The sequence below is a fragment of the Ensifer sp. GW821-FHT05G01 genome (assembly GCF_059419585.1).
On the sequence record NZ_JBWKSC010000008.1, the window covers coordinates 57,299 to 112,751 of the forward strand.

The following is a 55,453-nucleotide window of genomic DNA, read 5'->3' on the forward strand; positions in this document are numbered from 1 at the left end:
GGATCGGGCTGTCGTGAGTAGTGCGGGCGAAAAACAGGGAAGGTCCGGGCCGAAAGCGCCGATGGATCCCCTGTGGCAGGACGAGACCGCGGAGCGGGGGCTGCACGAAGAGGCGCTTGTCATAGACATCGCCGGCTTTGAAGGCCCGCTCGATCTGCTTCTCCATCTCGCCCGCAGCCAACGGGTCGATCTTGCCCGCATCTCGGTGCTCGCACTGGCGGAGCAATACATCGCCTTTGTCGAGCGCGCGCGCAGCATTCGCATCGAACTGGCCGCCGACTATCTCGTGATGGCGGCTTGGCTTGCCTATCTCAAATCGCGGCTGCTGATCCCGCAGCAAGCGAAAGACGACGGCCCTTCGGGCGAGGAGATGGCCTCGGCGCTGGCGTTCCGGCTGAAACGCCTCGAAGCGATGCGCGAGGCCGCCACCCGGCTGATCAATCGAAACCGCCTCGGCCGCGACGTCTTTGTCCGGGGTGCGCCGGAGCATATCGTCACCGAGCGGAAGTCGGACTACGACGCTTCGCTCTATGATCTGCTGACGGCTTATGCAGGCTTGCGGCAACGCACGGCGATTACGCAGGTAACGATCGAAAAACGCCATGTCTGGTCGCTTGCCGATGCGCGATTGATCCTGGCGCGCATGATCGGTCATCTCGATGACTGGACCGCACTCGATCACTTCCTTCTGCGTTACATGACGACGCCGAAAGAGCGCGCGACGGCTATCGCCAGTTCGTTTGCGGCCTCGCTGGAAATGGTGCGCGAGGGGCGCCTGGAAATCCGCCAGGAGGAAGCATTCGCGCCGATTTATCTGCGGCGCGGGCCAAACCCGATCGATGCCGCAACGCTTGCCGACATGGAGGCAGCCCGTGGCTGAGCCGCAGAAATATTTGCCCCGCCTGGACGAAGACGAGAGCGAGAGCGACGGCCCGCTGCTTGATCCGCGAACGGAGCGGGAAGCCGAACGGATTGCCGAAGCGCTGGTCTTTGCCTCGGCTCAGCCGGTCTCGGAGACCTACATTGCCAGCCGCCTGCCGGGCGGCACCAATGTCCCACGCATCATGGCGCGGCTGAAGGCGTTTTATGCCAGCCGCGGCGTCAATCTGGTGCAGGTGGCCGATCACTGGGCGTTTCGGACTGCCGCCGATCTGTCTTTCGTCGTGCAGACCGACGAGCAGGAGGTGCGCAAGCTGTCGCGCGCCGCGCTCGAAGTCCTGGCGATTATCGCCTACCACCAGCCGGTCACCCGTGCCGAGATTGAAGACATTCGTGGTGTGCAGACGTCCAAGGGTACGCTCGATGTGTTGATGGAGGCGGGGTGGGTCCGCTTCCGCGGCCGCCGGCGAACGCCTGGGCGTCCCGTCACCTTCGGAACGACGCGCGATTTTCTCGACCACTTCGGCCTGGAGGAACTGCGCGATCTGCCCGGGATTGAGGAGTTGAAGGGGGCGGGGCTTCTGTCCGGACGCATTCCGTCCAATCTGCATATACCCGTGCCGGTGGGCGATGATGACCTGGCGGAAAACGAAGATCCGATCACCCAGCTCGATCTGGAAGAACTGGGGCTCTTGACTCCGAAGGGCGAAGAGGCCGATTAAAAACCTGATTGGAGATATCGGCTTTCTCCGTCGAGCCTGCACCCGGCACGATCGCTGCGGTGCCACCGGTGTCAAGGAATACGCAGCATGGTTTCAGATACGCAGCACGTGCCCGTCATGGCAACGCGACGGACGGCGGGCGTATCTTTCGCGGCGAGCCTGACATTCGAGGATATCCACCACAGCTATCATTCCAAGGAGACGATCAAGGGCGTCAGTCTGGCGGCAAAGGCCGGCGAGGTCCTGTGCCTGCTCGGCCCCTCCGGTTCCGGCAAGACCACGCTGTTGCGGATTGCCGCCGGCATCGAGATGCAAAGCGCCGGTCGCCTTCTGCTCAACGGGCAAGAGATTTCCGGCCCATCGATCTTCCTGCCGCCGGAAAAGCGCGGCGTCGGGCTGATGTTTCAGGACTTTGCGCTGTTTCCGCACATGACCATCCGCGACAACGTTCGCTTTGGGCTGACCGCCCTTCCCAAGAGGGAGGGGCTGATACAGGCCGATGCGGCCCTGGAGCGGGTTGGCTTGTCGCATTATGCCGACCGTTATCCCCATGTGCTTTCAGGTGGCGAGCAGCAGCGCGTTGCCCTTGCCCGTGCGCTCGCGCCACGGCCTGCCGTGTTGCTGATGGATGAACCTTTTTCGGGGCTCGACTCAAGGCTCAAGGATTCGATCCGTGCCGATACGCTCGCCATCCTGCGTGAGACCCGAGCCACAGCGATCGTCGTCACACATGATGCCGAGGAAGCGATGCGCATGGCCGACCGGATCGCTTTGCTCAAGGATGGACGCCTGGTCCAGGTCGGTACGGCCGACGAGCTTTATCGCAAGCCAAGGGACCTCTTCGCCGCCGGTTTCTTCTCTGAAATCAATGTGTTCGACGCGCAGGTTCGAAACGGCCGCGTCGACACGCCGCTGGGGGGCGTGGATGCCGGCAGATATCGCGACGGGCAGCTTCTTTCCGTAGCGGTGCGACTTTCGGGCCTGCATGTCGGTGAGGACGAGGGCGATATACAGGCACGGATCGTGTCGCGTCGTTTCATCGGAGTCGTCGAATTGCTCGAGCTGGCTGTGCCGGGCTGCGACGGGACGGTGCGCGCGCGCATCCGGGCGGACCAATTGCCGCAAGGATTGCGCGATGTAATGCTTTCAGTTAACGAGCGGGATATATTGCTGTTTGAAAAAGATGTTCCGACATCTTAGGGTCTGTGGCGAAAACGGGCTGTGCTGGTGGCGCGCCTGAAAATTGACACGCGAATAGGGCCTGAATTCGGGGAAGGCTCAGAGGGAGAATACGCATGGGTTCCTTTAGTATCTGGCACTGGCTGATCGTTCTTGTCGTGGTGCTGTTGTTGTTCGGCCGCGGCAAGATTCCGGAACTGATGGGCGACGTTGCCAAGGGCATCAAGAGCTTCAAGAAGGGCATGAACGACGATGACGTCGCGTCTGCTGACAAGCCGCTCGACGGCAAGACTGTCGATCACAAGTCTGACGAAGTTCGCTAGAGATCGAGCATCGATAGGGCCGAGCTGGGATTTCGTCCCGGCCGGCCGCATCACGGGTTTGCAGGACATATCGAATGCTTGATATCGGCTGGACCGAGCTAGTCGTCATTGCCATCGTACTGATCGTTGTTGTCGGACCGAAGGATTTGCCGCCGATGTTGCGGGCCTTTGGCCGCATGACGTCGAAGTTGCGCGGCATGGCCTCTGATTTCCGTCAGCAATTCGATGAGGCGCTGCGCGAGGCGGATCTTGAAGATGTCCGCAAGACGATCAGCGATGCGCAAAGCCTGAATCCGGCGAATGCGCTACGCGATGCCATGAACCCGCTGCGCCAGATCGGCAACGAGATCAAATCCGATCTCCAGAAGGCCGCTTCGCCGGACAAGCCGTCTGTTCCTTCTCCAGAGCCAGCAGCCACTTCCGCAGAGCCGGTTAGTGCTCCTGTCGTCGCTGCGCCTGAGGCAACGCCGGCAGATAGCGTTGCGGCAGCGGCAATCGGTTCCGCCAGCCGGCAGATGCAGCGTGCCGAAGCGGCTGAGCCGGCAGCAAAGCCAAAGCGGGCAACGAAGGCGAAAGCAGAGACAACATCGCCCAAGACGGCTTCTGCCGTGAAGGTCGCAGCCGTTGAGGCTGCACCCGCGAAGCCTGCGGCCAAGAAGCCTGCCGCCAAGAAACCTGCGAAGGTCGAGGCCGAACCGGCTAAAGAAAAAACACAAAAGACACGCGCGGCAACGCGCAAGAAAGGTGACGCATGAGCGGCGATATCGAGGACCGGCCGCAGCCGCTGATCGAGCATCTGATCGAGCTCAGAAAGCGGCTGATGTGGGCCGTCGGCGCGTTCTTCATCGCCTTTCTCGTCTGCTTCTATTTTGCCAAGGGTCTGTTCAACCTGCTGGTTCTACCGTTCAAATGGGCGGTCGCCTGGGCAGGGATGGATCAACGCAATGTCGAGCTGATCTATACGGCGCCGCAGGAATTCTTCTTCACCCAGATCAAGGTGGCGATGTTCGGCGCCTTGGTGATCGCCTTTCCGGTTATCGCGTCGCAGATCTACAAGTTTGTTGCTCCGGGCCTCTACAAGAACGAACGCGCGGCATTTCTGCCGTTCCTGATCGCTTCGCCGCTTCTGTTCCTGCTTGGCGGCGCGCTGGTCTATTTCTTCTTCACGCCGATGGTCATGTGGTTCTTCCTGGCGATGGAGCAGGGCGCTGACGAAGGCCATGTGGCGATCCAGCTTCTGCCCAAGGTTTCGGAATATCTGAGCCTGATCATGTCGCTGGTCTTTGCCTTCGGTCTCGTGTTCCAGCTGCCGGTAATCACCACGCTTCTCGCGCGTGTGGGCTTCGTCACTGCCCAAGGGCTTGCCGAGAAGCGTAAATACGCAATCGTGATCGCCTTCGTCGTCGCGGCCGTCCTGACGCCGCCGGACCCGGTTTCCCAGATCGGCCTTGCACTGCCGGCCATCCTTCTCTACGAAATTTCGATCCATATGGCGCGACTCGTCGAAAGACGACGGGCAGCGGATGCGCTCCAGCGCGAGGCCGCCCAGTCGCAGGAAGAAACTTCCGAAGAGGTTGGCCCCGCCCAGGGCTGAGCATTCGACGGTTCCGCGCCGTGACCTGAAAAACGCGTGGAACGACAATGCTTGATATCAAATGGATCCGTGAGAATGCCGATGTGCTGGACGCCGCCCTGGCCAAGCGGGGCGCGGAACCATCGTCCGCGTCTCTGATCGCCGTAGACGAACGTCGCCGCACGATCCTTCAGTCGCTGCAGGACATGCAGTCGCGCCGCAATGCCGCATCGAAGGATATCGGCGCGGCGATGGCGCAGAAGAACAGTGAGCTTGCGGAAAAGCTGAAGGCCGAAGTGGCCGAGCTGAAAAATTCCATGCCGGCCCTCGAGGAAGAGAGCCGCCAGGTCGAAGCCGAACTGAACGACGCCCTGTCACGCCTGCCCAACATTCCGCTCGACGATGTCCCTGTCGGTTCGGACGAGGCAGGCAATATCGTGACGCGCGTCGTCGGCGCCAAGCCCACCTGGAATCACCAGCCGCGCGAACATTTCGAAGTCGGCGAGGCGCTCGGCCTGATGGATTTCGAGGGCGCCGCGCGCATTGCCGGATCGCGCTTCACCATCCTGAAGGGGCAGCTCGCCCGGCTCGAGCGCGCGCTCGGCCAGTTCATGCTGGACCTGCACACGCAGGAGCACGGCTATACCGAGGTTCAGCCTCCGTTGCTGGTGCGCGACGATGCGATGTACGGCACCGGGCAATTGCCGAAATTTGCCGAAGACCTGTTCCGCACCACCGATGACCGCTGGCTGATTCCGACCGCCGAGGTGCCGCTGACCAATATCGTTCGCGAGCAGATTCTCGACGGCGAAAAACTGCCGCTGCGCTTCACGGCGCTGACGCCGTCCTTCCGTTCGGAGGCCGGTTCTTCGGGCCGTGACACGCGTGGCATGCTGCGCCAGCACCAGTTCAACAAGGTCGAACTCGTGTCGATCACCGATGCGGAGACATCCGTTGCCGAGCATGAGCGCATGACCGCCTGTGCCGAAGAGGTGTTGAAGCGCCTCGGGCTGCACTACCGCGTGATGACGCTTTGCACCGGCGACATGGGCTTTGGCGCCCGCAAGACCTACGATCTTGAGGTCTGGCTTCCGGGCCAGGATACATACCGGGAGATTTCGTCCTGCTCGGTCTGCGGCGATTTCCAGGCGCGGCGCATGAATGCGCGTTACCGCAACAAGGAAGACAAGGGCACGAAGTTCGTTCATTCGCTGAACGGGTCCGGTGTCGCGGTCGGCCGGGCGCTGATTGCCGTTATCGAAAACTACCTCAACGCCGACGGTTCGGTTTCGGTGCCCGATGTCCTGCTTCCCTATATGGGCGGCCAGACGCGTATCGAAAAAGCTGCCTGACGGGAAAGAAGTCGCAATGCGGATCCTGCTGACAAACGACGACGGCATCCACGCCGAGGGCCTTGCGGTCCTCGAGCGGATTGCGAGGACAATTTCCGATGATGTCTGGGTGGTGGCGCCCGAAGCGGATCAGAGCGGTCTTGCCCATTCGCTGACGCTGTCGGAACCTTTGCGCCTGCGCCAGATCTCCGAGAAGCGTTTTGCGCTGAGGGGCACGCCGACGGATTGTGTCATCATGGCTGTGCGCAAGGTTTTGGACCGCAAGCCGGATCTCGTGCTCTCGGGTGTCAACATCGGCGCGAACATGGCGGATGACGTGACCTATTCCGGAACCGTCGCCGGTGCGATCGAGGGAACGCTGCAGGGAATTCGCTCCATGGCGCTCAGCCAGGCCTACAGCCACGTCGTCGGCGAGGCGGTTGCCTGGGATGTTGTCGAGCGCCATGCGCCTGCGTTGATCCGAACTCTACTGGCGGTTGACCTGCCTGATGGAACGCTGCTTAACCTCAACTTCCCGAAATGCTCTGCCGACGCTGTCGCCGGCACGGAGGTAACCTCGCAAGGCAAGCTCGATTTCGGCTTGACGATTGACGAGCGTTCTGACGGCCGTGGGTTTCCTTACTTCTGGCTGCGCTTTGGCGAGCGTTTCGGCGATTTCCGCGCCGGTACCGACATCCACGCCCTTCGGGAAAACCGGATCTCGGTGACGCCGCTGAAGCTTGATCTGACCGACTACACTGTGCAGGATCGCTTAGCGCGAGCCTTGAGCGAAGGGGCCGTCGATTGAGCGGACGTGTTTCGGAACAGGAAGGCTTTGCTGCGATGGTCCTGCGGCTTCGCGGTGAGGGTATCAGCAACCAGAGCCTACTGAACGCGGTCGAGCAGACGCAACGCGGCCATTTCACACCTCCGCAATTCCAGGCGGACGCTTACTCCCAGCGAACGATCCCGCTCGATTGTGGCTCGTTCATGGAAGGATATGACTTCGCCGTCCGGCTGCTGCATTGCCTCAATCTCAAGTCCGGCCAGCGTATTCTGGAAGTCGGCACCGGCAGCGGCTTTACCGCTGCGGTGATGGGGCGCATTGCCGAGCGCGTGCTGACGATCGATCGCTATCAGACGCTTGTCGCCACCGCCCAGAAGAACCTGGAAAAATCGGGCGTTCGCAACGTCATCGTCCGCCAGGCCGATGGCAGCGCGGGGGTGCCGGGCGAGGGTACGTTCGACCGCATCCTGATTACCGCTGCTTTCAACAGTCTGCCGCGCATGTTCTCCGACCACCTTGTTTCCGGAGGAACACTGGTGGTTCCGATCATGATGAGCGAGACGCATTGTCGGGTGGTTCGTGTCAGCCGCACCGGCAGCCGTTTCGACCGCGAGGATCTGTTCGACGCGCCTTACATTCCGATCGTGACGCAACTGGCGTCTTACCTCTAGGCCCGCAGGCCGCTTGAGCGGATCGATGCGGCCAGTTGATCTATGCGGCCAAGGGCTGCCCGTCTCGACGACAGTCTGAACCCGACCCCGATCACAATTCTGCCGAGGGATTGGCCTGCTGCGTAGCGCGACAATGCCAAGTTCATGGATTGTGATGTGTCGACGAGACAGGCGCGTTAGAGCGCAGTCCGGTGGCGATCGCCGTGGCCGCGCGACACGGTGCAGACATTTGCCTGCTCAATCGGTCGCTGGTTAACAAAATCCTAATTTCTCCAGTTTCGCGCAAGCTTCGCGCCATACGCCTTCGGCTGCACGAAAGGTCTGGCCTTGCGAGTCGCTGAATTTCTATGCGGTTCGGAAAGGTGATCTGGTCGTGCGGTTGACGGAGACGGCACATGCAGATTGCGAACAGGCTGACGGCTGCCACATCAGGCGACGGATTGGGCAATCTTGCCGGTCGTGCGGCTGGACAATCCGCTGCCGGTGGCAAGGACGAGAGTGCTGCGCAGGCCATGCAGGCCACCTTTTTCGATCCGACGCCGCGCATTTCGCTTTCCGCCGATGCGCTGCTCTACCTCAGCCAGAACAGGAAGTCCTCCGATGGGCAGCCCGCGCTGACGCGCGACGAATGGAACAACCGCTTGTCGCCGCAGCTGGCCTTGCGAGAGTACCAGGCCTTTGGAAAGTTTCTCGAGACCGGCGACCATCGCGACTACTACAAGGGCTTCATCGAGTATTACGATGGCCTGCGTTCGGAAGACCAGAACAGCCTGCGCTATTTCGGGACACGTGAGGCGGCTGTCGCCGGGTTGCGCTCGCTCGAATACGAGCAGGCAAGTGGCCTCGAGGCGGAGACGACTTTCCAGACGCTGGTGAGCGTGCTTCTCGAGGAAGACAAGACCGCGCTGTCGGAAGTGCCGGCGGTACCGGCGGGACGACAGATCTTTGCCTGGGACCTGACAAGCATCAGCTATGAGGACGAGCCAACCGAGCGGCGTGCCGTCTCGGAGATCGAGCGCCTTTATTCCGAACTGATCTAGGTTCACTGTGCGCTCGTTGGCGCGCCGCGCATCGTTCTATGGTTAGCATTCTGTCAAACTAGGGCTTTGGTGGTGCTGACCTTAACCGCGCGGTAACTCTAATACGCTTTAATAAACCCACATCGAGTTGCGTTCGGAGTGGGTAAGCGTCATGCGTCAGTTTGTATCTCCCAAGGTTGGAAAGTCCACGATCCGCCTGTGTGCAGCGGTCCTGTTGGCAGGTGTTGCCACCGGCTGCAGCTCCGACGCCAGCCGTTTCGACGGTTTGTTCTCGCGGTCGGACGCCTTGACCACCAACTCAATCCAGAGAAATACGACCCCCGTGCCGCGCGGCGATGTCGCGAACGGCCAGATGGCGGTCGTTTCACCGGCCGACACGCGCAACTCGGCGCTCGGGCAGCCCTACCCATCGGCAAACGGCGCCTACGATCCGGTCAATACGTCATCGACGCCGATGTCCACCGCGCGCGCTGCCTCGACACCGATCAATGTGCAGCGCTCGACGCTCGCTGATCCGACGTCAAGCGCGAGCCGCGTTGCTGATCCGCAACCATTCCCGGCCGCCCGCCAGGTCGAGCAGGCGTCCGCGGCGACGCGGCAGGCATTGCCGGCCGCCGCCAACGAAACGGCGAGCAAGAGCGGTTGGACAACGCAGAACGCGCCTTCCGTCATGGTCCGCCAGGGCGACAGCGTTGCCATTCTCTCCAAGCGGTTCGGCGTTCCTGAAAAGGAAATCCTGAAGGCCAACGGTTTGAAGACTGCAGGTCAGGTCGAGCCTGGTCAGCGCCTCGTCATCCCGACCTTCGGTGTTGCAAGCAGTGCCGCGAAGGCTGCCGCCTCCAACACGCTCACCGACGTTGATGGCAGCAAGCGGCAGCCGTCGCCCTTGCCGACTGACCAGCGCGACGTCGCGATCCTGCCCGGCCAGTCGCAGTCCCGCGACAAGAGCGAGGGCAAGACCAATGTGGCAGCAGGCAAGGTCTCCTCGACGGGCGAGGGTGGTGGTGAGGGTTCCTACACCGTCAAGCCGGGCGACTCGCTCAACCGCATTGCCAAGGCAACGGGTGTTTCAGTCGGGGCGCTCAAGCAGGCCAACGGCTTGACGGCAGAATCGATCCGCGTCGGCCAGACTTTGAAAGTGCCGGGTGCCGCAGGCGCTGCCACGGACCAGGTCAAGACGGCTTCCGTTCCGAAGAAGGCCGAAGGCCAGGTCGCCTCGCTCGACAAGAACAAGCCCGCTGAGTACCAGCCGCCGGTGGCCAAGCAAAGCGTATCCGAAGTCGCCAGCAAGAATCCCGACGTTGACGAGGAATCGCCGAAGTCGACGGGCATCAGCAAGTATCGCTGGCCGGTTCGCGGTGCAGTTGTTGCCGGCTATGGCGCCAATGTTGATGGCAATCGCAACGACGGCATCAACATTTCCGTGCCCGAGGGCACTCCGATCAAGGCTGCCGAAAACGGTGTGGTCATCTACTCCGGCAGCAGCCTGAAGGAACTGGGCAACGCTGTCCTCATTCGTCACGATGATGGCACTGTCACCGTCTACGGCAATGCGTCCGAGCTGAAGGTCCAGCGCGGCCAGAAAGTTCAGCGCGGCCAGACTCTTGCAGCTTCCGGCATGACCGGCCGTGCAAGCCAGCCGCAGGTCCACTTCGAAGTGCGCAAGAACGCCAGCGCGGTGAACCCGGCGACCTTCCTCGAGTAGGCCGATAGCACGCGAGTTGCTATCAGCCGTCCAGCCGGTGGCGCAGGCGACCGGCCAAATCTTGAATGAATTGCCAGGCGACGCGGCCGGACCTTGCTCCCCGCGTCGTTGACCACTCCAGCGCATCGGCGTGCAAGGCGTCTTTGTCGACCGCAATGCCGTAATGGCCCGCGTAGCCGTCGATCATCGCCAGGTAGTCCTCCTGGCTGCATTTGTGGAAGCCGAGCCACAGGCCGAAACGATCCGAAAGCGATACCTTTTCCTCGACTGCCTCTGACGGATTGATGGCGGTCGACTGTTCGTTTTCCATCATGTGCCGCGGCAGGAGGTGACGTCGGTTCGATGTTGCGTAGAGCAGCACGTTGGTCGGCCGCCCTTCGACGCCGCCGTCGAGCACGGCTTTCAGCGACTTGTAGGACGTGTCGTCGTGGTCGAAGGAAAGATCGTCGCAGAAGACGATCACCGGAACGGGAGCCGACTTCAGGATGTCCATCAGTGCCGGCAGCGTGGCGATGTCCTCGCGGTGAACTTCCACCAGCTTGACTGCAACGCCCGTATCACGGGCGACCTGGGCGTGGACGGATTTGACGAGCGACGATTTTCCCATGCCGCGCGCGCCCCACAGAAGCACGTTGTTTGCCGGATAACCTTCGGCAAAGCGCAGCGTGTTGTCGACCAGGATGTCGCGCACATGGTCGACGCCGGTAATGAGCGACAGCTCGATGCGGTTCGGCCTCTTGACCGGCTGCAGATGGTGCGTTGCCGGCGCCCAGACGAAACACTCGGCGGCGTCCCAATCGTTGGCGGCGGCAGCGGGACCGGCGATGCGCTCGATCGCCGCGGAAAGCTTCTGCATTTCCTTGATGAGAACGTCGATCTTTGTTTCACCCATCGGTCCATCTCCGCTTGCTGAATCAGTCACTTGGCTTCGGTTTAACCGGGTAGCACGCAGGTTTGCGCTGGAAAAGGCCGCACCGGGTGGGAGGGGGGGTTCTCCTCTTGCGGAATTTATGTCAGAGGCACTGGATCGGATACGGGTGCCGTCGCTTTGCATTGCGGCTGCGCGCCCTTATATTCCGGCCGATTTGGCGCGGAGGAACCGCCGCATATTTTGAACTCAAGGAGTGATCGATGTTCATTACCGAAGCTTTTGCGCAGACAGCCGCCGCCCCGTCGACCGGCGGTGCGGACATTCTTATGTCGATTCTGCCTTTCCTGCTGATCTTTGTCGTCATGTATTTCCTCATCATTCGTCCGCAGCGCGCTCAGATGAAGCGCCGCGAAGAACTGCTGAAGAACATCCGTCGCGGTGATCAGGTCGTGACTGGCGGCGGCATCGTCGGCAAGGTGACGAAGGTTGTCGACGACAGCGAACTGGAAGTCGAAATCGCCGAAGGCGTCAAGATCCGCGTCATTCGCGGCGGCGTATCGGAAGTTCGCGTCAAGGGCGAACCCGTAAAGGAATAATTCCAGTCCAGCCATATCCGGGAGCATCCGGGAAGCGGAGCGTTTGAGGCATGTCCAATCTGAAGCCGTTGAAGAGCGCTCTTGTTTGGCTGGCAGTGCTTTTGGGCATCGCGTTTGCGATGCCGAATTTCCTGACGAAGGAACAGGCTGATGCGCTGCCTTCGTGGCTCCCGCATCGCCAGGTGGCGTTGGGGCTCGATCTCCAGGGTGGCTCTCACTTCATGTTGCAGGCCTCGCGCGAGGACATCCTCGCCGAACGGCTTGAAGCGGTGACAAATGATGTCGGCAAAGCGCTGCGCGATGCCGACATCGCCTATATCGGCCTGTCGGGCGAGGGGCAGTTGATATCGCTGCGGGTCCGTGACCGGGCTAAATTGCCGGCAGCGCGTGCCGCACTTGCTCCGCTCATGGTTCCGGTGGAAACCGGTGGACTGGTCAACGACGAAATCACCGAACTTGCTTTCGACAGCGCCGAAGAAGACGATCTGATCCGCCTTCGCCTGAGCGACGAAGGCATCGACTACCGCATGTCGCAGGCGTTGGGCCAGGCCATGGATGTCGTTCGGCGCCGGATCGCCGAAGTCGCGGTAGCAGAACCTCTGCTTCAGCGCCGAGGCGATGACCGGTTGATCGTTCAGGTTCCGGGTCTGGCGGATCCACAACGCCTGAAGGACCTGCTCAGCCAGCGCGGCCGCATTTCCTTTCAGATGTTGAACGTGACCGTGCCCGTGCAGCAGGCCGTCGATGCGCAGCCGCCGGTCGGCAACGAAGTTCTGTATTCCTTCGACGATCCACCGATCCCTTATCTCATCGAAAAGACACCGCTGCTGTCGGGGGAAGATTTCACCAGCGCCGAACCGCAGATCGACGCGACAAGCGCCGAGGCGTCGGTTGCCATCAAGCTGACGTCCGTGGCCACCGGTCGTGTCGCCGCCCTTCAGGCAAAGGGCGCCGACCAGAAGGTTGCGATCATTCTCGACGATCAGGTCGTCGCGACACCAACGATTGGCAACGCCGTCAAGGGCGATACGGCAATCATTGCCGCCGATCTGCCGGAGGAGGGCGCCGGCGATCTCGCAGCGCTGGTCAGGACCGGACCTCTGCCGGCGACTTTGACGGTCGTTGAAGAGAGGACCGTCGGGCCAGGCGTCGGCGATGATGCGATCGGCGACGGTCTGAAGGCCGGCTTCGTCGCCGCCGTTGCCGTTGCTGCATCGATGGTCTTCTTCTACGGCGTCTTCGGCATCTTCGCCGTTGCTGCCCTGGCGGTGAACCTGATCCTGATCATCGCAGTCCTTTCACTAACCGGTGCGACGCTGACATTGCCGGGCATTGCCGCAATCATTTTGACCATCGGCGTTGCCGTCGACTCCAACGTGTTGATCTACGAGCGTATTCGCGAAGAGGCGCGGGGTGGACAGCCTCTGGTTCAATCGGCCAACAAAGGCTTTGCGCGTGCCTTCAGCAGTCTTTTCGATGCCAATTTGACGATGCTGATCGCAGGGGCGATCCTCTTCTACCTCGGGTCCGGTCCGGTTCGAGGCTTTGCGGTCACGCTGGCAATCGGTAGTTTCACCACGCTGTTTACCGCCTATACCGTCACACGCAGGATCGCCAAGGCGTGGCTGCGCGGCTGGAAGGCGCAGCATCTGCCGAAGGGTATTCGCACGGGACGCTTCAGCGATCTCGACATCCGCTTCATGGCGATCCGCAACCCGGTCTTCATCGTCATGGCGGCGCTGTCGGTTGCTTCCGTCCTGCTTCTTGGCACTCTCGGTCTCAACCTGGGTGTCGACTTCAAGGGCGGCTCAATCATCGAGCTCGAAAGCAAGGCCGGCAACGTCGATATTGCCGACCTGCGCGTGCGGCTTGACGAGTTGAACCTGGGCGAAGTGCAGGTGCAGCATCTCGGCTCGGGCAACGGCGTCCTGGTGCGCGTGCCGTCGCAGGAGGCCGGCGACAACGCCGAGCAGACGGCGATCGGCGTCATCCGGGCGGAACTCACTGACGAATATGCCTTCAAGCGCGTCGAGGTTGTCGGTCCGGTGGTATCGGGCGAATTGACCCGTGCGGGAACGACTGGTCTTGCCGTCTCCTTCGTCGCGATCCTGCTCTATGTCTGGTTGCGTTTCGAGTGGCGATTCGCGCTGGGTGCGATCGTCGCGACCCTGCACGACGTACTGCTGACGATCGGTTTCCTTGTGGTGACCGGCATCGAGTTCAATCTCGGCAGCATCGCCGCTGTCCTGACCATCATCGGCTATTCGCTCAACGATACCGTCGTGATCTATGACCGCATCCGCGAGAACCTCGGCCGCTACAGGAAGATGCCGCTCTCGGTGCTGATCGACGCTTCGATCAACCAGACACTGTCACGCACGATCCTGACGGCGCTGACGACGGTGCTGGCGCTGACGGCGCTCTACCTCTTCGGTGGTGGTCTTATCCGCTCTTTCAGCGTTACCCTCTTGTTTGGCGTCATCGTCGGCACGATCTCTTCGATCTATATCGCTGGTCCGATTCTCATCCTCTTCCGCAAGCGGACGGACCATTTCCAGGGCGGGGAGAACGTCTCCGGCCCGGGCGCCGGGGCGGCGCAAACGGCAAAGGGTTCAGTCTGAAATGCCAAGGGGTATCGAAATCCGCGAAGCGCATTTTCCGGGGCGTGCCCCGATCGATGCCTATGGCAATGGCGGCTTTCGCTTTGCCGACATGTCGCATCGCGGCTCCGTGCTGATGCTGCCTTCGGGCGTCTATGCATGGGATGTTGCAGAGGGCGATCCGCTGTCGGTTGAAAAGTTCCAGCGCGTGTTGGACGAGGCGCGCGATATCGAAGTGCTGCTCGTCGGCACCGGCCGTGACATCCGCCCGCTGCCGGCCGAGCTGAAGACCGCCCTGCGTGCGCTGAACATCTCCTCCGATCCGATGAGCACAGGGGCCGCCGTCAGAACCTACAATGTGATGCTGGCCGAAGCGCGGGCGGTTGCCGTCGCGCTGATTGCCGTCTGATCTCGGCCAGGGAAGACTTGCGTGCAAGAAATCGATACCCAGATCCTGAGCGACCTCAGGGACAATGACCGTGACCGCTACCTCGCCTGCCTGCTGGCGCCTGCAGCGAGTCAGTCGTCACTCGCTGCGCTCTACGCGTTCAACGCCGAGCTCGCCCGCATTCGTGAGCTGGTCCATGAGCCGATCCCGGGTGAGATCCGCATGCAATGGTGGCGGGAGTTGCTGGAAAACGAAGATGCGACGGGTGAGGGGCACCCGCTCGCACGTGCGCTGCTCGACTGCATTCGTAAGCATAGACTTCCCATCTCGGTGTTTCAGAACATGATCGACGCCAGGATCTTCGATCTCTACGATGATCCGATGGAAGACCGGGCGGCATTCGAAGGTTACGCCGGTGAGACTGCGTCGGCGCTGATCCAGCTTTCCTGCCTTGTTCTTGATCCGCAAAATGCAGCGAAGTCCGCCGAGGCAGCCGGCCACGCTGGCGTCGCGCAGGCGGTGGCGGGGGTGCTGCTGCTGCTGCCGCAGCATTGCCGCCGAGGGCAGGTCTACCTACCGGCCGAGCTCCTGCGGGCAACCGGCCTCGACAGGGAAACGCTGCTCGCCGGGGAGGATCAAGACGCGATCGGAAGAGCGGTCAGGGCGTTTGCGGGCTACGGTCGGGACCACCTGACCAAGGCGCGTGCCCGGCTCGATACGATCGCGCCCGGCAATTTCGCCGGCTTTGTTCCCCTGGCACTCGCCGAGCCGATCTTCGACCGTGCCGAGACCGTCGGCGCGGGGGTGTTGCGCGATCCGATCAGGCCGGCGCAGTGGCGGCGGCAATGGTGGATGTGGTGGGCGAGCAGGCGCAGGCGGTTCTAAGTGACCGGGGCGGGCATCAGAGGGCGCAGCATATGGTCAAACTGGCGCAAGGCTCACACCGTATAGAGGCAGTTTATCGGCTTCTTGCCCACTGAAGGGGTGCCCGTCTGATGCTCTGGCTGCTTTTGATCATCGTCGTCATTCTTGCCGGCTCGTTCTACATGTGGATGAACGCGCGGGCGGAACGGGATTGGAATGACCCGGATGCCGGCTCGGCGATGGTCGAGTTCGGGCGGGCCTTTCCGGACGAGGCAATTCGTGCCCTTCATTCGACCGCGGACCGCAAGGCGATCTTCCTGCGACTGCATGACGGCAAGGCCGGTTTCATACAATCACATGGAACGCATTATGTTTGCCACGTCATTCAGCCGGGCAAGGTCCGGGTCAACAGTTCCGAAAGCGGCCATGGGTTGATCGTTCATTTCCCCGATTTCGCCTATCTCGACAATGCGTTCGAGTTTCACAACGCCAGTGAGGCGGCTGAAGTCTCGCTGTGGCTGCTTGGCAGCTTCAGCCCGAAATCGGAATTCACCGCCGATGAGGCGGACGTGCCATCGCCAGCGAAGGCGGGCGAGTAACAAACACCTGGCCGCAGCCATCGCTGCCGGCGGTCCTGATCAGTGTAAGCCTGTGAAAGTAAAAGGCCTGCGAACCGGCGTTAGTCCGGATTGCAGGCCAATTGCCTGGTGGCCGATTACCCGTTCAACCAGGCGGCACAGTCGCTGAGTGCGCGCGCAGCAGTCGCCTGCTTCTTTGCTGCAGCCTTTTCCTTGCCGCGGAAACGCTTCACGCCCTCGGGCTTGGTGATGGCGCCGGGATCGAGCGGTGGGAACAGCCCGAAATTGACATTCATCGGCTGGAACGAGCGTTTGCCCGGTTCGTCGTCGGAAACGATGTGGCCGCCAGTAATATGATTGAGCAGTGCGCCAAAGGCGGTCGTTGCTGGCGGCGTGATCAATTCTTCGCCCTTGCGTTGCGCTGCGGCGAACCGACCGGCCAGCAAGCCGATGCTGGCGCTTTCCACGTAGCCCTCGCAGCCGGTGATCTGACCGGCGAAGCGCAGGCCCGGCCGTGACTTGAGCGTCAGCGTTCCGTCGAGCAACGTGGGTGAGTTGATATAGGTGTTGCGGTGCAGGCCGCCGAGGCGGGCGAATTCGGCATTCTCGAGGCCCGGGATCATGCGGAAGACTTCCGCCTGTGCGCCATACTTCAGTTTCGTCTGGAAACCGACCATGTTGTAGAGCGTGCCAAGCGCGTTGTCCTGGCGCAGCTGGACGACAGCGTAGGCCTTGACTGTCGGGTTGTGGGCATTCGTGAGGCCCATCGGCTTCATCGGCCCGTAGCGCAGCGTCTCGCGCCCGCGCTCGGCCATTACCTCGATCGGCAGGCAGCCGTCGAAATAGGGCGTACCTTCCCATTCCTTGAAGCCGGTCTTGTCGCCGGCCACGAGCGCGTCGATGAAGGCGTTGTACTGCTCCTCGTTCATGGGGCAGTTGATATAGTCCTTGCCGGTTCCGCCGGGGCCCACCTTGTCGTAGCGCGACTGATACCAGCAAATGTCCATGTCGATCGTCTCGGTATAGACGATCGGCGCGATGGCATCGAAGAAGGCGAGCGCATCGGCGCCCGTTTCCTGGCGGATCGATTCGGCAAGGTCAGGGGCAGTCAGCGGGCCGGTGGCGATCACCGCCAGGTCCCATTCTTTCGGCGGCAAGCCGCGGATTTCTTCGCGCACCACGGTGATGAGCGGGTGGCCGGCGATCGCCGCGGTGACGGCATCGGAGAAGCCGTCACGGTCGACGGCGAGCGCGCCGCCCGCCGGCACCTGGTTGGCATCGGCCGCCTTCATGATCAGCGAGCCGGCAAGGCGCATTTCGGCATGCAGCACGCCGACGGCGTTGCTGGTCGCGTCGTCGGACCGGAACGAGTTCGAACAGACGAGTTCGGCAAGGCCGTCCGTCTTGTGCGCATCGGTGCCGCGCACGCCGCGCATCTCGTGCAGCACGACCGGGACGCCGGCCTCGGCGATCTGCCAGGCAGCTTCAGACCCGGCAAGGCCGCCGCCGATGACATGAATGGGAGAGTGGGAAGAGGTGTCTTTGCTCATGGCCGGCTTCCTACCATGCTCGCTTCGTCGTTCCAACCGTCGTTGCTATCGCCACAAACGAAAACGGCGCCCGAAGGCGCCGTCTTGGAAGTCTGGTCGTTCGATCCGATTAACGGAAGGAGCGCGATGCAATGTTGCGGATATCGTAGCGGGTGATGCCGATATCATTGAGAGCGTGGTTCGACAGGTTGCCGAGCTCGCTGACGGTGCGGCGGTAGTTGATCCAGCTTTTTGCGATACGAATCGGGTTCATGACATTTTCCTCAAGATCGGTTTGTCGCGACAGCCATCTGTCTGCGTCGTTGAGGTTCTTATACGCTTGTCTAATTAGAAGGTGGAGTGCAAAGAAAATGCATCTGCTATGCATTTGTGCAGTGCATCGCCACATTGCTGGGCAGGAATTGCGCCCGCTCGAAAACGCGCCATCGCTTAAAGATTGATTAAAAAGCGGGAGAGGTCCGTTAACGATATGGAATCGTATCATTTTTTGTGCGGCTATCGGGGGCGTGTCGCCGGCACGTCTTGCTGCAAATCACGGAAGGATTGCCGGTCCGGAGCCGTTCCTGGCTCGTGGTGGCCTTCGCAGTTGCGAAGAGAGTTCGTTAGGCAATTTGCCAACGAAAAACGCCCCCCGGAATGAACCGGAGGGCGTTGGTAACGTCCGGCGCGCTGCGCGAAGCAGCGCTCCTGGAAATTACTTGATGGCCTGACGTGCAACGTAGGCGATGTCGCCACGGCCGATGCCGAGGTCGCTCAGTTCGCGGTCGCTCATGCGGCCGAGTTCGTTGCAGGTCTGACGGTACTTGCGCCAATTGTTGAAAGAACGTGCGAGGTTCATGATCCTATCCTTTCTAGGGTCGTTTGCCAGCGCTTGTCTCTCGGCTGGCCGTCATCTGATGACCCGGAATATAATCGTTTTGAGCAGAAGTTACAGAGATAATGCTGCATCGCACCCATGCAGCTTGTGCAGGTCTCGTTTTGATCGTTACACTGGCGTCGCACTCCGATGCCGCCGCGATGAGGCCGTGGACGTTGCTGGAGAATAGAGGGAGGAGAGGTGGCTGAATCAAACAACGCCCGCTGGGGGAGGAGATCCAGCGAGCGTCGTTTTGTTCTGATCGGCAACTGGGAGGAGGAGTGCTGCCGATCCAAATCGAGGGGCGCTGGGAGGAGGAGTGCGCCGCCCCGATCGATGAGTTGAAGATAGTTTAGTCTGCTGAATTTGTGTAGTTCAGATGTCTCATGGCACGTATGCGCTCAATGCATGGCTCGACGCGGAGTCGGTGAAAAGATGCGCAAACATTGTGCAGATGCTTCGAGCGGCCATGATAAACGAGAAGGGAGGGCTGAAACGAATAACGCCCGCTGGGGGAGGAGGTCCAGCGAGCGTCATTGAAGGTGATTGGCAACTGGGAGGAGGAGTGTTGCCAATCGTATCGGAGGGGCGCTGGGAGGAGGAGTGCGCCGCTCCGAATTCCATCGAACTTTCGTCCGGGTCTTTCCCGGCTTCCCGGGGCGGCTGACCATCGCCGCTGGCGTCCGCTTGGCTGTTTGCCTTCGTTCGCCTCTGATGATTTGAATATAGGGTCTTTAAATCGATTTGTGCAGTGCAATATCCGCATGGAAGATATGCGCATTGCGCAAGTCGTCAAATTCGGGCGAAGACAGCTGGGGTGCGCGTGATCGAATGGTTGTGTTTTTCCGACATTGCATGATTAGGTGTTGATCTCGGCTTGGGCCTTCAAGGGGCAAGTCGTCGCGGGAGGTGGGGCAATATGTATCGCGGGCGTCTCGAAAAGGATTTCAAGCATTGGGTCGGTATGGGGCTTCTGCCGGAAGCGTCCGCACGACAGATGCTTGCGGAGTACGACGGTCGCGAATCCGCGTTCCGGGCCGGGCGTGTGCTCTTGGTGCTGGCAGCTCTGCTGCTCTCCGCCTCGATCCTTTTGCTGGTGGCGGCCAACTGGGAGGCGCTGCCGCGTCTCGCGCGGCTGATTGGTATCGTCGCCTTGATCTGGGGCTTTCATTTTGCCGGTGCCTTGTTTATCCGGCGGGGCAATGGTGGTCTTGCGGCAGCGACGCTCGTGCTGGCCACAATGTCGTTCGGCGCCGGCATCGCGCTTGTCGGGCAGATGTATCATCTCTCCGGGGATGCCGCCGACGCGCTCCTGCTCTGGATCGCAGGGGCATGCGTAACCGCGCTCGCCTTTCGCTCGGCCGCTGTCACGACCGTGTGCGGCGGGCTGGCCTGGGCCTATTTCCTGACGGTGCTGTCCGAAAACGGACTTGGTGAAATCGTCGAGTGGCAAACCTGGATTGTCCCGGCACTTGCCATCCTCGTGGTCATCCTGGTGCGCCTGACGGACGCCGGTCGCGCCCGTCACCTGGCTTACCTGCTGGTGGTGGCGTGGCTCATCTGGCTCTATATCGAGAATTCGTCCCTCGGTTTTGCCGGCACATTGGCTGTCGGCGGCATTGTGGCCTTCCTCGCGGCAGCCATGCCCGGTTCACCGCTTCGTCCCATGGCGCTCGAGGCCGGTTCGGCGCCGGCATTCTATTCCTTTGCCCTTGCGCTCATCGGTTTCTCTGTGTTGCAGTTTGAAGCGGTCGGGTTGTTCACGGAAGTTGCCGCCGGTGCGGGCGTGCTGATCGTCGCTCTGCTCGGGATAGCGCTCGCCGGCGCGCAGAACGGAGCAGTTCGCTATCTCGGTTATGCGGCCTTTGCCGGTGAGCTTCTCTATCTCGCTTTCGAGACGCTCGGCTCGATGCTTGGAACCTCCGGATTCTTCCTGATTTCCGGCCTGCTGGTGGCGGTAATCGCCTGGCTGGTGATCCGGATCGAGGGCCGATTGATGCGAACGGGACGCGAGGAGGTTTCGCCATGAATGATCTCTCCGCAAAGCGCCGCTGGCTGCCGCCGCTCGTCGCCGCGCTGATCGCGGCCGTTCTGCAGACGGCAGCGCTGGGCTACATGGTCGAAAGCCGGGCATCGATCCTGAGGAACGGCAAGGAAGTCCTGCTCAAGACAGTGCCGGTCGATCCGAGAGATCTGCTGCGCGGTGACTATGTCATCCTCAGCTATGACATTTCTTCACTGCCGCCTGAACTCTTCAAGGGCGGTTTGCCGAAGGCGCCGCAGGAGGTGACGGTTTTCGTGCGCCTTGCCAAGCAGCCGGACGGCTTCTGGAGCGCATCAGAAGCATCCTTCACGGAGCTTGCGCCTGCGGATGAAAGCGTCGTGCTTCAATCGCAGCCCTTCACTTACTACCCTTCGTCGAGCGAAATCCCGTCACCGATCAATGTCGCCTACGGTATCGAGCGATTCTATGTTCCTGAAGGTGAGGGACGGGTGCTGGAGCAGGCGCGCAATGCCGAAGCGCTTTCGGTGAACGTACGCGTCAATGATGCCGGGCGAGCGCAGATCAGGCAGATCGCAGTTGAAGGTACGCCTGTCTACGAGGAGCCGCTATACTAGCGGCTCTTGGCGGGACCAAATCGTTCTATGTGGGTAATCGTATTTTCCCTTTGATCCCGTCAAAACGAGTGATATAGAGACGCCGCGCTCGGGAAAGCCCTGAACCTCAGCATGCCCTTTGTATCCGCGGTGTTTCCGTTGGTTGGTCTTGCGGGAATACGCTCAGTCGGTGCGATTGTCTGAACGCGGGTATGGTGAAATTGGTAGACACGCCAGATTTAGGTTCTGGTGCCGTAAGGCGTGGGAGTTCAAGTCTCTCTACCCGCACCAGGACAGTGATCGCACCAAAAGACCGGATTCTGCGTAGATGAAGGGGGCTGGAGTGCCATTTTGCTTGCAAAACGGTTACGGAACTGCGTAAAGCCACTCCCGGCAAATGGATCGGCTCACGTGCTCGCCAGACCTTTCTAAGGGGAAGAGCACAGTCAACGTGAAATGAAGGTTTGAACATGCAGGTTATCGAAACGCTCGCTCAAGGGCTGAAGCGCGAACTCAAGGTCGTTATCCCGGCCAAGGACATGGAAGCTCGGATGAACGAGCGCCTGGCCGAAGTTAAGGACCGTGTGAAGATCAACGGCTTCCGCCCGGGCAAGGTGCCGTTCGCGCATCTCAAGAAGGTCTATGGCAAGTCGATCATGGCAGACCTCGTCAACGAGATCGTCCGTGAAAAGCCGACCGAGATCCTTTCGGGCCGCGGCGAGAAGTCGGCGACCCAGCCGGAAATCGCGATGACCGAGGACGAGTCCGAAGCCGACAAGATCCTCAACGCCGAGGCTGACCTCGAGTTCACCGTCGCCTACGAAATCATCCCGGCGATCGAACTCAAGGACGTCAGCGGCATCAAGGTGACGCGCGAAGTCGTCGAGATCGCCGAAGACGAAGTCAACGAGCAGATCCTGCGCATCGCTGAAAGCGCCCGCACCTACGAGACGAAGAAGGGCAAGGCTGCCAACGGCGACCGCGTCACCATCGACTACCTCGGCAAGGTTGATGGCGAAGCCTTCGACGGCGGCAAGGACGAAGATGCTGAGCTGGTTCTCGGCTCCAACCGCTTCATCCCGGGCTTCGAAGAGCAGCTCGTCGGCGTCAAGGCTGGCGACGAAAAGACCATCACCGTGACGTTCCCGGCCGATTACCCGGCAGCGAACCTCGCCGGCAAGGAAGCCACCTTCGACATTACCGTCAAGGACGTTGCTTCTGCCCAGGACATCGAAATCAACGACGAACTGGCCACCAAGCTCGGTCTCGAATCGGCTGAAAAGCTGAAGGAAATCGTTCGCGGCCAGATCGAGAGCCAGTACGGCTCGCTGACCCGCCAGAAGGTGAAGCGTCAGATCCTCGACCAGCTCGACGAACTCTACCAGTTCGACACGCCGGAGCGCCTCGTCGAAGCCGAATTCGAAAACATCTGGCGCCAGATCAACACCGACCTGCAGCAGGCCGGCAAGACCTTCGCTGACGAAGAAACCACCGAAGAAGAAGCCCGCGCCGAATACCGCAAGCTCGCTGAGCGTCGCGTTCGCCTCGGTCTCGTTCTCTCGGAAATCGGCGAAAAGGCCGGCGTTCAGGTCAGCGACGACGAACTGCAGCGTTCGCTGTTCGAACAGCTCCGCCAGTTCCCGGGCCAGGAAAAGCAGATCCTCGACTACTTCAAGAACACCCCCGGCGCCGCTGCTTCGCTGCGCGCTCCGCTGTTCGAAGAAAAGGTCGTCGATCACCTGCTGTCCGAGATCTCGGTAACCGACAAGACGGTTTCCAAGGAAGAGCTGACGGCTGACGACGAAGAAACCGAAGGCAAGGCTGACAAGAAGGCTCCGGCCAAGAAGAAGGCCGCTGCCAAGGCTGATGCCGCTGAAGGCGAAGAAGCCGCAGCTCCGAAGAAGAAGGCTCCGGCCAAGAAGAAGGCTGCTGACGACAGCGCCGAGTAATCGTTTCTTCGATTGCCTGAAAATCTGGGGCCCTGCCGTTCTACGGCAGGGCCTTTTCCGTTGTGCAGACGTTTGGGTGCAGATGTTTGGGCGCGTGCAGTAGCGACGCGATTTTCTCTACCGAAGATCCAGCAGCAGTGCGCGGTGATCCGAGACTTCAGGATGTGCCACCACATCGAAACCAACGACCTCGACATCCGGCGTCGCCAGCATGTAGTCGGCGAAGCGCCCAGGCTTTCCATAGTACGATGTGCGCGTATCGGCATGGCCGCGGCCGGTGACGAGATCGGCGAGGCCGAGATTGCCAAGGACCGTGAAGGTGTCGCTATCGGGGAGGAGATTGAGATCGCCGCAGACGATCAGCCTTTCGTTGCCGGGCCACACACGACCTATCAATTGCACCAGGGCATCCGCCTGGGCCTGCCGTTCCGGTGTGTCGCCCTTGCCGTTCTCCGCCCGCAGGCCGTGCATTTGCGCGATGGTGATGGAAAAGCCGGCCTCATAGTCGAAGATCCGGAGGCAATGGGCGTTTCGCGGACGCGGATGCTTGCCCCAGCCATCAGGGGAAAACGCGCCGTGGACGAAGTCGAGCGCCTGGCTGATGACCGGAAGGGATTTGCGCACGAACGTGGCCAAGCCGAATTCGGCATGGACCATGCGGTTGCCATCGTGAAGCTCGCCTCTCGACGTCGGGCAGAAATAGCCGTCGTGATCAGCCAGGGCTGCCCGAATCTCGTCAAAGAGGTTGGCACGCTGTGGCAATTCAATATCGCGATCGCGGTAAAGGAGCCAGCCGGACGTCGTCTCGGGTGATCGCACGACTTCCTGCAGGCACAGAACGTCGGCATTCGCCTCGACGAGATACGGGATCAGCGACGCATGTAGCTTGCCGCCCCAGACATTCAGGGAAAGGATGCGTAATGACATGGCCAAATGCTCACCGTAAGGGCCGCCGGGAGATGCGCGATGCCCAGGCGGTGAACCAAAACAGAAGCCTAGGGCCGATGGCTTGATGGTGTGGCCAAGCATGCGGCCCTGAGACGGTCAGGACCGCGACGCTATCTGATTCGCGTGGCAGTGGCAGAGGCCGGCTTGCCGAGCCTTGCAGAATATCACGCCGTCGGCTTGATCTCGCCCATGCGGTTCCAGGCGTCGAGACCGGCGATCTTGTAGGCCTCGGCAAGCGTCGGATAGTTGAAGGTGTTTTCAACGAAGTACTCGACCGTTCCCTTGAGATTGAGCACGGCTTGGCCGATGTGAACCAGTTCTGTCGCGCCTTCGCCGATGATGTGCACGCCGAGCAGGCGACGCGTCTTCAACGAGAAGATCATCTTCAACAGCCCGGAATCGAGGCCCATGATGTGACCGCGCGACGTCTCGCGGAAGCGCGCCATGCCGCATTCGTAGGGAATGCCGCGATCCTTGACCTCTTCTTCGGAAAGGCCGCAGGTGGAGATTTCCGGCACGGCGTAGATGCCGTAAGGGAAATACTTCTGTGGTTCCATGGCGATCGCGCCAACGGCAACGCGAGCCGCGATGCGGCCCTGTTCCATTGACGTCGAGGCAAGGCTTGGAAAGCCGACCACGTCGCCGGCGGCATAGATGTTCGGCACCGAGGTCTGGAAGGTTTCGGGATTGACCTTCAGCCGCCCGCGGCTGTCTGCTTCCAGCCCGGCTGCAGCAAGATTGAGCGTGTCGGTAGCGCCCATGCGGCCGGCGGCAAAGAGCACCATATCGCTGGTGATCCGGCGGCCGTTGTCGAGCGTCAGTAACACCTTGCCATTGTCGAGCCGTTCAACCGTGTCTGCCTTGTGCCCGAGATGCAGCTTCATGTTGCGGTCGCGCAGTTGGTAGATGAAATCCTCGACGATCTCCTTGTCGATGAAGTCGAGCATCGTCGTCTTCGGGTCGATCACCGTCACCTGCGTGTCGAGCGCGCTGAAGATCGTCGCATACTCGATGCCGACGACGCCGGCGCCGATAACCACGAGCGAGCGCGGCAGTTCCGAAATATCGAGCAGTTCGTCGCTGTCGAGCACCGTCTTGCCGTCGAACGGCATGTAATCCGGGCGGAAGGGCTTGGTGCCGACGGCGAGCATGATGCTGGTGCCGGATACAAGCATGGTCTCGCCGTCGTCCTTGACGACTTCGAGTGTCGTTGGATCGACGAACCTCGCCTTGCCGCGCATCTGCTGCACCCGGTTGCGGGCAAACTGATGTTCGAGAACCTCGACTTCGTGGTTGAGCGTGATGATCAGCCGCTGGCGCAGGTCATCGGCGCTGATTTCTTCCTTGACGCGGTAGGACCGGCCGTAAAAGCCGCGCTCGCGCCAGCCCGACAGATTGAGCGCCGTTTCGCGCAATGTCTTCGAAGGTATCGTGCCGGTGTGCACGGAAACGCCGCCGACGCGTTTTCCCTGTTCGATGACGAGAACCTTCTTGCCGAGCTTGGCGGCCTGGATGGCGCCGCGGCGGCCTGCGGGTCCGCTTCCGACGACGATGAGATCGAACTGGTTCATAAGAATTCCGTCAAAAAGGGAGAATCGTTGTGCGCTGCGAAAAGTGTCGCTTGCATGCGTCTATACCGTCAATCGCACAGTTTGATGAAGTGGTTTTCGAGTTTGAAACCTGTTGGGTGCGAATATCAGCAAATACGCGTATGCTCGACGGTCCAATGGCATACCGGTCCATGAAATTCATGCGGGCATGGGAGGTTTTCTATGGCGCTGGACCTGACGAACGAAAGATCTGGGAATTCGCAGACGACTGAAGGGCCCCATGCTGAAGAGCGGCAGGGCGTGGTCGCCGCCGCGGTCTACGAAAACGGCGTGCGTATCCAGGACATTCACGTGGAAGATGCCGGCAAATGGCGAAGCCGCCCCGGCACCGTCATCTGGATCGGCCTCCACGAACCGGATGCGGCACTGCTCCGGCAGGTGCAACGTGAATTCGATCTGCATGATCTCGCGATCGAAGACGCCTGCAAGGCGCACCAACGGCCGAAACTGGAGATTTACGGCGATTCGATCTTTGTCGTCGCCCGGACCGCCCACATGGTCGGAGACGAAATCGCTTTCGGGGAAACCCATCTGTTTGTCGGGCGCGGCTATGTCGTGTCGGTTCGCCACGGCGCCTCGACCTCTTACATGGCCGTCCGGCAGCGGTGCGAGGCTTCGCCGGCAGCTCTGGCCCATGGCGAAAACTACATCCTCTATTCGATCCTCGATTTCATCGTCGACAACTACATGCCGGTGATCGAGGCCATTCACGAGGAGGTTGAACGGCTCGAGGATCGCCTGCTTCGCCAACGTCTGGAGAAGGACGATATCGAACGGCTCTATCTGCTCAGGCGCAATCTGCTCCGGCTTCGAAATGCGGCCGTACCATTGGTCGACGTCTGCCGGCGGCACGAGCATGTCGATTTGCCCGGCATGGACGCGGCGTTGCAGCCGCTCTTTCGCGACGTGACCGATCATGTCCGCCGCGTGCAGGAAGATATCGATGCCCTGCGCGAGGTTCTGGCCTTCACGTTCGAAGCGAGCCTGATGATGGGGCAGTCGGAGCAAACGGAGATCTCCCGCAAGCTGGCGTCCTGGGCGGCCATTCTGGCGGTGCCGACGGCAATTGCCGGGATCTATGGGATGAACTTCGACGACATGCCCGAGCTGAAATTCCGCTACGGCTACTTCGTCGTGTTGGCGGTGATCATCGGGCTGTGCCTGACGCTTTTTCGCTTCTTCCGCCGCGCCAGATGGCTGTGAAAGTCGGTTGCGCGGCTAGAACAGGCGCAGCCCTTTCAGGCTGACATGGCCATCCTTCCCGATGATGATGTGATCGTGCACGGCGATGCCCAGCGGCTTGGCCGTCTCGACGATCAGCTTGGTCATGTCGATGTCCGCGCGGGACGGTGTCGGGTCACCGGAAGGATGGTTATGCGCCACGCCAGCTGGCTTTCCAAGTTGCTGATTTCGCGCCATTATTCTGGAAGTTGGGAGATGATGGTGCCGCGCATTGGGATCGGTTGTTCGTGCCCGATCATGATAATCACGCCTGATCACCGGAGTGTTCGGCGAGTCGTTTGGATGCACGGCACTGCACTTTATTCTTATCGTCCCATTCATCAAGCTCGTCGATGGGATAGAGCACCGCCTTACCAACTTTGACGAACGACGGACCAAGACGCATGGCGCGCCAATTTCGGAGGGTCCCAACGGAAATGCCACCGCGGTAGCGCTCAGCCACCTCTTCTGGAGTAAGGAATTTGCTTTCTGCCATTTCTGCCTCCATCCGCCGCAACGACTAGGGTCGTGTCGCCGATTCTAGGTTGACGATCGCGCGTAGGCGATGTGTCCGAAGAGCGTCCCTTCGGATCACCACTTTCATCACCCAGGCCCGGGCGCTCACGCTTCTGCACTGACATCAATGCTGCGCAATTTTCCTCCGCAAAAGCGCTTTCAGGTGAGTGTCGGGAAAATGGATACAGGCGACGCCACATCGGCGGGGTTGCGCTCTTTGCCAAGTGACCACAGCAGCGGTCAGGCGCGGCATAGGTGTTGCCACGTCGGTGAATGAGGGCGATTTTTTGAGGTCACTGCGGGCAGATGCGGGCGAGGGGAAGACGCGACTCCCTTCAAAATCCAGTTCCGAAAGGAGTGCCGGTTCGACCCCGGCCACCCGCACCACCAGTTATCTTAAGAAAAGCCGACGGCCAGGGAGTTCGGCGCCCGGCTCGCCGGAGTCGACGAAGCCGAGAAATACGAATTCGCCATAGCGCTCCGCCGAGACGCGCCACAGCCGCACCAAATGCGAAAACGTGACCGGGACCGCGCAGAAGCACTACGTTTGGCTGGAGAGCCAAAGCCATCGTTGAGAGACCGCGCAGTCGCTCTGGCTCGAGAGCGAGGTGAGGTGCGAACGCGTGATCTTTCGGACATTGGTGTGCCCCGCTGTTACCTGACCCGGATGTGTGACGAGGGCCTGCTTATCAAAGTTGGCTATGGCCGCTACCGTGTAGCCAAACCTGAGGCGGCTTGAGAGTGGTACGCACCGAATTTAGAGCATGTAGCCGATATCTGAGGCGCCGGTGGGATAGGCAAACATCGTCCTCTTCAGATTGTCGGCCGTCAGGTCGTGGCGGATCGCCAGGGCAAACAGGTTGATCACTTCATCGGCGTGCGGTCCGACAAGATGAGCGCCGACAATGCGCCCGGTGCCGTCCTCGACCATCACCTTGAAGCCATAGGTCTTCTCTGCGGCTTGGCGGGCTGTAAACCAGTCGGACGCTTTCTGGGACTTCGTTTGGAACTTCAGGCCCTGCTGATGTGCTTGGTGCTCACTCAATCCGACAGCGGCGATCGGCGGGACCGTGAAGGCTACGCTCGGCACGCCGCGATAGTCGGGTCTATGCCGATTGCCCTCCAGAAGATTAGCGGCGACAACCTTGGCGTCGTGGCTGGAAACAGGAGTGAGCGGCGGCCCCTTCTGCGCCGCATCGCCGGCGGCGTACACGGCCGGGTTAGAGACGCTCTGCAGGTGCTCATTCAGCTTGAGCCGGCAGGTCTCGGTGGCGATGCCGCCGGCCTCGAGATCTAGCTCGTCCAGCGCGGGCGCCCGGCCGGCCGAATGGACAACGAGGTCGGCCTCAAAGGTCGCGTCTCTACCTTCTGACGAGGCGCGGACGACAAAGCCCGCACCCTTCTTCTCGATCTCCTGTACAGTGGTCCGCAGGCGCACATCCACCCCGATTTCACGAAATTTGTCCATGAGCCAGCCGACAAGATCCGGATCAAAGTGCGTGAGCATCCGCTCGCCACGCTGGAGGATTGTTACTTGCGCGCCCGCGCGCGCGGCGATGTGGGAGAATTCCGACGCTATATAGCCGCCGCCGACCAGCACGATGCGGCGGGGCAGCCGCTCCATCGCCAGGAAGTCTTCGTTGGTGGCGAAGTACTCTTCACCCGGAATCCCCAGCTTTATCGGCTCGGCACCGGCAGCGATCAGAACGTGCCGGGCTTCAAGGCTCTCGGCGTCCACTGTCAGGCTGTTCCGGCCTGTAAAGCGCGCGTGTCCGTGATACGTATTGATGCCTTTTTCATCGTAACGGTGTTCGTGGCTTTCAGGAATCGGATCGGTGAAGGTGCGCTTGAAGGCTATCAGTTCGGGCCAGTCGATGTGGACGTCGCCAGCAACGCCGTTGCCCCTCATGCGCCGGGCATGGTCGAGGGCGGAGGCGCCGCCGACAAGCATCTTTTTCGGGTCGCAGCCGCGCAGGGCGCAGGTGCCGCCGAAGGGTCTGTGGTCAATCACTGCCACGCTCCAGCCGGCGGCGCGTACGCGCATCGCGGCGACCATGGCCGCGGTTCCGGTCCCTATGACGACAAGGTCGTATCGGTTCGCCACTCGTCTCTCCTAACTTGTTCGTCACTATCGTTTTCGTATGTCTGCTGCCGCCGATCCGAACGCGGCGCCGATTCCCGCGAGAGCGCCGCCATTGATGGCATCCACAGCATCATCGTGCCTGGATCGACAGCGCACGTGCGCTTCCAGGTGACGTGGTGATGGAGTCCTTGCGCTCGAAATCGAATGTTGCCTCGCATGAATCTGCATCAACCGGCGCAGCAGGATAGCTTTGCGACGTCCTTGTTAAAGGATAGCGCTGCGAGCTTCAGACCCTCGACGGTCGTCAGATAAGGAAAGATCATGTCCGCGAGGTCCTCGACGGTGAGGCGCTGCCGGATCGCGAGCGCTGCGGTCTGGATGCTGTCCGCCCCTTCCGGCGCGAGAACATGCGCGCCAAGCAGCCGACCGCTGCCGGCGTCGGCCACAAGCTTGATGAGTCCGCGCGTGTCGCGAGCGGCAAGCGCGCGCGGCACCTGGTCGAGACCTATCGTGGACCCGCGGACGGCGTACCCGGCCGCGCGCGCCGCAGATTCCGTTAGTCCGACGCTCGCCACCTGCGGATCGGTGAACACGACAGCAGGCATGGCACCGTTGTCGTAGCGCAGGCTGTCGCCGTTGAGGGCGTTCTTGGCCGCGAGCTTGGCGCCATAGGCGGCCATATAGACGAACTGGTCGCGACCGGTGACGTCGCCGGCAGCGTAGATGCCGGCCCGGTTCGTGCGCATTCGCTCGTCGACAACAATGCCGCCCTTCGGCGAGACGGCGATCCCGTGCTCCGCGAGACCGAGGCCCTCGATGTTGGGCGTGCGCCCGGTGGTGATCAGCACCTGATCAGCCTCGATCGTCGTATCCTGGCCGTCGCGCGCAACTATGAGCCCGATGCCGTTCGCGGTCTTCCTGATTGCGCGGTAGGTAATGCCGGAGACCGCGGTGATCCCCTCGTCTTCGAAATACCTCGTCAACGCCGCGCCGATCTCGGGCTCCGCCTCGGGGAGCAGGCGGGACCGGCACACGAGCGTCACCTTGACGCCAGCACGGGTGAACATCTGGGCGAGCTCCGCCCCGATATAGCCGCCGCCGATCACGAGCAGTGACCGTGGCAGCTCTCCGAGGTCGAGTGCCGTCGTGCTGGTCAGATACGGCACGGCGTCGAGGCCGGGGATGGCGGGAACCGCTGGCCGCGCGCCGGTCGCAATGATGATCTTGCCAGCGGAAATGCGCGCGCCGTCGACCTCGACACCATCATTCATGAGTCGCGCCGGCCCCTCGCGATAGAAGATGCCGTTATGGGCCGGCAGCAGGTCGATGTACTTGGCCTGGCGCAGTTCGGAAACGAGCGCGTCCTTTTGGCGGATGGTTCCCCGCCAGTCGGACAGTTCGGCCCCGGCCGAAATGCCGGCGAAACGGGCCGCCACGCGCGCGTTGTGGAGGGTCTCGGCGGCACGGATCAGGGTCTTTGATGGCACGCAGCCGACATTGACGCAGGTACCGCCGATGGTGCCGCTGCCAATGAGCGCCACTTGGGCCCCCTGTTCGGCGGCGGTGATCGATGCCGAGAAGCCAGCCGATCCGGCGCCGATGACGACGAGGTCATAGGCGCCGCCATTGCGCTTAGGCGGGGCAAACCGCGGACCTGGGGTCGGCCCGTTTCTCGATGCCAGGTCAGCCGATTCTGGAAGTGCGCCTTGCGCCGCGGCAGCGAGATCGACCGGCCGCTCGCTGGCGTTCACACCGGCAAGGCTCGGTCCGAATATCGCCTGGCCTGCTTCTAGCGCCTCCGTGAGCGACAGCCGGAACCCTGGTTCATCGGATTGACGCTCCTGACGCCACGCAGCGAGGTGCTCGTCCGAACAGAAGAACGACGTTGCCGTGCATAACGAGTTCGCCGCGCAGCCGCCTTCATAGCGAACGCTGAGCCACACGACGGCCGTCACCGGCGCAACATCGGCCAGGGCCTGGCCGCGGTCCCGCGTTGTGATCCGAACCGGTGCGCCGCAGTGCCGGCACGGCGATGCGACCGCGATATCGCGCTCGGTCATCGCGCCGATGCCGAGCGCGTCGACCGCGCACATGGCATTGAGCGTGCGCCCGTCCACCGTGACCCGGTGGCCGGTATCGAGGTCGGTGAAGGGATAGGCACCGACGATCTTGTCGTCGCCGAGCACGACGAGGTCGCGGCGGCGCAGTTCTTCGAGCACAGACCTGATCGCGGACTCGCTCAGCGCTGCGCGCTCACCGAGCGCGCCTATTGTCGGGGCGCGTCCGTCTTCGGAGTATAGCTGGAGCAGCGCGACGCGCACGCGATCGGCGGCGGGATCGTAGCCGCTCCAGCGGTTGAGTACATTGTTGGAGCCGACCATGGCCAGCAGCGCGTCCCTGACCGCCGGCGATGTGACCACCGACCAGTCCGGAAAGGTCACGCCAGGCCGCACGGCAAAGCTCGGCCATGTCGCGGGTGAGGACGTCGCAACCTTGTTGCGGGTCGAGGAGGATGCGCAGCAGTCGGTCATGGCCTCACGCCTTCCTTGTCAGCCTTCGTCTCGCAGCGCCCGGCTTTGACACGGTGATGGTGGACACCCCACGCCACAAGACCGACGCAGGCGACTATAAAGGGAAACACCAGCAGACCCGCCTGTGTCAGCCGCACGCCAAGACCGGCCAACGGCAGAAGCACAGCGAGAAGCGGCGCCGCACAGCAAAGCTCGGCGAGAAGCGCGCCTGCCATCCTTGCTCAGATCGCGGCGGGGTCATTCACCTCAACTGCCCTGCCGCTTCGGATGCGCCGGATAGCCTGCCTTCGTGCTGGCCGCCGCGATGGCGTCGGGGTTCGTCTTCGTGTCGTCGAAGGTCACGGTCGCGGTTTTGGCTTCGAATGAGACAGCCAGCTTCGCAACGCCGGGGACCGCCGCCATCGAGCTCTTCACGATGTAGGGGCACGAGGCGCAGGTCATGTTGTCGACAGCGAAAGTGATGGTGCGCTCGCCGGCCCATGTGGCCGGAGCAACGATGACGGAGCCGATCAGGGCGAGCGCGCTCAAATACTTGTTCATGGGTGAAACTCCTCTTTGTCTCAGGCGCCGAGCAGCAGCGGGGCAATGTAGTCGAAGGCGAAAGCAGTCACGACGAGCACCGTCGCGATCCAGAGCGCGAGCTGAACAAAACGGCTGGGTATCGGGCGGACGCAGGCTGAACCGTCGGCGCAGGCGCGTCTTGGCTTCCAGTAGACGAGGTAGAAGCCGTAGCCGAGGAGGCCTGCCGTCCCGGCGACAAAGAGCGGCTTATAGGGCGCAAGCGCCGTCAGATTGCCGATCCAGGCCCCGCCGATGCCGAGGCTGAACAGGATGAGCGGGACGATGCAGCACGAGGAGGCGGCGAGCGCGCCGACAATGCCGCCGACGGCAACCAGACGCTGCCGTCCGACTGCTTCCCGCTCAGATGCGGGTAGGTCCGCCGCGGCCGGCGTTATCCCTGCTGTTCCATGTCGCGATGCAACCATATCCGACCTCGCTTTCCTTGCCGAAATTCTACACGTACCGTACCGTGCGGTCTGTAGTCACTACAGGGTCAAGAGGTATTTTACGATGCGCGATCACGCCGTGGTGAAGGGCCTCCAGCGGGCTGAGCTTGCCCGACGGACAGGCTGCAATCTGGAGACGGTGCGCTATTATGAGAAGGTCGGCCTTCTGCCTGAGCCGCCGCGCACGGCGCGCGGCTATCGGAGCTACGACACGACCCACGAGCAGCGCCTTCGCTTCGTTCTGCGGGCCCGCGAACTCGGCTTCTCCCTGGACGAAATTCGGGAACTGTTGCATTTGGTCGATGAGCGCGACCAGCCCTGCGTCGAAGCGCGCGTCGTCGCCGCCACCCACCTAGACGACGTGCGAGCGAAGATCGCCGATCTGAAACGCATGGAGCGGGTGCTGAAGGACGTCGTCGCCCAATGCGCCGACGGTGCGTTGCCGGAATGCCCGCTGATCGAGACGCTGTTCGGCGAGACATCGGTCGATTGATCCGTCACCAACATCGCTGTGCCCCAGAAAGGCACGTCATTCTCCGCCGGAGCTTTCTGAGCGGCGAACGGCGCGAGCTTGACACTGGACCATGGTCCGGACGTTACCAGTAGGACTCTGTCCACTGGGGCTTAGCCTGGAAGGGAGCGGTAAGGCGACGCAGAAGTCGCTGAATCCTTCGCCTAACTGAATCGGCGTACGCCGAACCCTTTCCTGCCACGCACGCATGAAACGTCTGTTGCATACGAGGCGAGGATCCGGTTGAGCACAGAGTTTAACTTGCGACCAAATTCGCTCACAAAAGACCGGATCCAAAATGCGTGCTAACGATAATGGTTATTCTGCGAATACGAAGAAAGCGGAAGTTACGTGGCTAACTTGGTTGCTCGGCAGCTATACGATGCTGGGTCCATTTTCGATTTCCACTTATATGCCGTTCTTCCCAGTGCTGATGGTGAGCCTGGGAGTCACACAGCTAGAGCTGCAACAAACTCTGAGCGTCTATTTGGCCGGCTTCGGGCTTATGATGCTGCTACACGGGCCGCTGTCGGACGCCTTCGGCCGACGGCCGGTCGTTCTTATCGGCCTGACGGTTTACCTGGTCGCTTCGATTGGAGGCGCGCTCTCCACGTCGTTGGCCTTCTTGATCTTGTTCCGCCTAATACAGGGGCTGTCAGTCGGCGCTGGGAGCGTTGTGGGAAGAGCCGTCGTTCGTGACCGTCTGGAAGGGCCAGAAGCGCAGCGATTACTTTCTCACATCACCATGATTTTCGGTCTCGCACCGGCTCTCGCGCCCATCTTCGGAGGATGGCTACACAATTGGTTTCCCTGGCAGTCTGTGTTTCTTTTCATGGCGGCGTTCAGCTTTGTTCAGCTTATTGCCAGCTACTTCTATTTGCCAGAAAGCCTGCCGCCGGCGAAGCGAGCATCCATGCGGCCAGCGCAACTGGCGCGAAGCTATGGCTCTGTTCTGAAGTCTCGTCCGTTTTGGATGCTTTCGCTTGCACTGGGCAGCAACTTCGTCGGTTTCTTTGTCTACGTTTCGGCTGCCCCGATATTTGTCATTCAGTATCTAAATCTCAAGCAAGACCAGTTTGGATGGCTGTTCATCCCTGCGATGTCAGGTGTGATTTTCGGCGCGTACCTTTCCGGCAAACTCGCCGGACGATCTCAACCCGCCAGTACGGTCGCTTATGGCTTCCTCGTGATGGCGGGAGCCGTTGTGCTGAATCTGTCGTACAACGCTTTCTTCCCGCCTGTTATTCCGTGGGTAGTGCTGCCTCTCATGCTCTTCACGACTGGGATGTCTCTCGCCACGCCAAGTATCACTTTGCTGACCTTGGACCTATTCCCGAAGAACCGCGGCATGGCTGCGTCTATGCAGGGGTTTGTTCAAACCCTCATAATGACACTCGTCTCGGGCTTCGCCGCACCTGTGCTGGGCGCTTCGGGCATGAAGATGGCGCTCGGAATGCTTTTATCTCTGGCAGGAGGATATGTCGCCTGGATTGGATATCTGAGGTGTTCATCATCCTCACAAGCGGGGGTTCTGGAAGAACAACCTCGACGGTGAGTGAGCCGTTTCAACGGCTCCGATCGAGAGAACAGGCGCTGAAGGCTCTTGCAGAGGCGGAAAAAGGCTAGGTGAAACTGGCCGTCGGCCACAGATCATAGGTGCTTGACCCCGTACTATAGTCCGGAGGGTAAGCTGCGTCCTCAACGAGGAGGACCATAAACGTGCGAAAAATTGGGATCAGCAAGATGCGGCCGGTCGTGTTCGCCGCGCTGGCAGCAATTCCGCTCATGGGCTGTAGCGAATCCGAGTCGGGACAGAGGTTCACGATGGTGGGCGAGGAGCGGGAAGTTCGAGGTACTGTAACCGATGCGAAGCTTACCCTATGTGCTCCGACGCCTGACAAGCCGGGGACCTGCGAAGGCACCTTAACTGTGCAACCAGCCGCAAGCGACGCGGGCCGGATCGTCGTTGAGGTGACCCGAAACGTGAAGCTGATGAAGGATGGTCAGTCGGTCTTTCTTCCGCAGCTCAAGGGTGCCCAGGCGATCATCAAGTACCGAGCTAGCAAAGAGGGTCCGAGTGTTGCCACGTCCGTGGTCGCCAGCACGTGATTTTTCCGAGCCCACACGAAAGGCTTTGTAGAGCGATTTCCATACTGCTGGGGGGCGCTGTGCTCGGTTATGCCTCGGAGGCGGCCGCCCAGGACCAGACTGTGGCGACAGTAGAAACTCATGGTGCTACTGAAAGCGCAGCAGGGTCTCAATCCGAGGAAATTGCGGAGGAGGCGGCAAAGGGTTCTAATCGACCCGAGGAAAAGCCAGCATCCACTTCCCCGTTACTTTGGAAGGGGTTAATCCAGGGCGGACTGATCAGCCGTTCGGATCCGCGTGCAGAGCCAGCGAACGAGTTTCGCTTGCGGGAGGCGCAAGTCAGCGTCGAAGGAAGCCCGATTAATGGCACGCACTTCTTCATCGAAGTCAATTTTCCCGGCCCCGGAGAGGAGGTCGAACTCAACGATGCGGCCGTGACATTCGATGTCATGAGAGGAGTGCGGGTCGTTGCGGGTCAGCTTCGCGTTCCACTTAACCGGCCGGCCGTGAGCGCGCGGACATCACTTTTCGTCACCGAACCTCGTGCAGCCGGACCCGTGCAGCGCAAGGCAAGGGACCGTGGCATCAACGTCGTCCTGTCGCCGTTCAACGGCCGCGTGCTCTACGAACAGGCGCTTGTGAACGGCAATGGAATCCAGAACGGCGAGCTTGGCAACGACAATGATGGCTTTCTTCTCGAGGGTCGGTTGGTGTGGTTTGCAACTGGCGAATGGCCCCTGCCGCTTCCCGCGCAGACAGATTTACAGAATTCGCCTTGGAGCACATTTTTCAAAGCCGGTTGGGCATCGGGCAAGTTCGAGAAAGGTCTCAGCGAAGCGTCGAGGTCGCAGGTAAGGGAAATCACCTGGAACGTGGGCCAAGCGGTCGTAGGAAAGGGCTTTTACGCCTACTGGCAATACAGCAAAGCTTTCGCAGAGAGCGAACAGAATTTCGACTCGCAGTCTTTCTCGTTCACTTCGGGCTACGCCTTCCCGATTGGTCGGTATCTAGCCGCCAGCGAATCCGCCCCTCGCGCCATCCGGGATGGTTGGGTCGAGCCAAAGCTTCAATTCGAAATGCTTCGTTATGAGGATGCGGTGCTTTCGAGCCAATCGGCCCGCAAAATATATCGCTACGGCGTCAACTATTATCCCCTTGGCACACTCAATATCCGTCTGATGGTTGACCACGAAGTGGCAGTCCGTCCACGACGCAGTGAGACTCTGCTCGTCTCACTTCACTACATGTTTTGAATCGGCCCAAATCAACTCGCGTTCAAGGAGCGTTGGGTGGTTCAAGGCGGGGCTCTGCGTTGGCCGATCGCCAACCGTCATTCGAACCTGACTCGGTACTATGGTCCAGCCTGTAGGGTCCGCGACGCGACGCAGGCATGGGGGTATAAGCGCCGCGCCGCAGTGGTGCGCGTTGTGCGCGGACATCTGTGAAACGAGCCGCCCACGAATGTTCTTCAGCGGCCTGTTAATTGAACGCTGATCTGGGATGAACTGATTGGGCACGTCTCGCCTCTCTCCCCGGAGCCTCAGATAGGACCAAACCATCTGTCAGGCTGGCGCCCGTCTGATCGCGCCAGAGGATGGCCATTGACTCCGTAGATAGGTACGGATGTTAGAGTTTCAAAAGATAGAGTCGCCGGTGCGTTCTTTGGACGTTTGCCGGCCCGAGGAGCAGAGAATGAGCGCAGTTACGAGAGGGCTCCGAAATCCCTTCCGAACGCGAGTCCGCACCGGGGTCGTAGTTCTTCTCCTCGCCATCATCATTGGCCTGTTCGCCGTGATGGTTCAGGGCGCCTTTCAGACGCGCGCTAAGCTCGAAAGCCTTCAAGCGAACGTCCGGACTGTAGTGGAACTGCGCGAAGCCGGCGCCTTCGGCACCGGGGGATTCGGAGGCGATAAGCCGGTTGGCGCAGATCAGTTCTCGGTGGCGACCCTTGAGCAGATTCGGCGCGTTCCCAGCGCTGAGCATATCGTGAAGGTCGAGGAGTACATCCATGCGCCTCAGGTCGATCCGTCGAGGCCAAATGCCTATGCGATGATCATCGGACTGCAGCCGGGCGCACCAATGCGCGCGATCGGCGAGGTGGATTACGAGAATGCAGAGATCGTCGCGGGACGGGGCTTAGGCGCGCAGGACGTTGCTCGGGAAGTCGCCGTCGTGGGCCAGGTTTATGCCCGGGAGCGCCTTGGGATCAGTCTGGCGAGCGGCGCCGCACTTCAGGGCAAGACAATCACCCTCCAAAACCGACCGCTACAAGTGGTCGGCATCTACGCCACCGGTAACGATTTCGGCGACAACCACGTCTTCGTTCCGTTGGAGGCGTTTCGGCGCATCTACAATCCTGGCGACAAGCTTTCGAAGATACGGGTCCGGGTCGACTCCATCGCCAATGTCGCGGCCGTCGCCGACGATCTTCAGCAATTGCCCGGCGTGGATGCTGTCACCGCCGCCGAGCAGGTCTCGACGGCCAAAACCACCCTCGGCAGCATGGCCGCCGCAACGCTCTACGGGTCGCTGCTGCTTTTCGCAATCGGCGGCGTTCTGGTTGTTTTCATCATGGTTCTGGCGACTCGGGAACGGATCAATGAGATCGGGACGCTAAAGGCGATCGGCGCCTCCAATTGGGAGATTGTCAAGCAGTTCCTCGCCGAGGTTCTCGCTGTCACGGCACTTGCAGCCTTGGGCGCGGTGATGATGGCAGCCCTCTTTGGAGCGGTTCTTCGGGCGGCCTTGCACCTCGAGTTCAGCATCGACCAGAACACGCTGCTCTTGATTCTGCTGGGCGGCTTCGTTTTCGCCGCGCTCGGCAGCCTCTATCCAATCGTCAAGGGTATCCGGCTGAGCCCGATCCAAGCCATGAAGAACAACTGAGGAGGCCTCATGGGCATGATCATCCTGGGTTTGCGCAATCTCCTTCGAAACAAGGTCCGCCTGGCCCTTGTCGCAATCTTGATTGGCATCCCCTTTTTCCTGCTTCTCGCCATGTACTCGATCGGCGACGCGATGCAGCGGCAGACGACGATCATGAATGAGAACGTCAACACCGTCGTGCAACTTCGCGGCCGCGGCTCGATGGGCCATGTGAACATGGTCGGCCAGGATCGCCTTCTGCCGCAGGATACGCTGGAGAAGGTGCGCGGGATCGAGCACGTCGAACATGCTGAGCCGTATCTCCTTGCCATGGCGCCGATCACGCCGCCGAACTTTGTCATGCATGTCGGTCTCGCAACCAACGCGGTAAAGCGGCTTGAGTCGCACGGCGAGGCAGGCAATCCGCGGATCATCGCTGGACGGGAATTCATGCCTGAGGACGCCGGACAGGACGTCGCCATCATCGGCCAGGGTTATGCGAAATGGGCCGGCATCACGCCCGCGCAGATCGGCGATGCGACGATCACCATCGATCCGACCCGCACCCATCCGGCCATTTACGGCATGGATCGGCCGAAGCGGGAGCTCCGGATCATCGGCATGTATGCCAGCGGGTATATCTTCGGCGATCTGCAGCTCTTCATGCCGATCGAGACGTTCCGCTCGATCTACGGAACCGACCAGGGCATTTCTTGGCTGTTCGTCAAAGTTGATAGCGTCGAGAACGTTCCTCTGGTGGCGCAGCGCCTGCGAGAAACAGTCGGCGACGTCGCGGATATTCTCGTTCCCGAAAGCGCCGCCGTCTTCACGGCCACGACCAGCGAGACCGTCACGCAGCTCACCAGCGTGGGCGGTATCCTGGCGGTCGCGCTAATGGTCATCGTGGTGTTCTTCGTACTCCTGATGATGGTGCGCGAGCGCGCACGCGAGATCGGCACGCTGAAGGCAATTGGAGCGAGCAATGGCGGCGTTACCGCTCAATTCCTCACCGAAGCCGTCGCTCTGACCCTCCTTGGCGGGTTCCTTGGCCTTTTGCTTTTCCGCGGCGTCGGAGAGATGGTTACCGGACGTCTCTTCGCGCTGAGCATCGGCCCATTCCTGCCGAGCCACTACAAGCCGCTCTTCGAGAGTCTGGCGATCAACAACAATGTTTCGGCTTCGGCTCTCGCCCTTGTCCTTGTCATTGCCGTGCTCGCGGCGGTGATCGGCAGCGCCTACGGCGTTTGGCAAGCGGTCAAACTTTCTCCGCTAGAGGCTATGAAACATGAATAGTGCACTGATCGAATTCCGCGACGTCTCAAAATCCTATCGCAAGGGCAGCGAAGTCGTCGATGCCGTCGCAAATGTCGACCTCCAAATCCAGGAGAGGGGCATGGTCGCAATCGTCGGCCCAAGCGGAAGCGGCAAGTCCACGCTCCTGCATCTGATGGGCGCCATGGACCGGCCGACGCGCGGCGAGGTGCTCGTCGCCGGGGAAGCTGTGAAAAGGCTCTCGTCCGGCGAGTTGACTCGCTTTCGCCGGAAGACAGTCGGTTTCGTCTTCCAGACTTTCAACCTGATCCCGAATCTTACGGCGCTGGAGAATGTCGCCCTGCCGATGGAGTTCAACGGTGTCAGTGCCGCGGAAAGGAGCGCTAGGGCGAAGGCTTTGCTCGAGCGCTTCCAGCTCGGACACCGCCTAAAGCATCGTCCGCGCGAGTTGAGCGGCGGTGAGATGCAGCGGGTCGCAATAGCCCGCGCCGTGGCCAACGAGCCGCGCTTGGTGCTCGCCGACGAACCCACCGGCAATCTCGACTCGCGGTCGGGCAAGCTCATCTACGAGCTCCTGCAAGAGGTCTCGCGCGAAAGAACAGTCATTGTGGTTACACATGCAGAAGAATTGGCCAAGCTAGCTGATCGGGTCATCCACATTCGAGATGGACAGCTCGTGGAAGATCCGAATTCGGCAATCAAGTTGGCATCTAATACTCTCTAACGCCATATCTGCGAGAGCCATTATCTGCATGGAAACCACCGCCGTCGGGAGATAATGATGCAAGCGTTCACGATCAGCAAAGCCGCTCACGAGGCGGGAGTCGGCGTCGAAACTATCCGATTCTATGAGCGGCGCGGCTTGATAGATCAGCCGGAGAAGCCGGGATACACCGGATATCGACACTATTCTGCCGAGACCGTGAGGCGGATCAGATTCATCCGAAAAGCGCAGCAGATTGGCTTCTCTCTCCGCGAGATCCAAGAGCTGCTTTGGCTTCGGGCCGATCCTGTGGCCGATTGCAGCGATGTGCGCCAGAAGGCGGCGTCGAAGATCGACGAGGTCGATGAGAAAATCATGGAGCTCAAAAAGATCCGCAAAGCGCTGGAGAAAGTGATTGCGGACTGCCCTGGCCGGGGGGCGCTGAAGGGGTGCACCATTCTGGAGGCGCTTCAGGACGGGGAGCAGCTTGAAAACCAAATGCCCTCTACCCGAACACGAAGGAAGATCAAATGAAGTCCGTCACGCTAAAAATCGAAGGTATGCACTGCAACAGCTGTGCACAGAAAATCAAGGCCCTCGTGAGTTCTGAGGCGGGCGTTCGCGGCGCCGATGTTTCCTTCAAAGACGCCCAGGCCCGCATTCTCTTCGATCCGCAAACCGTCAGGGAAGACCGGCTTATCGAGATGATCAAGAAAGCAGGCTACCAGGTTCCGGCTCAAGATCAGTGACCGAGCTGGGAGCTTTTGAACTCGCAATCGGACTCTTATACATTTTCCGCTGCGCTGGATCGCTAAAGATTTCACTTGGGCCCGGCCTCGGCGGCCTGTCTGGGTCGCGTGGTTCGGTCGCCTTGGGTCTGTTCTTTGGCCTCAACATTCCAGCGTGCGCTGCGCTGCTGATATTTGCCTTGTTGGGTATGGCTGCAGCAGGCGGCGTGAGCGGTGCAAGCCATTCGGCTGGCTTTGTTTCGTTGGGTCTTTTCGGGTTTGCCTTGTCGTCGCCGAGGGCAGCGGTCCTCATCCCGTCTGCGCGGCGCGCGCTGGATTGGCTGTGCATTATCGCGACTACTACCGCTCTGGATCGGTTTGCTGCTCGTCGCCCTTGGCCTCTGGTCAATCGGCTTCGGCTTATTCGCCGAGATCAAGGCGCAGCTCGTGAGCCGGGCAGAAATAACGCGCCAATGCCCGCTTGACTCCGTAGATTGGTACGGAGCGTAGACTCGGTTTCAACTGGATAAGGTCGGCAGTCCGCCGGCAAACGTTGGACCGGAGGTCAGGGCATGAACACGGCTACAGCGATTGCGTCACTCAACCAGCCTTGGAGCGAGGAGCCTGCGAGCCGACCCGATCGGGCCAGGATACGCGCTCGCATTGGTGGTCTGCATTGCTCGCTTTGCACTGGAACGATCGAAAAGGCGCTTGGTGGCCAAGCAGGCGTCGACAAGGTCGCGGTAAGTCTCACGCATGAGCAGGCGTTGGTCGAATACGATCCGAACGTCGCCCGCCCCGAGGCGCTGCTGAAAATCCTGCGCGACATCGGTTACACAATTTCCGATCCGCGCAAGGTTCGGCCCTTCGAAGAGGAGGAGCGCGAGCTCGTCCGCGAAGGCCGCCGTTTTCTCATCGCAACTGCGTTCAGTCTCCTCGCGATCGCTCTAATAACGAACCCAATGGGAATCACGGCCCTGGCCATCCATGGCGTGGTGTTTTTCAGCCTCATCGGGTTGGTGTTCCTCGTCCTGCGAGCACGGGGCCTCGCTCCGGCGATCCTCGGATCGGGTGGATTGGGCATCGCCGCACTCGCGCTGATGCTCGTCAAAGAGCAGACCTGGTTCGTTGCGGCCGTTCCGTGGCTGGTCGCCGCGATGGCCGTCATTCTGGTATTCGGCATCGGACGCCATATTCTGGTGATGGCAGCGCAGGCACTGCGCCGGGGCATCCTCAATCAGCATGTCCTGCTCGAGACGGGCGCCTTTGCCGGCATCATCGGCGGCATGATCGGGTTCATCTTCTCCCCCGCGGCTTACCCGACGGCAGCCTTTTTCGCCGTGTCAGTGATGGTTACGACCTACCACATCTTCTCCGAATGGCTCTCGCTAATCGTCAAGACTCGCAGTTCGCAGGCGGTGAAGCAGCTCCTCGATCTTCAGCCAGAAACGGCGCGGGTCGAGCGCAATGGCCAGGAGCTGGAGCTGCCGATCGCGGAGGTGGCGATCGGCGATCTCGTGCGTATTCGTCCTGGCGAGCGCGTACCAGTCGATGGTGAGGTAGCTAGCGGACATTCGGCCGTTGATCAGTCCTTCGTCACCGGCGAACCGATCCCGGTCGAGCGAAAAAGAGGCGACGCGGTGATCGGCGGCTCGATCAATGGCAATGGCACGTTGCTCGTTCAAGTGCGAGCCGTCGGCGAGGGTAGCTTCCTGCATAAGGTCATCCGCGAGGTCGAGGACGCTCGGGCACTCAAACCCGGCCTCTTACATCTCGTCGACCGGGTTCTTCAGGTTTACACGCCGACGGTTCTCGTTATTGCCGCGCTCGCCCTTGTCGGTTGGCTGGCCGGATCATGGATCGTATTCGGCGAAGTCGATTTAGAACGGGGAATCTTCGCTGGGTTGAGCGTGCTTGTAATGGGCTATCCTTGCGCGGTGGGTATTTCCGCACCTCTGTCCATAGTGCGCGGTGCTGGCGAGGCAGCCGAACGGGGCGTTCTTATGCGCACGGGCGAAGCTTTCCAAGGTTTCCGTCTGGTGAAGACCATTGTCCTCGACAAGACCGGCACGCTCACTCAGGGCAAGCCTGCGGTTCTTGAGATTGAGGCCGTTAATGGCGAAGAGGACGAGTTGCTCGCCTTGGCGGCAGCGGCAGAAGCTTCCTCTGAACACCCGCTCGCTCAAGCAGTGGTCACTGCGGCTTTTGAGCGAGGTACCGTCCCGCCAGACGTCGAGTCCTTTGAGGCTGTGCCCGGCAAAGGCATCGTTGCGAAAATCGGCGGTGAGGAGGTTCTCGTCGGAAGCCCCAATTTCCTGGCTGAACGGGGGGTGAACCTAGCGCAGCTACAGGCCCGGATCGTGGCGCTTGAGGAGGCTGGCCGAACGGTGATCGCCGTCGGCAGGGGAGGACGGGCACTCGGACTGCTTGGCCTCGGCGATAAGCTGAAGGCGGAAGCAGTGGAGGCCGTCGCACAACTGCGGGCCGATGGACTCCAGCTTGTCCTGCTTACAGGTGACAACGAGCGTGCCGCGCACAAGGTCGCGAGGGAGGTCGGCATCGACGTTGTTCATGCTGGCGTGTTGCCCGACGGTAAAGCCGAGATCGTGCGGCAGCTTCAGGTCGGCGGCACAAGGGTTGCCATGGTTGGCGATGGTATCAATGACGCCCCCGCTCTCATGCAAGCGGATGTTGGCATCGCCATGGGTGGTGGCACGGATATCGCTATCGAGTCAGCCGACATCATTATCCTCTCCAATCGTCTCGATGCTGTTCCGGTCGCGCGCCACATCAGCCGGAGAAGCTACCGTAAGATGCTCCAGAATGTGACTCTCGCCTTCCTGTTCAATGGCGTCGGAATTCCGATCGCCGCGACGGGTCTCGTCTATCCGGTATGGGCCATGGTCGCGATGGCCGTCAGTGTCACCGCAATCTTCTTCAATTCGCTGTGGGGTCGACCGCAGCTCTTTTTCGACGCGGTACTGAGTGTCGGCCGCCCCGTTGTGGCGGACGCGATCCAGACGGCGTGAGGCACGGACATGGCAACTGCAAGTTACAAGGACATGAGTGGGATGGATGTTTCACAAAACAATGAACGCGAGCGCCTGCTTCGGATGCTCGCGGCGGCGACCTTCGTCATCTTCTTTCAAGCTTTCATGGTCGCGCCCATCATACCGATGCTCGCCAATACTTTCGGGACGTCGGTCGAGAGAGTCGGGCTCATTGTGCCAGCCTATCTGATCCCTTACGGAATCGCGACGCTGGTTTTTGGGCTTCTCGCGGATCGCCTGGGCATCCACCGCGTCATGTTCGCGTCGCTGGCGGCGTTTGCGATACTCACAGCTTTGACGGCGACGGCCGCCTCCATCGAACAGATCGCCCTTTGGCGGGTCCTGACCGGGCTCGGCGCCAGTGGCGTCGTGCCGCTCGGCCTCGCGCTCGTCGGCCGCCTCTATCCTTATGAGCAGCGTGGGCGCCCGCTAGGCTGGCTGTTTGGCGCCATGGCCGGCGGGATGGCCTTTGGCTCACCCGCGGGCGCGATGCTCGTTCCCTTCGTCGGATGGCAAGGGCTGTTTCTCGTAGTAGGAGCGGCTGGAGCGGGTATCCTGCTCCTGTTCCTGCCCTATCGCCGCATCATTGCTGCGGCGGTGCAGCCGGTCGCGGGCACGTTCGGCGATCTTTTCCGCGGCTACAAGAGCCTCCTCGGCACGCCAAGGGGTCAGCGCACATACGGCTATGTCCTTGTCAACTCGATGTTCCACTCCGGCGTCTTCACGTGGCTTGGCGTGTATTTCGAACAGCGACACGGCGTCGGACCAGTCGGCGTCGGCTTGGCCTTGCTCGGATACGGCGTGCCGGGCTTCCTGCTCGGGCCGATGATCGGCCGTGCGGCGGACCGCTGGGGCCGCGCCAGGTTGCTGCCCCTTGGTCTCGCGCTCAGCGCCGTCGCAGCCGCGCTGCTGATCCTCGGCTTTCCCTTGATCCTCGCGCCCGTGGTGGCGATGCTTCTCTCTCTTGGCTACGACATGACGCAGCCGCTCTTCGGCGGGATTGTCACCTCGCTCGGTGGTAAGCGGCCTGGGCAAGCCATGGGGCTGAACGTCTTCATGCTCTTCGTCGGCATGGGGCTGGGCAGCTTGATCTTTGGTGAGATGCTCCGCTTTGGCTTCGAAGTATCACTGGGCCTTTTCACCATGGTCGAGCTGGGGTTGGCCGCGATGTCCATCCGTCTGTTCCGGTCTGAGGTAGTTCAAGTCCGGAGCAGCTGAAGGGCGAGGCGCCGTGCCCCTGGCATGCGACATTCGAGGTCTATTGACTCCGGACTACGGTACGGATGGCAGAATCTCAAAAAATGCGGAGCAGCTGCACTTGGTGCGTTACGACGAAAGGCGAACATCACATGACGAACACGAGCCGACCGTCCGGGCTGTCTCACGTCCGTTGGAGAATCCTGTTTTCAGCTGGCGCGTTGCTCCTCTCTTTTCTGTTCTCGCTCGCGATCTCTATAAGCTCGGCTTCCGATAGGGCTACTGGAACGACAATGGTCGTGCCAGTGACCGGTATGTCGTGCGTGAGCTGTGCCGCGACGATCAAGCGAACTGTGAAGAACATCGATGGCGTATCTAATGTCGAGGTGAGCTTGGCGGCCAGGACCATGCGTGTGACCTATGCCCCCGCACGTGTTTCGCCTGACCGCATCGTCGCCGCTGTCAACGCACTCGGATATCAAGCTGGGACCCCGGTGGAGGCGAAATGACGTTGGAGTCCGCATTGCAGTCGATCCAACCTGGCCTCGCTGGAGGGGGACTACTACCCGCAATAGGCACCACGTTCCTCGCGGGTATTTTGGCGAGCGCGGTTTGTCCGTGCACATTGCCTGTTGGGCTCAGCGTTGCGGGTATGGCCGGAGCATCTGACACCGGAGGTCGTCACGACGGACTTGCAATCGCAAGTGCTTTCTTCGTCGGAATCGTCGGAAGCCTCACCGCGCTTGGTCTCTTTGCGGGTCAACTCGGCGCATTGGCGACGGAGTCGTTCGGCCGCAATTGGGCGCTTGTTATGGCTATTCTTTCATTCGCAGCCGCAGGGCTTGCCTTCTGGCGACCTCGCCTCCCATTCGACAAGCTGACGGCTTGGCGCCGCCCCGGCGTGGCGGGCGCTTTCGGCTACGGCCTAGTGTTCAGCCTTGGTACTTCCGTGGCTCCGCTTCTGCTTCTGTTTACGATCGTCGCAGCTTCGGGCGCGCCGAAACTCGGCGTATTGCTGGCCTTTTTCTTCGGCATCGGTCGGGGTTTACCGTTTCTCCTCGCGGGGGTTGTCGCAAGCACCGCGACGCGCTTCACTCGGCTTGGTTTGTTGGGCCGCCCAATTCAGTTGGCGAGCGGCATCGCCCTTGTATTTGTCGGCTGGTACTATGCTCAGGTGTATGCCGCATTACTTTAATGGAGAATGACATGCTTCGTCAGGATGGTTCGCTTGCAACTGTGACCCTGGCAATACCTGGGATGGTCTGTGAAGGCTGCGCTGAAAAAATCCGTGGTGCGCTAACGGCGATACCTGGCGTTCATAAGGTCAAGACGAAGCTGTGGCGGAAGCAAGTCGAAGTTACTCTCGAGAAGGAGACCGTTCGTGAACAGACGGTTGTGCAGGCACTCGGCGAGCAGGGGTTCAATGCGGTCGCAACCTAGCAATCTTGACGACCTGGTACTTACCGCATTCAGGCGCGCCTCCGACGAGGATCGACTTGATGTTGCCGAGCATCTGCTGTGTGCACTCGAGACGTTGGCTGACGTGGGCAGAGAAGCGCACAGGCGAATTCCGGCTCAAGCTCGATTAATCCAAGCCTATCGAGTGATCGCGCATCGGGCTGAGCGTCGGCGATGATCGACTCTGACGAGCCGCGAGCGCTCGTCAGAGCCCACGGCATATCCAAGAGCGCGGATCTATATGCGTGGGCAACGAAGTTGCTGTGAGTGAAGGGATTGCGCGAGTGGCAAGAGTAAAGAAGTATTTGGAGGGCTATCAGGTTTGGATTTACTTCGCCGCGATCCTCATCGGGGCAGTGACTGGCCTAGTAATTCCCGGAAGTCCATCGTTTGAGCCGACGATCAATCCGGCGCTCGCGTTCATGCTCTTCGTGACCTTCCTGCCACTTGCGTTTGCCATGAGGGCGGGTGTTCAGCAGCAAAAAGAAGCTATCAGCCTCGCTCCGATGACGCGGCGCGATGGGGGCGCGGGTTGCGCCACGGTCTTACTGCCTCGCCGTCCCGTGCCGGAGGCCTACGGCCGTCGGCTCGGTCGAAGTATGTCGCCGTCCCGTGCCCGATCTCGCGCTTGATCTCCGCTACTTAAAGTATGCGATGCTTGTCGCCGAACACGGTAGCTTCCGCCGTGCCGCGTCGATCCTCAATCTTTCGCAATCGACCATAAGCCGTCGGATTCAGTTACTCGAACGCAGGCTAGGCATGCCGCTATTCGAGCGTAACCACGCTGGAGCCCGCGCGACGCTGGCCGGCGAGCGCTTCATGCGCGACGCTGCGGTAGGTGCGGACCACCTTCATCAAGCCGTTCTTGACATGGCTAGCACGCAACGCGGTGAGATCGGCGATTTGCGGATCGGTTTGATGGCATCGCTGGCTAGCGGTTTCCTATCGGACCTACTCGGAACTTACCGTCGCCGATTCCCCCGTGTAGACGTCCGGGTCCAAGAGGCAGCATCGCAAGCGAACGCCGCTGGCGTACTGAATGGCCGCCTCGATGCGGCGTTCATCACGGGGAGCCCGCTACTGCCTGGCTGCGAAGCCGAGCACCTCTGGGACGAACGGATCTTCGTCGCGCTGCCAGAGGATCATCGATGTGCTGGCGGACGTGTGGTCGCCTGGGACGACGTGCGCGAGGACATTTTCTTGGTGAGCGCCGAGGCCGCGGGACCGGAGATTGAAGACTATCTCGTGCGGCAGTTATCTGGACTTGGGTTTCGCCCAAGACTCTCCGTCCAGCAGGTCGGCCGAGAGAATCTCCTGAACATGGTTGCAAAGGGCTTTGGCCTGACGCTGACCACCTACTCCACCCTGGGCGCGACCTACCCCGGCGTCGTATTCCTTCCGATCGGCGCCGCCACCGAGATGGTGGGCTCCAGTGTCGTATGGTCGGCGACCAATCGAAATCCAGCGCTAAAGCGGTTGTTGCAGATCAGCTCGGAGTTAGCGGAAAAGCATCGGCGAGGCACGTCTCGAGCAAGAAGGGCTGAATCGAGACGCGGCTAAATCTGCTAGGGATCTATCGAGTTAGGTTTGGCTTCCAACCGAAGATGCCCGCCTAGTCTTGGAAAACCCGCGGTCGGTAGCGATGAACCGCTCCAGCATGGGCACTATCAATTTCACTGGATCGGCGATCGGTTGGCCTTGCTCCCGCCCGAGCGCTTCGGCGTAGGCGGCAAGGTCTCGATGAAGGGCTGCCGGCAGCTCCACCGACACCTTTACCGGCTTATCATCGATGATTGGGCCAAGTTTCAGCTTTGCCACTATGATCCTCCATAGGGTTCGAGGACGAGGTCGCGGGTCACGATCACACGCACTGGGAACCCCGGCCGGATCGTCAGTGTCGGCGCAATGTTGAGCTGACGGCGCACGATCTGCTGCCCGGCGTCATTGATAGTGTCCTGGCCGCCATTGCGGATTGCCTGGATCAGGCGATCGTCATTGTCGACCGCGAGTTCAGCCCCGACGCTGAGTAACGTCGAAAGCCCGGCAGCTTTGGCGAGATCCCACCAGTGATAATCAACACCATCCTGCAAGCCGGCATAGCCCTCGGCGTCAGTACCTGGCTGGCGCTCGAGAACGATCGAGCGGCCGTTGGGGAGAATGAGCCGATTCCAGACCAGCAGCACGCGGCTCTGCCCGAACTGCACATTGTTGTCGTACTGGCCGATGACACGCGTCCCCTGCGGCACGAGCAGAATGCGACCTGTCGGGCTGTCGTAGATGTTCTCTGTCACCTGGGCGGTGATCTGGCCGGGAAGGTCCGACCGGATGCCGGTGATCAGTGCTGCTGAGATCACCGCGCCAGCTTGAAGGATGTTGGGTGACGCCGGCGCCGCGACGCGATCAGGCGCCACCGTCCTCCGATCGGCTGCCGCGTTCAGGAATGCGTTCTGGCGATCCTGCGCCGAGGGCGTTGCTGGCGGAGGCGCAAGGCCGAGGCTCGCCAGGTCCGGCGCTGGCGGCGGGACGATGGCCGCCGCCGCCGCCGCCGCTCCAGCGCGGGTCTCGGTTCCGGAGAAAAGGCGGCTGGTACGTGCGGTCTCGATTTCCTGAAGGCGGCGCTGCTCTTCCGGGCTGATACCGGGATTGGGGGCGGCGACGCCGGGTGAGGGCACCGGCTGCCCACGATCCTGGGTGCTAAGGATCGGACGGCCGAGATCGCCGGGAAGCGGCGGACCGAGCTGCGGCACCCCGCTGTAGTCGCGCGGCAGACCTGCAAGGCCATCAGCGGTCGACCGGTTTTCGGTCGAATAGAGTTCCTCGTTCGACCGACCGCCGTCCCGGGTCTGGAGTGCATAGATCAAGGCTCCGCCGAGCCCGACGCTGGCGACCAGGCCGATGCCGGCCAGCACCTTCCGCGACAGTCGTGTCACGCGCGGCGGCTCGGCGCGCAGGCGCATCGGCGCGGGACCGGCCGGCTCGCCGGTCAGCGGCTGCGCGTCGTCGTCCGGCACTTCCTCCTTCCGGGGATCACTCTCGCTCACGATGCCGGCCTCCCATCGGTGCGGGTGATACGCACGCGCTTCTGGCGGTCGCCGGAGCCGAAGCGCAGCTCGGCGGCGGCGAAGAGCCGATCGACGATCATGTGATGGCCGCGCACGCGGTAGTTCACCAGCTCCGAAGTGGTGCCCTCGGGACCGACGACGAACAGCGGCGGCATCTCGCCCTGGCCGATGCCGCGCGGGAATTCGATGAAGACCTGGCGGCCGTCGTCAAAGGCCCGGAGGGGTCGCCACGGCGCACGGTCACCGTCGATGGTGTAGCGGAAATTGACATTGGCGAGATCGACGCCGCTCGCTACAGGCGCGGTGGCCTGCGCCTCGGCGTTCTGGCGGCGCAGCGCGATGAGCTGGTCCTGCGGGTATTGCCAGGAGACTGACGCCATATAGGTCCGCTCGGTTGAGCGAAGCTCCATGTGATAGGTGCGCAGGTTGGTGTTGATGACGAGGTTCGTCATGAGATCGGCGCGGGTCGGTTTCACCAGAATATGGATCTGGCGCGTCGCGGCCGAACCGCTCTCGGTATCACCGATGATCCAGCGCACAGTGTCGCCGGCGGCGACGGGGCCGGACCCGACGAGCTGCTCGCCGGGCTGCAACGCGATGTCGGTGATCTGGCCGACCGCCGTATAAACCTGATAGAGCGCGCCTTGCGTGAAAGGGTAGACCTGCATCGAGTTGATGAAGCCGTCGCGCACCGGCTGGATGCGCGCGGCGGCGTTGGCCTGGTTCACTCTTGCCGTGGGATCTGTGGGTTCGGCCGCCCGCCGGGACGGCTCGACCCGCTGCAACTGACCAGGCAGCGGCAGCGGCCGAGGCAGTTCGACCACGGTGACGGGCGCGGGCGGATCGACCGCCTGCACGGCCGGAGCAGCGTTGTCGTATGAGATTTCCGGCGGCGGATTGGTGGTGGCGCAGCCGGCCAGCGCGGTCGCCGTCAGCAGGACTAGGGGCAACGCGGATTTGCGTAGAGCCGAAGATGCGAGGATGTGTGAAGCCGGGTTTCCGGCTTTACGGAAAAACGACTTCATTGCCCAAGCTCCCGTGACCAGTTGATGGCGTTGACATAGATACCGAGCGGGTTCGCCCTGAGCCGGTCGGCGTTGCGCGGGATCTGCACGACGATCGTCAGGATCGCGGTCCAGCGCGTGGTTTCGGCGATCTGGCCGTTCTCGTAGCGACGCTCGACCCAGGCGACGCGGAAGCTGTCGGGCGAAGCGCGAATGACGCTGGAGACGTCGACGGCGACCTGCTGGCGGCCGACCTTCGCGAACGGGTCGTTCGCCCGAGCATAATCGTTCAGCGCCATAGCGCCGCGATCCGTCGTGAAGTCGTAGGCGCGCAGCCAATTCTGGCGGACGATGATCGCGTCTGATGGAATCGAGCGAACCTGCTCGATGAAACGCGCGAGGTGGAAGGCGATCTGGGGATCGGTCGGCCGGTAGTCGGCGACGGCAGGCGCTACGGCCTGCGCCTGGCCGAGCCGATCGACCTGCACCACCCATGGCACGATCGTTCCCCGCGCCGATTGCACGACGAGCGCGGTGGCAAAGCCGGCCGACAGGATCAGCGAACCGAAGGCCATCAGCCGCCAGTTCTTCGCCTGAACACGCGAAGCGCCGATGCGCTCATCCCAGACCTGGGCGGCGCGCTGATAGGGTGTCTCCGGCTCGGAGGCTTTTCCGTAATGGGTGGTTGGTCGTTTGAACATCAGCGATCGCCTTCGGAAAGATTGACGGAAGAGCCACCGCCATGGGCGTCGCCTGCGCGGACGGCATGGGCCGTGGCCTGGACGGCATGGGTCATCTGCTGCGAGCGGCGCATCCGCTGCGCCCAGGCCGGCTGACCGCCGCCGTTCTGGGAACCGGCAGCGGCGGCGCCGTCACTGGCCGCGTCGGCGCCGATCGAGCCCGCAGTGGAAGTGCCGCCCGTCGCCTCGAAGGCGGCCCTGCCGCCAGCGTTAAAGCTGGAGCGCATGCTTTCGGCAGCGCGCGATGCGGCGCGGCGCAGTGGCGAGACGGCGGCGCTACCGCCCGCACGGGCGACCCCGCCGAGGCCGGACGCGACACCCGACGCACCGGACTGGCCCGCTGCGCCAAGGCTGTAGGCGGTGGATGCGCCGCCAACGATCGCAGCACCGCCACGCGCGGCGGCGGCAGCGCCACCGGCCAGCGCTGCACCGCCCGAGGCGGCGGCGCCGACGGCGCCAGCGCCGAGCGCGACCATGCCGCCCGCGGCCATGCCCGTGCCGACCGCTGCGCCGGCGCTGAGCTGCGGGCCGCCGGAGACGAGACCACTGGCGATGCCGGGACCGAAGATGCCGAGGCCGAGCAGCGACAGCGCGGCGAGCACGATAGCCATCGCTTCGTCGATGGTGGGGGTTGCCCCGCCGAAGCCGGACGTGAACTCGGAGAAAAGGGTCGAGCCGATGCCGATGATGACTGCGAGGACCAGAACCTTGATGCCGGAAGAGATGACGTTGCCGAGCACGCGTTCGGCCATGAAGGCGGACTTGCCGAACAGGCCGAAGGGGATCAGCACGAAGCCCGCGAGCGTCGTCAGCTTGAATTCGATGAGCGTGACGAAGAGCTGGATGGCGAGGATGAAGAAGGCGAGCAGCACCAGCGCCCAGGCCAGGAACATGCAGGCGATCTGGATGAAGTTCTCGAAGAACGACCAGTAGCCCATCAGGCTGGAAATCGAGTCGAGCAGCGGCCGTCCGGCGTCCAGACCGGTCTGCGCGACCTTGCCGGGGCGCAGCAGATCGGCCGTGGTGAAGCTCGTCCCGCTGGCTTTCAGGCCGAGGCCGGCGAAGCTTTCGAAGATGATACGGGCGAGGTTGTTCCAGTTGCCGATGATGTAGGCGAATACGCCGACGAACAGGGTCTTCTTCACCAGGCGGGCCATGATGTCGTCGTCGGCGCCCCAGCTCCAGAAGAGTGCGGCCAGCGTCACATCGATGACGATTAGAGTGGTGGCGATGAAGGCGACTTCGCCACTGAGCAGCCCGAATCCGCTGTCGATGTAGCGGGTGAAGACCTCCAGGAAGTGGTCGATGACGCCTGTACCGCCCATGATGCTATCGAGCCTCGTCGAAGTGTGGCGGAGCGATCGGCGCGGATGGCCCCAGAGCCGGCTGATCGGTGCGATCTATCGGGGCCGCGGGGTTGTCGCGTGGCGCCGGGGGTGGCTCCGGTAGACGTTCGGCCGGACGGGCGCCGGGAACGAGGAAGCGGTTGCGATTCTCCGCCCAGGCCCGCAGGCAGGCAGTATCGCGGGGACCGGCTTCGCCGAGTGCCTGGCAACGGATCAGCTCGTCGCGCAGAGGGTCCACTTGGGCCTCGGTCGCGCGGCCGGACGGCCAGGCATCCGGCGCTTCCTCTTTCCGGCTCATCTCGATCGCGGTCGCAGTGATCGCGACCGCGACAAACACGACGGCGCCGAGCCGGGCGAGCATCTTGCCATCCATGGCCACGCCCTCAGTTGCCGTTCGGGAACATGCGGGCGTTGCCCGGCTGGTAGCCGCTGCCCGGCGTCAGGAAGCGACGGCGCTGCTCGCGACCTTGCTCAGCCGCGGCCGCGCGCTCGGCCTCGGTCAGGCTCTGCGCGCGACCATTGGCGGCGACGACAGCCGTGAGGTCCGCGAGCTGCTGCGCTTGCAGGGCGAGAAGCTGGTTGCCGGCCTGTGTCGCCTGCAGCGCGCCTGTCGCACCCTGGCTCTGGCCGACCAGCGCCGACATCTGGGTCCGGTTCGTGTCGATGTTGCCGACGACACCGGCCTGGACGCGCATCGCGTCCTGAAGGCCGCCGACGGTATTCTGCCAGCGCTCGCGCGCGCCGGCGACGAGATGCTGGTCCGAGGCGGTCATCGAGGCGTTGCCGTAGGTGGTGCGGAACGCCTGGTCGATGTTCTGCACATTGTAGGCGATGCGCTGCGCTTCGCCCAAAAGCTGTTGCGTCCGCTGGACGGACTGCTGGAGCTGCTGGAGAGACGAGAATGGCAGGCTCGTGAGGTTACGCGCCTGGTTGATCAGTGAGCTCGCTTCGTTCTGAAGCGACGTAATCTGGTTGTTGATCTGCTGAAGCGCCCGCGTGGCGGACAGAAGATTCTGGGCGTAGTTGGTGGGGTCGTAGACGATTCCGCCAAACTGTGCGTGGGCGGGCGCCGCCAGAAACGGGATCGCGGCGACGGAAACAGTCAGCAGCGCGGCGGTCATGCGCAGCGCGCGCGAGCGGGAACGAACGGAACGGGTCATGAGTGTGCCTCCGGATCGGTTTGGGGGGTGACGTTGGTGAGGTCGGCGATGAGGTCGGCGGCCCAGGCGAGCCGGTTTTCGGCAAGCCACTCGGCAAGGAAGCCGTCCGTGCCGCTGCGGGCGTGAACGTCCGCGATGAGGGCCTGGTGCTGCTTCGATGACGCGGCGCAGAGCGCGAGCGCCACGTCCGACAGGCCCAGCTCGAACAGCCGGTTTCCGCGCCGGGACTGGCAGTAATAGTCGCGCTTGGGCATCGCCCGCGCGAGGATCTCGATCTGACGATCGTTGAGCCCGAAGCGGCGATAGATGGCGGTGATCTGCGGCTCGATCGCGCGTTCGTTCGGAAGCAGGATGCGGGTCTGGCAGCTTTCGATAATGGCCGGCGCGATCGCCGACCCGTCGATGTCCGACAGCGACTGCGTGGCGAAGATGACGCTCGCGTTCTTCTTTCGCAGCGTCTTCAGCCACTCGCGGAGCTGACCGGCGAAGCCCTCGTCGTCCAGCGCGAGCCAGCCTTCATCCACGATCAGCAGCGTCGGGCGACCGTCCAGGCGGTCCTCGATGCGGTGGAAGAGATAGGCGAGCACGGCGGCGGCAGCCCCGGTGCCGATCAGCCCTTCGGTCTCGAAAACCTGAACATTGGCTTCGCCCAGATGCTCGGCCTCGGCGTCGAGCAACCGGCCATAAGGACCCCCGACGCAATAGGGTCGGAGCGCCTGTTTCAGGTCGTTGGACTGAAGGAGGACCGAGAGGCCTGTCAGCGTCCGCTCGTTTTGCGGTGCGGACGCCAGTGAGGAGAGCGCCGACCAGAGATGCTCCTTCACGTCGGGGGTGACCGGCACGCTCTCGTGCATCAGGATCGCGACCAGCCAATCGGAGGCCCAGGCTCGCTCGGCGACATCGTCGATGCGCGCGAGCGGCTGAAGCGACACGCTGTCGTTTGAGCCCTCCGTGAGGCCGCCGCCGAGATCGTGCCAGTCGCCGCGCATGGCGAGTGCGGCGGCGCGGATGGAGCCGCCGAAGTCGAAGGCGAAGACCTGGCTTTGCGCGTAGCGCCGGAACTGCAACGCCATCAGCGCCAGCAGCACCGACTTGCCGGCGCCGGTCGGGCCGACGATCAGCGTGTGGCCGACATCGCCGACATGGATGGAAAGCCGGAACGGGGTGGAGCCCTCGGTCTTGCCGAACAGCAGTGGGGGTGCTGCAAAATGCTCATCCCGTTCCGGTCCCGCCCACACCGCCGAAAGCGGGATCATGTGGGCGAGATTCAATGTGTTGATCGGTGGTTGGCGG

57 protein-coding genes, 1 tRNA gene and 1 pseudogene (1 of these 59 only partly in view) are annotated in these 55,453 nt (G+C 61.7%); 38 read left to right on the forward strand and 21 right to left on the reverse strand.

The window, feature by feature from the left end:
- The first annotated feature begins 61 nt into the window (after positions 1-61).
- The 11 genes from AC07UR_RS19645 (at position 62) to AC07UR_RS19695 (ending at position 10,210) form a co-directional block, all read left to right on the forward strand.
- Positions 62-880 (forward strand): segregation and condensation protein A, encoded by an 819-nt coding sequence (locus AC07UR_RS19645; protein WP_077498269.1) that lies wholly within the window; start codon positions 62-64, stop codon positions 878-880.
- Positions 873-1,601: an SMC-Scp complex subunit ScpB gene (gene scpB / locus AC07UR_RS19650; protein WP_209792306.1), complete on the forward strand. Its 729-nt coding sequence runs from the start codon at positions 873-875 to the stop codon at positions 1,599-1,601. The genes AC07UR_RS19645 and scpB overlap by 8 nt, the downstream gene beginning before the upstream one ends.
- A gap of 87 nt (positions 1,602-1,688) precedes the next feature.
- Positions 1,689-2,801: an ABC transporter ATP-binding protein gene (locus AC07UR_RS19655; protein ID WP_173419878.1), complete on the forward strand. Its 1,113-nt coding sequence runs from the start codon at positions 1,689-1,691 to the stop codon at positions 2,799-2,801.
- Between the two features lie 95 nt (positions 2,802-2,896).
- The gene (locus AC07UR_RS19660; RefSeq protein WP_025426854.1) at positions 2,897-3,103 is read left to right on the forward strand and encodes a twin-arginine translocase TatA/TatE family subunit; all 207 of its coding nucleotides are present in this window, start codon (positions 2,897-2,899) and stop codon (positions 3,101-3,103) included.
- A gap of 74 nt (positions 3,104-3,177) precedes the next feature.
- Complete coding sequence (gene tatB, locus AC07UR_RS19665; protein WP_209792308.1) at positions 3,178-3,858, forward strand: Sec-independent protein translocase protein TatB; 681 nt, start codon at positions 3,178-3,180, stop codon at positions 3,856-3,858.
- Positions 3,855-4,697, forward strand: a complete 843-nt coding sequence (tatC, locus tag AC07UR_RS19670; RefSeq protein WP_176354691.1) for a twin-arginine translocase subunit TatC — start codon at positions 3,855-3,857, stop codon at positions 4,695-4,697. Before tatB ends, tatC begins: the two co-directional genes overlap by 4 nt.
- A 47-nt stretch (positions 4,698-4,744) precedes the next feature.
- Positions 4,745-6,028, forward strand: a complete 1,284-nt coding sequence (serS, locus tag AC07UR_RS19675) for a serine--tRNA ligase (RefSeq protein WP_209792309.1) — start codon at positions 4,745-4,747, stop codon at positions 6,026-6,028.
- A 16-nt stretch (positions 6,029-6,044) separates the two neighbouring features.
- On the forward strand, positions 6,045-6,815 hold the full coding sequence (gene surE, locus AC07UR_RS19680) for a 5'/3'-nucleotidase SurE (protein ID WP_209792312.1): 771 nt from the start codon (positions 6,045-6,047) through the stop codon (positions 6,813-6,815).
- Positions 6,812-7,465 (forward strand): protein-L-isoaspartate(D-aspartate) O-methyltransferase, encoded by a 654-nt coding sequence (locus tag AC07UR_RS19685; RefSeq protein WP_077498262.1) that lies wholly within the window; start codon positions 6,812-6,814, stop codon positions 7,463-7,465. The genes surE and AC07UR_RS19685 overlap by 4 nt, the downstream gene beginning before the upstream one ends.
- A 395-nt stretch (positions 7,466-7,860) precedes the next feature.
- Complete coding sequence (locus tag AC07UR_RS19690) at positions 7,861-8,505, forward strand: biotin biosynthesis protein BioC (RefSeq protein ID WP_173419883.1); 645 nt, start codon at positions 7,861-7,863, stop codon at positions 8,503-8,505.
- 151 nt (positions 8,506-8,656) lie between these two features.
- Positions 8,657-10,210, forward strand: a complete 1,554-nt coding sequence (locus AC07UR_RS19695; protein WP_209792314.1) for a LysM peptidoglycan-binding domain-containing M23 family metallopeptidase — start codon at positions 8,657-8,659, stop codon at positions 10,208-10,210.
- A 22-nt stretch (positions 10,211-10,232) separates the two neighbouring features.
- Here AC07UR_RS19695 and AC07UR_RS19700 read toward each other — a convergent pair whose 3' ends face one another.
- Entirely contained in the window at positions 10,233-11,102 is an 870-nt protein-coding gene (locus tag AC07UR_RS19700; RefSeq protein ID WP_209792316.1) for an ATP-binding protein, read from the reverse strand.
- Positions 11,103-11,341: 239 nt separating this feature from the next.
- Here AC07UR_RS19700 and yajC point away from each other — a divergent pair, with 239 nt between their 5' ends.
- The 5 genes from yajC (at position 11,342) to AC07UR_RS19725 (ending at position 16,128) form a co-directional block, all read left to right on the forward strand.
- Positions 11,342-11,677, forward strand: a complete 336-nt coding sequence (gene yajC / locus AC07UR_RS19705) for a preprotein translocase subunit YajC (RefSeq protein ID WP_173419886.1) — start codon at positions 11,342-11,344, stop codon at positions 11,675-11,677.
- A 50-nt stretch (positions 11,678-11,727) separates the two neighbouring features.
- Positions 11,728-14,298, forward strand: coding sequence for a protein translocase subunit SecDF (secDF, locus tag AC07UR_RS19710; RefSeq protein WP_494700062.1), 2,571 nt, complete (start codon positions 11,728-11,730; stop codon positions 14,296-14,298).
- A gap of 1 nt (position 14,299) precedes the next feature.
- Positions 14,300-14,686 (forward strand): Mth938-like domain-containing protein, encoded by a 387-nt coding sequence (locus AC07UR_RS19715; protein ID WP_209792321.1) that lies wholly within the window; start codon positions 14,300-14,302, stop codon positions 14,684-14,686.
- A gap of 21 nt (positions 14,687-14,707) precedes the next feature.
- Entirely contained in the window at positions 14,708-15,550 is an 843-nt protein-coding gene (locus tag AC07UR_RS19720; protein ID WP_173419888.1) for a phytoene/squalene synthase family protein, read from the forward strand.
- A gap of 110 nt (positions 15,551-15,660) precedes the next feature.
- Positions 15,661-16,128: a hypothetical protein gene (locus AC07UR_RS19725; protein WP_173419889.1), complete on the forward strand. Its 468-nt coding sequence runs from the start codon at positions 15,661-15,663 to the stop codon at positions 16,126-16,128.
- 116 nt (positions 16,129-16,244) lie between these two features.
- Here AC07UR_RS19725 and trmFO read toward each other — a convergent pair whose 3' ends face one another.
- From trmFO to AC07UR_RS19740, 3 genes are all read right to left on the reverse strand, one after another.
- A complete protein-coding gene (gene trmFO / locus AC07UR_RS19730) occupies positions 16,245-17,657 on the reverse strand; it encodes a methylenetetrahydrofolate--tRNA-(uracil(54)-C(5))-methyltransferase (FADH(2)-oxidizing) TrmFO (protein WP_209792322.1) in 1,413 nt (470 codons plus the stop codon).
- A gap of 109 nt (positions 17,658-17,766) precedes the next feature.
- Positions 17,767-17,910 (reverse strand): DUF1127 domain-containing protein, encoded by a 144-nt coding sequence (locus tag AC07UR_RS19735; protein ID WP_065781539.1) that lies wholly within the window; start codon positions 17,908-17,910, stop codon positions 17,767-17,769.
- A gap of 441 nt (positions 17,911-18,351) precedes the next feature.
- Positions 18,352-18,495: a DUF1127 domain-containing protein gene (locus tag AC07UR_RS19740; RefSeq protein WP_065781538.1), complete on the reverse strand. Its 144-nt coding sequence runs from the start codon at positions 18,493-18,495 to the stop codon at positions 18,352-18,354.
- Between the two features lie 937 nt (positions 18,496-19,432).
- On the opposite strand from AC07UR_RS19740, the gene AC07UR_RS19745 reads away from it, so the two are divergent.
- From AC07UR_RS19745 to tig, 4 genes are all read left to right on the forward strand, one after another.
- On the forward strand, positions 19,433-20,542 hold the full coding sequence (locus AC07UR_RS19745; RefSeq protein ID WP_209792323.1) for a DUF2157 domain-containing protein: 1,110 nt from the start codon (positions 19,433-19,435) through the stop codon (positions 20,540-20,542).
- Positions 20,539-21,132: a GDYXXLXY domain-containing protein gene (locus AC07UR_RS19750; RefSeq protein ID WP_173419892.1), complete on the forward strand. Its 594-nt coding sequence runs from the start codon at positions 20,539-20,541 to the stop codon at positions 21,130-21,132. The genes AC07UR_RS19745 and AC07UR_RS19750 overlap by 4 nt, the downstream gene beginning before the upstream one ends.
- 185 nt (positions 21,133-21,317) lie before the next feature.
- Positions 21,318-21,402, forward strand: a tRNA-Leu gene (locus AC07UR_RS19755).
- A 179-nt stretch (positions 21,403-21,581) separates the two neighbouring features.
- Positions 21,582-23,060, forward strand: a complete 1,479-nt coding sequence (tig, locus tag AC07UR_RS19760) for a trigger factor (RefSeq protein ID WP_173419893.1) — start codon at positions 21,582-21,584, stop codon at positions 23,058-23,060.
- Between the two features lie 117 nt (positions 23,061-23,177).
- On the opposite strand, the gene AC07UR_RS19765 is transcribed toward tig, so the two are convergent.
- Both AC07UR_RS19765 and sthA read right to left on the reverse strand, forming a co-directional pair.
- Positions 23,178-23,987: an endonuclease/exonuclease/phosphatase family protein gene (locus tag AC07UR_RS19765; RefSeq protein ID WP_209792324.1), complete on the reverse strand. Its 810-nt coding sequence runs from the start codon at positions 23,985-23,987 to the stop codon at positions 23,178-23,180.
- Positions 23,988-24,172: 185 nt separating this feature from the next.
- On the reverse strand, positions 24,173-25,579 hold the full coding sequence (sthA, locus tag AC07UR_RS19770; protein WP_173419895.1) for a Si-specific NAD(P)(+) transhydrogenase: 1,407 nt from the start codon (positions 25,577-25,579) through the stop codon (positions 24,173-24,175).
- Positions 25,580-25,780: 201 nt separating this feature from the next.
- On the opposite strand from sthA, the gene AC07UR_RS19775 reads away from it, so the two are divergent.
- Positions 25,781-26,821 carry a magnesium and cobalt transport protein CorA gene (locus AC07UR_RS19775; RefSeq protein WP_173419896.1) on the forward strand — a complete coding sequence of 347 codons (1,041 nt, stop codon included), beginning with the start codon at positions 25,781-25,783 and terminating at the stop codon, positions 26,819-26,821.
- Between the two features lie 15 nt (positions 26,822-26,836).
- On the opposite strand, the pseudogene AC07UR_RS19780 reads toward AC07UR_RS19775, so the two are convergent.
- Together AC07UR_RS19780 and AC07UR_RS19785 are read right to left on the reverse strand one after the other, a co-directional pair.
- Positions 26,837-27,001 (reverse strand): annotated as a pseudogene (locus tag AC07UR_RS19780) (JAB domain-containing protein); the annotation flags it as partial.
- 103 nt (positions 27,002-27,104) lie between these two features.
- Complete coding sequence (locus tag AC07UR_RS19785; RefSeq protein WP_069611992.1) at positions 27,105-27,335, reverse strand: helix-turn-helix transcriptional regulator; 231 nt, start codon at positions 27,333-27,335, stop codon at positions 27,105-27,107.
- Between the two features lie 528 nt (positions 27,336-27,863).
- Here AC07UR_RS19785 and AC07UR_RS19790 point away from each other — a divergent pair.
- A complete protein-coding gene (locus tag AC07UR_RS19790; RefSeq protein ID WP_494700063.1) occupies positions 27,864-28,094 on the forward strand; it encodes a type IV toxin-antitoxin system AbiEi family antitoxin domain-containing protein in 231 nt (76 codons plus the stop codon).
- Between the two features lie 18 nt (positions 28,095-28,112).
- Here AC07UR_RS19790 and AC07UR_RS19795 read toward each other — a convergent pair whose 3' ends face one another.
- Both AC07UR_RS19795 and merBA read right to left on the reverse strand, forming a co-directional pair.
- Positions 28,113-29,459 carry a dihydrolipoyl dehydrogenase family protein gene (locus AC07UR_RS19795; protein WP_494700064.1) on the reverse strand — a complete coding sequence of 449 codons (1,347 nt, stop codon included), beginning with the start codon at positions 29,457-29,459 and terminating at the stop codon, positions 28,113-28,115.
- A gap of 206 nt (positions 29,460-29,665) precedes the next feature.
- Positions 29,666-31,819 (reverse strand): bifunctional organomercurial lyase/mercury(II) reductase MerBA, encoded by a 2,154-nt coding sequence (gene merBA, locus AC07UR_RS19800; protein WP_494700065.1) that lies wholly within the window; start codon positions 31,817-31,819, stop codon positions 29,666-29,668.
- Here merBA and AC07UR_RS19805 point away from each other — a divergent pair.
- Positions 31,818-32,018 (forward strand): hypothetical protein, encoded by a 201-nt coding sequence (locus tag AC07UR_RS19805; protein ID WP_494700066.1) that lies wholly within the window; start codon positions 31,818-31,820, stop codon positions 32,016-32,018. The genes merBA and AC07UR_RS19805 overlap by 2 nt on opposite strands.
- A 197-nt stretch (positions 32,019-32,215) precedes the next feature.
- On the opposite strand, the gene AC07UR_RS19810 is transcribed toward AC07UR_RS19805, so the two are convergent.
- Entirely contained in the window at positions 32,216-32,509 is a 294-nt protein-coding gene (locus AC07UR_RS19810; protein ID WP_494700067.1) for a cation transporter, read from the reverse strand.
- Positions 32,510-32,529: 20 nt separating this feature from the next.
- Positions 32,530-32,955 (reverse strand): mercuric transporter MerT family protein, encoded by a 426-nt coding sequence (locus AC07UR_RS19815; protein WP_494700068.1) that lies wholly within the window; start codon positions 32,953-32,955, stop codon positions 32,530-32,532.
- Positions 32,956-33,040: 85 nt separating this feature from the next.
- Here AC07UR_RS19815 and AC07UR_RS19820 point away from each other — a divergent pair, with 85 nt between their 5' ends.
- The 11 genes from AC07UR_RS19820 (at position 33,041) to AC07UR_RS19870 (ending at position 45,411) form a co-directional block, all read left to right on the forward strand.
- Positions 33,041-33,469 (forward strand): MerR family transcriptional regulator, encoded by a 429-nt coding sequence (locus AC07UR_RS19820; protein WP_494700069.1) that lies wholly within the window; start codon positions 33,041-33,043, stop codon positions 33,467-33,469.
- Positions 33,470-33,785: 316 nt separating this feature from the next.
- Positions 33,786-35,042 (forward strand): multidrug effflux MFS transporter, encoded by a 1,257-nt coding sequence (locus AC07UR_RS19825; RefSeq protein WP_494700070.1) that lies wholly within the window; start codon positions 33,786-33,788, stop codon positions 35,040-35,042.
- A 164-nt stretch (positions 35,043-35,206) separates the two neighbouring features.
- Complete coding sequence (locus tag AC07UR_RS19830) at positions 35,207-35,596, forward strand: hypothetical protein (protein ID WP_494700071.1); 390 nt, start codon at positions 35,207-35,209, stop codon at positions 35,594-35,596.
- A gap of 59 nt (positions 35,597-35,655) precedes the next feature.
- Positions 35,656-36,828 carry a porin family protein gene (locus AC07UR_RS19835; RefSeq protein WP_494700072.1) on the forward strand — a complete coding sequence of 391 codons (1,173 nt, stop codon included), beginning with the start codon at positions 35,656-35,658 and terminating at the stop codon, positions 36,826-36,828.
- Positions 36,829-37,267: 439 nt separating this feature from the next.
- Positions 37,268-38,461, forward strand: coding sequence for an ABC transporter permease (locus AC07UR_RS19840; RefSeq protein ID WP_494700073.1), 1,194 nt, complete (start codon positions 37,268-37,270; stop codon positions 38,459-38,461).
- Between the two features lie 9 nt (positions 38,462-38,470).
- On the forward strand, positions 38,471-39,733 hold the full coding sequence (locus tag AC07UR_RS19845; RefSeq protein WP_494700074.1) for an ABC transporter permease: 1,263 nt from the start codon (positions 38,471-38,473) through the stop codon (positions 39,731-39,733).
- Positions 39,726-40,436, forward strand: coding sequence for an ABC transporter ATP-binding protein (locus AC07UR_RS19850; RefSeq protein WP_494700075.1), 711 nt, complete (start codon positions 39,726-39,728; stop codon positions 40,434-40,436). The genes AC07UR_RS19845 and AC07UR_RS19850 overlap by 8 nt, the downstream gene beginning before the upstream one ends.
- Positions 40,437-40,493: 57 nt before the next feature.
- On the forward strand, positions 40,494-40,949 hold the full coding sequence (locus AC07UR_RS19855; RefSeq protein ID WP_494700076.1) for a MerR family DNA-binding protein: 456 nt from the start codon (positions 40,494-40,496) through the stop codon (positions 40,947-40,949).
- Positions 40,946-41,164 (forward strand): heavy-metal-associated domain-containing protein, encoded by a 219-nt coding sequence (locus AC07UR_RS19860; RefSeq protein WP_494700077.1) that lies wholly within the window; start codon positions 40,946-40,948, stop codon positions 41,162-41,164. The genes AC07UR_RS19855 and AC07UR_RS19860 overlap by 4 nt, the downstream gene beginning before the upstream one ends.
- 551 nt (positions 41,165-41,715) lie before the next feature.
- On the forward strand, positions 41,716-44,172 hold the full coding sequence (locus AC07UR_RS19865; RefSeq protein WP_494700078.1) for a heavy metal translocating P-type ATPase: 2,457 nt from the start codon (positions 41,716-41,718) through the stop codon (positions 44,170-44,172).
- Positions 44,173-44,181: 9 nt separating this feature from the next.
- Entirely contained in the window at positions 44,182-45,411 is a 1,230-nt protein-coding gene (locus AC07UR_RS19870; RefSeq protein WP_494700079.1) for an MFS transporter, read from the forward strand.
- 163 nt (positions 45,412-45,574) lie between these two features.
- Here AC07UR_RS19870 and AC07UR_RS19875 read toward each other — a convergent pair whose 3' ends face one another.
- Positions 45,575-45,799, reverse strand: a complete 225-nt coding sequence (locus AC07UR_RS19875; RefSeq protein ID WP_299978066.1) for a hypothetical protein — start codon at positions 45,797-45,799, stop codon at positions 45,575-45,577.
- Here AC07UR_RS19875 and AC07UR_RS19880 point away from each other — a divergent pair.
- The 4 genes from AC07UR_RS19880 to AC07UR_RS19895 all read left to right on the forward strand — a co-directional run bounded on the left by AC07UR_RS19880 (position 45,705) and on the right by AC07UR_RS19895 (position 48,408).
- Positions 45,705-45,899, forward strand: coding sequence for a heavy-metal-associated domain-containing protein (locus AC07UR_RS19880; RefSeq protein ID WP_366246908.1), 195 nt, complete (start codon positions 45,705-45,707; stop codon positions 45,897-45,899). The genes AC07UR_RS19875 and AC07UR_RS19880 overlap by 95 nt on opposite strands.
- A complete protein-coding gene (locus AC07UR_RS19885) occupies positions 45,896-46,585 on the forward strand; it encodes a cytochrome c biogenesis CcdA family protein (RefSeq protein ID WP_494700080.1) in 690 nt (229 codons plus the stop codon). Before AC07UR_RS19880 ends, AC07UR_RS19885 begins: the two co-directional genes overlap by 4 nt.
- 11 nt (positions 46,586-46,596) lie before the next feature.
- Positions 46,597-46,830, forward strand: a complete 234-nt coding sequence (locus tag AC07UR_RS19890) for a heavy-metal-associated domain-containing protein (protein ID WP_291154266.1) — start codon at positions 46,597-46,599, stop codon at positions 46,828-46,830.
- A 630-nt stretch (positions 46,831-47,460) separates the two neighbouring features.
- Entirely contained in the window at positions 47,461-48,408 is a 948-nt protein-coding gene (locus AC07UR_RS19895) for a LysR family transcriptional regulator (RefSeq protein WP_299978074.1), read from the forward strand.
- 21 nt (positions 48,409-48,429) lie between these two features.
- Here the strand turns inward: AC07UR_RS19895 and AC07UR_RS19900 are convergent, their stop codons facing one another.
- The 8 genes in view from AC07UR_RS19900 to trbE are tightly spaced (at most 10 nt apart) and all read right to left on the reverse strand, a layout consistent with a single transcriptional unit that may run on beyond the window.
- Positions 48,430-48,666 (reverse strand): DUF2274 domain-containing protein, encoded by a 237-nt coding sequence (locus AC07UR_RS19900; RefSeq protein WP_299978077.1) that lies wholly within the window; start codon positions 48,664-48,666, stop codon positions 48,430-48,432.
- On the reverse strand, positions 48,666-49,889 hold the full coding sequence (locus tag AC07UR_RS19905) for a TraB/TrbI/VirB10 family type IV secretion system protein (RefSeq protein WP_299978080.1): 1,224 nt from the start codon (positions 49,887-49,889) through the stop codon (positions 48,666-48,668). Before AC07UR_RS19905 ends, AC07UR_RS19900 begins: the two co-directional genes overlap by 1 nt.
- Positions 49,886-50,935 carry a P-type conjugative transfer protein TrbG gene (gene trbG, locus AC07UR_RS19910; RefSeq protein WP_494700081.1) on the reverse strand — a complete coding sequence of 350 codons (1,050 nt, stop codon included), beginning with the start codon at positions 50,933-50,935 and terminating at the stop codon, positions 49,886-49,888. The genes AC07UR_RS19905 and trbG overlap by 4 nt, the downstream gene beginning before the upstream one ends.
- Positions 50,932-51,615 carry a conjugal transfer protein TrbF gene (gene trbF / locus AC07UR_RS19915; RefSeq protein WP_494700082.1) on the reverse strand — a complete coding sequence of 228 codons (684 nt, stop codon included), beginning with the start codon at positions 51,613-51,615 and terminating at the stop codon, positions 50,932-50,934. The genes trbG and trbF overlap by 4 nt, the downstream gene beginning before the upstream one ends.
- Complete coding sequence (gene trbL / locus AC07UR_RS19920) at positions 51,615-52,979, reverse strand: P-type conjugative transfer protein TrbL (RefSeq protein WP_494700083.1); 1,365 nt, start codon at positions 52,977-52,979, stop codon at positions 51,615-51,617. Before trbL ends, trbF begins: the two co-directional genes overlap by 1 nt.
- Before the next feature lie 4 nt (positions 52,980-52,983).
- Positions 52,984-53,373 carry a putative entry exclusion protein TrbK-alt gene (gene trbK-alt / locus AC07UR_RS19925; RefSeq protein WP_494700084.1) on the reverse strand — a complete coding sequence of 130 codons (390 nt, stop codon included), beginning with the start codon at positions 53,371-53,373 and terminating at the stop codon, positions 52,984-52,986.
- A gap of 10 nt (positions 53,374-53,383) precedes the next feature.
- Positions 53,384-54,160, reverse strand: coding sequence for a P-type conjugative transfer protein TrbJ (gene trbJ / locus AC07UR_RS19930; RefSeq protein ID WP_494700085.1), 777 nt, complete (start codon positions 54,158-54,160; stop codon positions 53,384-53,386).
- Positions 54,157-55,453, reverse strand: the 3' portion of a protein-coding gene (gene trbE, locus AC07UR_RS19935; RefSeq protein ID WP_494700086.1) for a conjugal transfer protein TrbE. The gene runs 1,160 nt beyond the window's last position; only the last 1,297 of its 2,457 coding nucleotides appear in the window; its start codon lies beyond the right edge, outside the window; its stop codon occupies positions 54,157-54,159. The genes trbJ and trbE overlap by 4 nt, the downstream gene beginning before the upstream one ends.

Coding starts and splice junctions, on each gene's coding strand:
- AC07UR_RS19740 (WP_065781538.1), bottom strand. CDS start 18,495: ATGAACCTCGCACGTTCTTTCAACAATTGGCGCAAGTACCGTCAGACC.
- AC07UR_RS19820 (WP_494700069.1), top strand. CDS start 33,041: ATGCGCGATCACGCCGTGGTGAAGGGCCTCCAGCGGGCTGAGCTTGCC.
- yajC (WP_173419886.1), top strand. CDS start 11,342: ATGTTCATTACCGAAGCTTTTGCGCAGACAGCCGCCGCCCCGTCGACC.
- AC07UR_RS19655 (WP_173419878.1), top strand. CDS start 1,689: ATGGTTTCAGATACGCAGCACGTGCCCGTCATGGCAACGCGACGGACG.
- AC07UR_RS19805 (WP_494700066.1), top strand. CDS start 31,818: ATGGCCAGCAGCGCGTCCCTGACCGCCGGCGATGTGACCACCGACCAG.
- AC07UR_RS19715 (WP_209792321.1), top strand. CDS start 14,300: ATGCCAAGGGGTATCGAAATCCGCGAAGCGCATTTTCCGGGGCGTGCC.
- tig (WP_173419893.1), top strand. CDS start 21,582: ATGCAGGTTATCGAAACGCTCGCTCAAGGGCTGAAGCGCGAACTCAAG.
- AC07UR_RS19645 (WP_077498269.1), top strand. CDS start 62: ATGGATCCCCTGTGGCAGGACGAGACCGCGGAGCGGGGGCTGCACGAA.
- tatC (WP_176354691.1), top strand. CDS start 3,855: ATGAGCGGCGATATCGAGGACCGGCCGCAGCCGCTGATCGAGCATCTG.
- sthA (WP_173419895.1), bottom strand. CDS start 25,579: ATGAACCAGTTCGATCTCATCGTCGTCGGAAGCGGACCCGCAGGCCGC.
- AC07UR_RS19790 (WP_494700063.1), top strand. CDS start 27,864: ATGCGAAAACGTGACCGGGACCGCGCAGAAGCACTACGTTTGGCTGGA.
- trbL (WP_494700083.1), bottom strand. CDS start 52,979: ATGGGCGGTACAGGCGTCATCGACCACTTCCTGGAGGTCTTCACCCGC.
- AC07UR_RS19870 (WP_494700079.1), top strand. CDS start 44,182: ATGGCAACTGCAAGTTACAAGGACATGAGTGGGATGGATGTTTCACAA.
- AC07UR_RS19735 (WP_065781539.1), bottom strand. CDS start 17,910: ATGAACCCGATTCGTATCGCAAAAAGCTGGATCAACTACCGCCGCACC.
- AC07UR_RS19660 (WP_025426854.1), top strand. CDS start 2,897: ATGGGTTCCTTTAGTATCTGGCACTGGCTGATCGTTCTTGTCGTGGTG.
- AC07UR_RS19885 (WP_494700080.1), top strand. CDS start 45,896: ATGACGTTGGAGTCCGCATTGCAGTCGATCCAACCTGGCCTCGCTGGA.
- trmFO (WP_209792322.1), bottom strand. CDS start 17,657: ATGAGCAAAGACACCTCTTCCCACTCTCCCATTCATGTCATCGGCGGC.
- AC07UR_RS19810 (WP_494700067.1), bottom strand. CDS start 32,509: ATGAACAAGTATTTGAGCGCGCTCGCCCTGATCGGCTCCGTCATCGTT.
- AC07UR_RS19725 (WP_173419889.1), top strand. CDS start 15,661: ATGCTCTGGCTGCTTTTGATCATCGTCGTCATTCTTGCCGGCTCGTTC.
- AC07UR_RS19785 (WP_069611992.1), bottom strand. CDS start 27,335: ATGGCAGAAAGCAAATTCCTTACTCCAGAAGAGGTGGCTGAGCGCTAC.
- AC07UR_RS19875 (WP_299978066.1), bottom strand. CDS start 45,799: ATGGTCCTGGCCGCCAAGCTCACCTCGACATTAGATACGCCATCGATG.
- AC07UR_RS19765 (WP_209792324.1), bottom strand. CDS start 23,987: ATGTCATTACGCATCCTTTCCCTGAATGTCTGGGGCGGCAAGCTACAT.
- AC07UR_RS19775 (WP_173419896.1), top strand. CDS start 25,781: ATGGCGCTGGACCTGACGAACGAAAGATCTGGGAATTCGCAGACGACT.
- AC07UR_RS19850 (WP_494700075.1), top strand. CDS start 39,726: ATGAATAGTGCACTGATCGAATTCCGCGACGTCTCAAAATCCTATCGC.
- AC07UR_RS19700 (WP_209792316.1), bottom strand. CDS start 11,102: ATGGGTGAAACAAAGATCGACGTTCTCATCAAGGAAATGCAGAAGCTT.
- AC07UR_RS19890 (WP_291154266.1), top strand. CDS start 46,597: ATGCTTCGTCAGGATGGTTCGCTTGCAACTGTGACCCTGGCAATACCT.
- AC07UR_RS19860 (WP_494700077.1), top strand. CDS start 40,946: ATGAAGTCCGTCACGCTAAAAATCGAAGGTATGCACTGCAACAGCTGT.
- trbG (WP_494700081.1), bottom strand. CDS start 50,935: ATGAAGTCGTTTTTCCGTAAAGCCGGAAACCCGGCTTCACACATCCTC.
- surE (WP_209792312.1), top strand. CDS start 6,045: ATGCGGATCCTGCTGACAAACGACGACGGCATCCACGCCGAGGGCCTT.
- AC07UR_RS19840 (WP_494700073.1), top strand. CDS start 37,268: ATGAGCGCAGTTACGAGAGGGCTCCGAAATCCCTTCCGAACGCGAGTC.
- AC07UR_RS19845 (WP_494700074.1), top strand. CDS start 38,471: ATGGGCATGATCATCCTGGGTTTGCGCAATCTCCTTCGAAACAAGGTC.
- serS (WP_209792309.1), top strand. CDS start 4,745: ATGCTTGATATCAAATGGATCCGTGAGAATGCCGATGTGCTGGACGCC.
- AC07UR_RS19695 (WP_209792314.1), top strand. CDS start 8,657: ATGCGTCAGTTTGTATCTCCCAAGGTTGGAAAGTCCACGATCCGCCTG.
- trbJ (WP_494700085.1), bottom strand. CDS start 54,160: ATGACCCGTTCCGTTCGTTCCCGCTCGCGCGCGCTGCGCATGACCGCC.
- AC07UR_RS19880 (WP_366246908.1), top strand. CDS start 45,705: ATGTCGTGCGTGAGCTGTGCCGCGACGATCAAGCGAACTGTGAAGAAC.
- AC07UR_RS19855 (WP_494700076.1), top strand. CDS start 40,494: ATGCAAGCGTTCACGATCAGCAAAGCCGCTCACGAGGCGGGAGTCGGC.
- trbF (WP_494700082.1), bottom strand. CDS start 51,615: ATGTTCAAACGACCAACCACCCATTACGGAAAAGCCTCCGAGCCGGAG.
- AC07UR_RS19750 (WP_173419892.1), top strand. CDS start 20,539: ATGAATGATCTCTCCGCAAAGCGCCGCTGGCTGCCGCCGCTCGTCGCC.
- tatB (WP_209792308.1), top strand. CDS start 3,178: ATGCTTGATATCGGCTGGACCGAGCTAGTCGTCATTGCCATCGTACTG.
- secDF (WP_494700062.1), top strand. CDS start 11,728: ATGTCCAATCTGAAGCCGTTGAAGAGCGCTCTTGTTTGGCTGGCAGTG.
- AC07UR_RS19745 (WP_209792323.1), top strand. CDS start 19,433: ATGTATCGCGGGCGTCTCGAAAAGGATTTCAAGCATTGGGTCGGTATG.
- merBA (WP_494700065.1), bottom strand. CDS start 31,819: ATGGTCGGCTCCAACAATGTACTCAACCGCTGGAGCGGCTACGATCCC.
- trbK-alt (WP_494700084.1), bottom strand. CDS start 53,373: ATGGATGGCAAGATGCTCGCCCGGCTCGGCGCCGTCGTGTTTGTCGCG.
- AC07UR_RS19865 (WP_494700078.1), top strand. CDS start 41,716: ATGAACACGGCTACAGCGATTGCGTCACTCAACCAGCCTTGGAGCGAG.
- AC07UR_RS19815 (WP_494700068.1), bottom strand. CDS start 32,955: ATGGTTGCATCGCGACATGGAACAGCAGGGATAACGCCGGCCGCGGCG.
- AC07UR_RS19690 (WP_173419883.1), top strand. CDS start 7,861: ATGCAGATTGCGAACAGGCTGACGGCTGCCACATCAGGCGACGGATTG.
- AC07UR_RS19825 (WP_494700070.1), top strand. CDS start 33,786: ATGCGTGCTAACGATAATGGTTATTCTGCGAATACGAAGAAAGCGGAA.